The sequence below is a fragment of the Agromyces sp. GQ35 genome (genome assembly GCF_059758475.1).
On record NZ_JCAXEO010000001.1, the window covers coordinates 737,318 to 791,638 of the forward strand.

At 69.8% G+C, this 54,321-nt stretch carries 58 protein-coding genes and 1 pseudogene (2 of these 59 only partly in view); 21 read left to right on the forward strand and 38 right to left on the reverse strand.

The window, feature by feature from the left end; translation table 11 throughout:
• Both AC6CH0_RS03400 and AC6CH0_RS03405 read right to left on the reverse strand, forming a co-directional pair.
• Positions 1 to 809, reverse strand: partial view of a catalase gene (locus AC6CH0_RS03400; protein WP_498098283.1) — the 5' portion only. It extends 700 nt beyond the left edge of the window; 809 of the gene's 1,509 nt are visible here — the first part of the coding sequence; its start codon is at positions 807 to 809; its stop codon lies off the left edge, out of view.
• Positions 810 to 967: 158 nt separating this feature from the next.
• Entirely contained in the window at positions 968 to 1,468 is a 501-nt protein-coding gene (locus AC6CH0_RS03405) for a Fur family transcriptional regulator (RefSeq protein ID WP_498098284.1), read from the reverse strand.
• A 128-nt stretch (positions 1,469 to 1,596) separates the two neighbouring features.
• Here AC6CH0_RS03405 and AC6CH0_RS03410 point away from each other — a divergent pair, with 128 nt between their 5' ends.
• Complete coding sequence (locus AC6CH0_RS03410) at positions 1,597 to 2,124, forward strand: tetratricopeptide repeat protein (protein ID WP_498098285.1); 528 nt, start codon at positions 1,597 to 1,599, stop codon at positions 2,122 to 2,124.
• A gap of 20 nt (positions 2,125 to 2,144) precedes the next feature.
• Here the strand turns inward: AC6CH0_RS03410 and AC6CH0_RS03415 are convergent, their stop codons facing one another.
• The 3 genes from AC6CH0_RS03415 to AC6CH0_RS03425 all read right to left on the reverse strand — a co-directional run bounded on the left by AC6CH0_RS03415 (position 2,145) and on the right by AC6CH0_RS03425 (position 3,796).
• Positions 2,145 to 2,459, reverse strand: coding sequence for a hypothetical protein (locus AC6CH0_RS03415; RefSeq protein WP_498098286.1), 315 nt, complete (start codon positions 2,457 to 2,459; stop codon positions 2,145 to 2,147).
• 125 nt (positions 2,460 to 2,584) lie between these two features.
• Positions 2,585 to 3,169: a pyridoxamine 5'-phosphate oxidase family protein gene (locus AC6CH0_RS03420; protein ID WP_498098287.1), complete on the reverse strand. Its 585-nt coding sequence runs from the start codon at positions 3,167 to 3,169 to the stop codon at positions 2,585 to 2,587.
• 93 nt (positions 3,170 to 3,262) lie between these two features.
• Positions 3,263 to 3,796 carry an adenine phosphoribosyltransferase gene (locus tag AC6CH0_RS03425; protein WP_498098288.1) on the reverse strand — a complete coding sequence of 178 codons (534 nt, stop codon included), beginning with the start codon at positions 3,794 to 3,796 and terminating at the stop codon, positions 3,263 to 3,265.
• A gap of 97 nt (positions 3,797 to 3,893) precedes the next feature.
• On the opposite strand from AC6CH0_RS03425, the gene AC6CH0_RS03430 reads away from it, so the two are divergent.
• Positions 3,894 to 4,355, forward strand: coding sequence for a DUF3817 domain-containing protein (locus AC6CH0_RS03430; protein WP_498098289.1), 462 nt, complete (start codon positions 3,894 to 3,896; stop codon positions 4,353 to 4,355).
• A gap of 173 nt (positions 4,356 to 4,528) precedes the next feature.
• Here AC6CH0_RS03430 and AC6CH0_RS03435 read toward each other — a convergent pair whose 3' ends face one another.
• Positions 4,529 to 5,746: an MFS transporter gene (locus tag AC6CH0_RS03435; RefSeq protein ID WP_498098290.1), complete on the reverse strand. Its 1,218-nt coding sequence runs from the start codon at positions 5,744 to 5,746 to the stop codon at positions 4,529 to 4,531.
• Positions 5,747 to 6,046: 300 nt separating this feature from the next.
• On the opposite strand from AC6CH0_RS03435, the gene AC6CH0_RS03440 reads away from it, so the two are divergent.
• Both AC6CH0_RS03440 and AC6CH0_RS03445 read left to right on the forward strand, forming a co-directional pair.
• Positions 6,047 to 7,189, forward strand: a complete 1,143-nt coding sequence (locus AC6CH0_RS03440) for a hypothetical protein (RefSeq protein ID WP_498098291.1) — start codon at positions 6,047 to 6,049, stop codon at positions 7,187 to 7,189.
• Between the two features lie 139 nt (positions 7,190 to 7,328).
• Positions 7,329 to 9,110 (forward strand): DUF222 domain-containing protein, encoded by a 1,782-nt coding sequence (locus AC6CH0_RS03445; protein ID WP_498098292.1) that lies wholly within the window; start codon positions 7,329 to 7,331, stop codon positions 9,108 to 9,110.
• On the opposite strand, the gene AC6CH0_RS03450 is transcribed toward AC6CH0_RS03445, so the two are convergent.
• Positions 9,017 to 9,607: a TetR/AcrR family transcriptional regulator gene (locus AC6CH0_RS03450; RefSeq protein ID WP_498098293.1), complete on the reverse strand. Its 591-nt coding sequence runs from the start codon at positions 9,605 to 9,607 to the stop codon at positions 9,017 to 9,019. The genes AC6CH0_RS03445 and AC6CH0_RS03450 overlap by 94 nt on opposite strands.
• A gap of 33 nt (positions 9,608 to 9,640) precedes the next feature.
• Between AC6CH0_RS03450 and AC6CH0_RS03455 the strand changes: the two genes are divergently transcribed.
• The 4 genes from AC6CH0_RS03455 (at position 9,641) to AC6CH0_RS03470 (ending at position 13,876) form a co-directional block, all read left to right on the forward strand.
• Positions 9,641 to 10,603: a DMT family transporter gene (locus tag AC6CH0_RS03455; protein WP_498098294.1), complete on the forward strand. Its 963-nt coding sequence runs from the start codon at positions 9,641 to 9,643 to the stop codon at positions 10,601 to 10,603.
• Positions 10,604 to 10,661: 58 nt separating this feature from the next.
• On the forward strand, positions 10,662 to 12,998 hold the full coding sequence (gene purL, locus AC6CH0_RS03460) for a phosphoribosylformylglycinamidine synthase subunit PurL (RefSeq protein ID WP_498098295.1): 2,337 nt from the start codon (positions 10,662 to 10,664) through the stop codon (positions 12,996 to 12,998).
• A 69-nt stretch (positions 12,999 to 13,067) separates the two neighbouring features.
• Positions 13,068 to 13,571 carry an NUDIX hydrolase gene (locus AC6CH0_RS03465; RefSeq protein WP_498098296.1) on the forward strand — a complete coding sequence of 168 codons (504 nt, stop codon included), beginning with the start codon at positions 13,068 to 13,070 and terminating at the stop codon, positions 13,569 to 13,571.
• A 2-nt stretch (positions 13,572 to 13,573) separates the two neighbouring features.
• Positions 13,574 to 13,876, forward strand: a complete 303-nt coding sequence (locus AC6CH0_RS03470) for a hypothetical protein (protein WP_498098297.1) — start codon at positions 13,574 to 13,576, stop codon at positions 13,874 to 13,876.
• Between the two features lie 7 nt (positions 13,877 to 13,883).
• Here the strand turns inward: AC6CH0_RS03470 and erm are convergent.
• The 12 genes and pseudogenes from erm to AC6CH0_RS03530 form a co-directional block, all read right to left on the reverse strand.
• A pseudogene (gene erm / locus AC6CH0_RS03475) lies at positions 13,884 to 14,684 on the reverse strand (23S ribosomal RNA methyltransferase Erm); the annotation flags it as partial.
• A 358-nt stretch (positions 14,685 to 15,042) separates the two neighbouring features.
• Entirely contained in the window at positions 15,043 to 15,615 is a 573-nt protein-coding gene (locus AC6CH0_RS03480; protein ID WP_498098298.1) for a hypothetical protein, read from the reverse strand.
• Complete coding sequence (locus tag AC6CH0_RS03485; RefSeq protein ID WP_498098299.1) at positions 15,612 to 16,031, reverse strand: pilus assembly protein CpaE; 420 nt, start codon at positions 16,029 to 16,031, stop codon at positions 15,612 to 15,614. The genes AC6CH0_RS03480 and AC6CH0_RS03485 overlap by 4 nt, the downstream gene beginning before the upstream one ends.
• Positions 16,028 to 16,771, reverse strand: coding sequence for an endonuclease/exonuclease/phosphatase family protein (locus AC6CH0_RS03490; protein WP_498098300.1), 744 nt, complete (start codon positions 16,769 to 16,771; stop codon positions 16,028 to 16,030). The genes AC6CH0_RS03485 and AC6CH0_RS03490 overlap by 4 nt, the downstream gene beginning before the upstream one ends.
• Before the next feature lie 79 nt (positions 16,772 to 16,850).
• A complete protein-coding gene (locus AC6CH0_RS03495) occupies positions 16,851 to 18,008 on the reverse strand; it encodes an alcohol dehydrogenase catalytic domain-containing protein (protein ID WP_498098301.1) in 1,158 nt (385 codons plus the stop codon).
• A gap of 9 nt (positions 18,009 to 18,017) precedes the next feature.
• Positions 18,018 to 18,872, reverse strand: a complete 855-nt coding sequence (locus tag AC6CH0_RS03500; protein WP_498098302.1) for an HAD family hydrolase — start codon at positions 18,870 to 18,872, stop codon at positions 18,018 to 18,020.
• Positions 18,873 to 19,009: 137 nt separating this feature from the next.
• Positions 19,010 to 19,210, reverse strand: a complete 201-nt coding sequence (locus AC6CH0_RS03505) for a hypothetical protein (protein WP_498098303.1) — start codon at positions 19,208 to 19,210, stop codon at positions 19,010 to 19,012.
• Entirely contained in the window at positions 19,207 to 20,091 is an 885-nt protein-coding gene (locus AC6CH0_RS03510) for an SDR family NAD(P)-dependent oxidoreductase (RefSeq protein WP_498098304.1), read from the reverse strand. The genes AC6CH0_RS03505 and AC6CH0_RS03510 overlap by 4 nt, the downstream gene beginning before the upstream one ends.
• 47 nt (positions 20,092 to 20,138) lie before the next feature.
• The gene (locus tag AC6CH0_RS03515; protein ID WP_498098305.1) at positions 20,139 to 20,492 is read right to left on the reverse strand and encodes a chorismate mutase; all 354 of its coding nucleotides are present in this window, start codon (positions 20,490 to 20,492) and stop codon (positions 20,139 to 20,141) included.
• Entirely contained in the window at positions 20,485 to 21,756 is a 1,272-nt protein-coding gene (locus AC6CH0_RS03520; protein WP_498098306.1) for an RNA polymerase sigma factor, read from the reverse strand. Before AC6CH0_RS03520 ends, AC6CH0_RS03515 begins: the two co-directional genes overlap by 8 nt.
• Positions 21,756 to 22,124, reverse strand: coding sequence for a YciI family protein (locus AC6CH0_RS03525; protein ID WP_498098307.1), 369 nt, complete (start codon positions 22,122 to 22,124; stop codon positions 21,756 to 21,758). The genes AC6CH0_RS03520 and AC6CH0_RS03525 overlap by 1 nt, the downstream gene beginning before the upstream one ends.
• A gap of 66 nt (positions 22,125 to 22,190) precedes the next feature.
• Entirely contained in the window at positions 22,191 to 22,802 is a 612-nt protein-coding gene (locus AC6CH0_RS03530) for a DUF998 domain-containing protein (RefSeq protein WP_498098308.1), read from the reverse strand.
• Between the two features lie 156 nt (positions 22,803 to 22,958).
• Between AC6CH0_RS03530 and AC6CH0_RS03535 the strand changes: the two genes are divergently transcribed.
• Entirely contained in the window at positions 22,959 to 23,447 is a 489-nt protein-coding gene (locus AC6CH0_RS03535; protein WP_498098309.1) for a hypothetical protein, read from the forward strand.
• A 99-nt stretch (positions 23,448 to 23,546) separates the two neighbouring features.
• On the opposite strand, the gene AC6CH0_RS03540 is transcribed toward AC6CH0_RS03535, so the two are convergent.
• From AC6CH0_RS03540 to AC6CH0_RS03575, 8 genes are all read right to left on the reverse strand, one after another.
• Entirely contained in the window at positions 23,547 to 24,866 is a 1,320-nt protein-coding gene (locus AC6CH0_RS03540) for an FtsX-like permease family protein (RefSeq protein WP_498098310.1), read from the reverse strand.
• Positions 24,863 to 25,564 carry an ABC transporter ATP-binding protein gene (locus AC6CH0_RS03545; protein ID WP_498098311.1) on the reverse strand — a complete coding sequence of 234 codons (702 nt, stop codon included), beginning with the start codon at positions 25,562 to 25,564 and terminating at the stop codon, positions 24,863 to 24,865. Before AC6CH0_RS03545 ends, AC6CH0_RS03540 begins: the two co-directional genes overlap by 4 nt.
• Before the next feature lie 155 nt (positions 25,565 to 25,719).
• Positions 25,720 to 26,484, reverse strand: coding sequence for a hypothetical protein (locus AC6CH0_RS03550; RefSeq protein ID WP_498098312.1), 765 nt, complete (start codon positions 26,482 to 26,484; stop codon positions 25,720 to 25,722).
• Positions 26,481 to 27,389 carry an ABC transporter ATP-binding protein gene (locus tag AC6CH0_RS03555; protein ID WP_498098313.1) on the reverse strand — a complete coding sequence of 303 codons (909 nt, stop codon included), beginning with the start codon at positions 27,387 to 27,389 and terminating at the stop codon, positions 26,481 to 26,483. The genes AC6CH0_RS03550 and AC6CH0_RS03555 overlap by 4 nt, the downstream gene beginning before the upstream one ends.
• The gene (locus tag AC6CH0_RS03560) at positions 27,386 to 27,745 is read right to left on the reverse strand and encodes a GntR family transcriptional regulator (protein ID WP_498098314.1); all 360 of its coding nucleotides are present in this window, start codon (positions 27,743 to 27,745) and stop codon (positions 27,386 to 27,388) included. The genes AC6CH0_RS03555 and AC6CH0_RS03560 overlap by 4 nt, the downstream gene beginning before the upstream one ends.
• A gap of 198 nt (positions 27,746 to 27,943) precedes the next feature.
• Positions 27,944 to 28,843 (reverse strand): DMT family transporter, encoded by a 900-nt coding sequence (locus AC6CH0_RS03565; protein WP_498101008.1) that lies wholly within the window; start codon positions 28,841 to 28,843, stop codon positions 27,944 to 27,946.
• Between the two features lie 243 nt (positions 28,844 to 29,086).
• Positions 29,087 to 29,485, reverse strand: a complete 399-nt coding sequence (locus AC6CH0_RS03570) for a hypothetical protein (RefSeq protein WP_498098315.1) — start codon at positions 29,483 to 29,485, stop codon at positions 29,087 to 29,089.
• A gap of 172 nt (positions 29,486 to 29,657) precedes the next feature.
• Positions 29,658 to 30,011 (reverse strand): DoxX family protein, encoded by a 354-nt coding sequence (locus tag AC6CH0_RS03575; protein ID WP_498098316.1) that lies wholly within the window; start codon positions 30,009 to 30,011, stop codon positions 29,658 to 29,660.
• A 293-nt stretch (positions 30,012 to 30,304) separates the two neighbouring features.
• On the opposite strand from AC6CH0_RS03575, the gene lpdA reads away from it, so the two are divergent.
• Positions 30,305 to 31,705: a dihydrolipoyl dehydrogenase gene (gene lpdA / locus AC6CH0_RS03580; protein WP_498098317.1), complete on the forward strand. Its 1,401-nt coding sequence runs from the start codon at positions 30,305 to 30,307 to the stop codon at positions 31,703 to 31,705.
• A gap of 179 nt (positions 31,706 to 31,884) precedes the next feature.
• Here lpdA and AC6CH0_RS03585 read toward each other — a convergent pair whose 3' ends face one another.
• Positions 31,885 to 33,501 (reverse strand): monocarboxylic acid transporter, encoded by a 1,617-nt coding sequence (locus tag AC6CH0_RS03585; RefSeq protein WP_498098318.1) that lies wholly within the window; start codon positions 33,499 to 33,501, stop codon positions 31,885 to 31,887.
• A complete protein-coding gene (locus tag AC6CH0_RS03590; RefSeq protein ID WP_498098319.1) occupies positions 33,501 to 33,893 on the reverse strand; it encodes a DUF485 domain-containing protein in 393 nt (130 codons plus the stop codon). The genes AC6CH0_RS03585 and AC6CH0_RS03590 overlap by 1 nt, the downstream gene beginning before the upstream one ends.
• Positions 33,894 to 34,087: 194 nt before the next feature.
• Between AC6CH0_RS03590 and AC6CH0_RS03595 the strand changes: the two genes are divergently transcribed.
• The 5 genes from AC6CH0_RS03595 (at position 34,088) to AC6CH0_RS03615 (ending at position 38,772) form a co-directional block, all read left to right on the forward strand.
• The gene (locus AC6CH0_RS03595; RefSeq protein WP_498098320.1) at positions 34,088 to 35,314 is read left to right on the forward strand and encodes a sensor histidine kinase; all 1,227 of its coding nucleotides are present in this window, start codon (positions 34,088 to 34,090) and stop codon (positions 35,312 to 35,314) included.
• The gene (locus AC6CH0_RS03600; protein WP_498098321.1) at positions 35,311 to 36,057 is read left to right on the forward strand and encodes a LytR/AlgR family response regulator transcription factor; all 747 of its coding nucleotides are present in this window, start codon (positions 35,311 to 35,313) and stop codon (positions 36,055 to 36,057) included. Before AC6CH0_RS03595 ends, AC6CH0_RS03600 begins: the two co-directional genes overlap by 4 nt.
• Position 36,058: 1 nt before the next feature.
• On the forward strand, positions 36,059 to 36,466 hold the full coding sequence (locus tag AC6CH0_RS03605; RefSeq protein WP_498098322.1) for a DUF485 domain-containing protein: 408 nt from the start codon (positions 36,059 to 36,061) through the stop codon (positions 36,464 to 36,466).
• On the forward strand, positions 36,463 to 37,938 hold the full coding sequence (locus AC6CH0_RS03610) for a sodium/solute symporter (RefSeq protein ID WP_498098323.1): 1,476 nt from the start codon (positions 36,463 to 36,465) through the stop codon (positions 37,936 to 37,938). The genes AC6CH0_RS03605 and AC6CH0_RS03610 overlap by 4 nt, the downstream gene beginning before the upstream one ends.
• Before the next feature lie 93 nt (positions 37,939 to 38,031).
• The gene (locus AC6CH0_RS03615; protein WP_498098324.1) at positions 38,032 to 38,772 is read left to right on the forward strand and encodes a TSUP family transporter; all 741 of its coding nucleotides are present in this window, start codon (positions 38,032 to 38,034) and stop codon (positions 38,770 to 38,772) included.
• 9 nt (positions 38,773 to 38,781) lie between these two features.
• Here AC6CH0_RS03615 and AC6CH0_RS03620 read toward each other — a convergent pair whose 3' ends face one another.
• A complete protein-coding gene (locus tag AC6CH0_RS03620) occupies positions 38,782 to 39,459 on the reverse strand; it encodes a GNAT family N-acetyltransferase (RefSeq protein ID WP_498098325.1) in 678 nt (225 codons plus the stop codon).
• Positions 39,460 to 39,602: 143 nt separating this feature from the next.
• On the opposite strand from AC6CH0_RS03620, the gene AC6CH0_RS03625 reads away from it, so the two are divergent.
• Positions 39,603 to 39,821, forward strand: coding sequence for a hypothetical protein (locus tag AC6CH0_RS03625; RefSeq protein WP_498098326.1), 219 nt, complete (start codon positions 39,603 to 39,605; stop codon positions 39,819 to 39,821).
• Positions 39,822 to 39,900: 79 nt separating this feature from the next.
• On the opposite strand, the gene AC6CH0_RS03630 is transcribed toward AC6CH0_RS03625, so the two are convergent.
• Together AC6CH0_RS03630 and AC6CH0_RS03635 are read right to left on the reverse strand one after the other, a co-directional pair.
• The gene (locus tag AC6CH0_RS03630) at positions 39,901 to 41,187 is read right to left on the reverse strand and encodes an adenylosuccinate synthase (protein WP_498098327.1); all 1,287 of its coding nucleotides are present in this window, start codon (positions 41,185 to 41,187) and stop codon (positions 39,901 to 39,903) included.
• A 1-nt stretch (position 41,188) separates the two neighbouring features.
• On the reverse strand, positions 41,189 to 41,740 hold the full coding sequence (locus tag AC6CH0_RS03635) for a DUF3151 family protein (protein WP_498098328.1): 552 nt from the start codon (positions 41,738 to 41,740) through the stop codon (positions 41,189 to 41,191).
• A 78-nt stretch (positions 41,741 to 41,818) separates the two neighbouring features.
• Here AC6CH0_RS03635 and argG point away from each other — a divergent pair, with 78 nt between their 5' ends.
• Positions 41,819 to 43,246, forward strand: a complete 1,428-nt coding sequence (gene argG, locus AC6CH0_RS03640; protein WP_498098329.1) for an argininosuccinate synthase — start codon at positions 41,819 to 41,821, stop codon at positions 43,244 to 43,246.
• Positions 43,247 to 43,312: 66 nt separating this feature from the next.
• On the opposite strand, the gene AC6CH0_RS03645 is transcribed toward argG, so the two are convergent.
• The 4 genes from AC6CH0_RS03645 to AC6CH0_RS03660 form a co-directional block, all read right to left on the reverse strand.
• Positions 43,313 to 43,501 (reverse strand): hypothetical protein, encoded by a 189-nt coding sequence (locus tag AC6CH0_RS03645; RefSeq protein WP_498098330.1) that lies wholly within the window; start codon positions 43,499 to 43,501, stop codon positions 43,313 to 43,315.
• Positions 43,502 to 43,759: 258 nt separating this feature from the next.
• Positions 43,760 to 44,776 carry a magnesium and cobalt transport protein CorA gene (locus AC6CH0_RS03650; protein WP_498098331.1) on the reverse strand — a complete coding sequence of 339 codons (1,017 nt, stop codon included), beginning with the start codon at positions 44,774 to 44,776 and terminating at the stop codon, positions 43,760 to 43,762.
• 118 nt (positions 44,777 to 44,894) lie between these two features.
• Entirely contained in the window at positions 44,895 to 45,518 is a 624-nt protein-coding gene (locus AC6CH0_RS03655) for a TrmH family RNA methyltransferase (RefSeq protein ID WP_498101010.1), read from the reverse strand.
• An 87-nt stretch (positions 45,519 to 45,605) separates the two neighbouring features.
• A complete protein-coding gene (locus AC6CH0_RS03660) occupies positions 45,606 to 45,914 on the reverse strand; it encodes a hypothetical protein (RefSeq protein WP_498098332.1) in 309 nt (102 codons plus the stop codon).
• A 197-nt stretch (positions 45,915 to 46,111) separates the two neighbouring features.
• Here AC6CH0_RS03660 and AC6CH0_RS03665 point away from each other — a divergent pair, with 197 nt between their 5' ends.
• Positions 46,112 to 47,527 (forward strand): Nramp family divalent metal transporter, encoded by a 1,416-nt coding sequence (locus AC6CH0_RS03665; RefSeq protein WP_498098333.1) that lies wholly within the window; start codon positions 46,112 to 46,114, stop codon positions 47,525 to 47,527.
• Between the two features lie 102 nt (positions 47,528 to 47,629).
• Here AC6CH0_RS03665 and AC6CH0_RS03670 read toward each other — a convergent pair whose 3' ends face one another.
• Positions 47,630 to 50,200 (reverse strand): rhamnogalacturonan lyase, encoded by a 2,571-nt coding sequence (locus AC6CH0_RS03670; protein WP_498098334.1) that lies wholly within the window; start codon positions 50,198 to 50,200, stop codon positions 47,630 to 47,632.
• A gap of 264 nt (positions 50,201 to 50,464) precedes the next feature.
• On the opposite strand from AC6CH0_RS03670, the gene AC6CH0_RS03675 reads away from it, so the two are divergent.
• Positions 50,465 to 51,121: a metal-dependent transcriptional regulator gene (locus AC6CH0_RS03675; RefSeq protein WP_498098335.1), complete on the forward strand. Its 657-nt coding sequence runs from the start codon at positions 50,465 to 50,467 to the stop codon at positions 51,119 to 51,121.
• 63 nt (positions 51,122 to 51,184) lie between these two features.
• Positions 51,185 to 51,982: an HAD-IIA family hydrolase gene (locus tag AC6CH0_RS03680; RefSeq protein ID WP_498098336.1), complete on the forward strand. Its 798-nt coding sequence runs from the start codon at positions 51,185 to 51,187 to the stop codon at positions 51,980 to 51,982.
• A gap of 143 nt (positions 51,983 to 52,125) precedes the next feature.
• On the opposite strand, the gene AC6CH0_RS03685 is transcribed toward AC6CH0_RS03680, so the two are convergent.
• Positions 52,126 to 53,133: an aldo/keto reductase gene (locus tag AC6CH0_RS03685; RefSeq protein ID WP_498098337.1), complete on the reverse strand. Its 1,008-nt coding sequence runs from the start codon at positions 53,131 to 53,133 to the stop codon at positions 52,126 to 52,128.
• Between the two features lie 143 nt (positions 53,134 to 53,276).
• On the opposite strand from AC6CH0_RS03685, the gene pdxR reads away from it, so the two are divergent.
• Positions 53,277 to 54,321, forward strand: the 5' portion of a protein-coding gene (gene pdxR / locus AC6CH0_RS03690) for a MocR-like pyridoxine biosynthesis transcription factor PdxR (RefSeq protein WP_498098338.1). The gene runs 491 nt beyond the window's last position; only the first 1,045 of its 1,536 coding nucleotides appear in the window; it begins with the start codon at positions 53,277 to 53,279; the stop codon falls past the right edge of the window.

The following is a 54,321-nucleotide window of genomic DNA, read 5'->3' on the forward strand; positions in this document are numbered from 1 at the left end:
GCATCCTCGTACGGCATGACCTGCACGTGCAGGTCCCACTTCGGGTGGTCTCCGGACTCGATCGCGTCGTGCAGGTCCCGCCGGTAGTGGTCGGCGTCGGCGCCCGCGATGGCCTCGGCGGAGACTGCGTCGAGGTGGAGATCACCCTGCTGCGTGCGGAAGTGGTACTTCACCCAGAACTTCTCGCCTGCGGCGTTGATCCACTGGTAGGTGTGCGAACCGAAGCCGTGCATCTCCCGCCACGATTTCGGAAGGCCACGATCACCCATGAGGTAGGTCACCTGGTGGGCCGACTCGGGCGAGAGGGTCCAGAAGTCCCACTGCATGTCGGCGTCGCGCAGCCCCGAGCCGGGCAGGCGCTTCTGCGAGTGGATGAAGTCGGGGAACTTGATCGCGTCGCGAATGAAGAACACCGGGGTGTTGTTGCCGACGATGTCGTAGTTGCCCTCGGTCGTGTAGAACTTCACCGAGAAGCCGCGCACGTCGCGCCAGGTATCGGGCGAACCCTGCTCGCCGGCGACGCTCGAGAAGCGCAGCAGGGTCTCGACGGTCGAGCCGGGCTGGAACACCGCGGCGCGGGTGTACGCCGAGACATCCGCCGTCACCTCGAAGCGACCGAACGCGCCGCCACCCTTCGCGTGCACGATGCGCTCGGGAATGCGTTCCCGGTTGAACTGCGCGAGCTTCTCGACCAGGTAGCGGTCGTGCAGCACCGTCGCGCCGTCGGCGCCGATCGTGAGGGAGTGGGCGTCGCTCGCGACCGGGGCTCCGGTCTGCGTCGTGGTGGGTGGCGTGATGGGTTCGGACATGCGTCCTTCTCTCTCTGTCTGTCTGTGTTTCTTCTCTGGGATCGTCGACCCGAGGGTCGACGGGGCACCGGTAGGGCGGCACCCGAGTTCTTGATAGGCCGAGGATGCCGGCGCGAACTGTGCGTGCACGAGTCGTGCCGGTCGGCGAGCGGATCGGTTCAGGTCGGGTCGGGTCGGGTCAACGCGGCGTTCGCGATGCCGGTGGTCGCGGTGCCGGTGCCGGTGCCGCAGTCGGGACACACGCCCCAGAAGGTGACCTCCGCGGTCGCGATGCGGAAGCCGTGCGTCTCGCTCGGCGTGAGGCAGGCGGCCTCGCCGACGACGCACCCCACGTCGAAGACGGTGCTGCAGATCATGCACACGAGGTGGTGGTGATTGTCACCCGTGCGGGTCTCGTACAGGGCGGCTGAGCCGGCCGGCTCGATCTTGCGCAGCAGCCCGGCCTGCGACAGCGCGCCGAGCACGCCGTACACGGCCTGGCGCGAGGTGCTCGGCAGCACCCGCGCGACGCGGGTGTGCACCGCATCGGCGTCGAGGTGCTCACCGGGGCGGAACGCGTCGTACACCGCAATGCGCGAGTCGGTGACCTTGAGACCGGCGCCACGCAGGCGATCGGCGACCCGCACGCGTTCGTCGGCGGCGGCGGCGGTCGAGGTCATGAGTCGACCCTATCGGTTGTCTTGACTGTGTCAAGACAATCCGGCGGCATTCTTGCGCGACGGATGCAGGGCGGTCGCTGCAGCCGACCGCACCGGCGCGTCGCCTCCGGCTCCTGCATGATGGGACGATGACCGACGCCCCATCGAACCCCGAGCTCGACGCGACGCTGCGCGAGATCTTCGACCGCCGCGACCGCGCGAACATGCAGCCGACGATCGACGCGTTCCTCGCGGTGCTCGAGCAGCACCCCGGCAACCCGAACGTGCTCTACGACGTCGGGGGCTCCTACGACACCGCGGGCGAGGAGCAGACCGCAGTCGGCTACTACGAGCAGGCGATGGCCGCCGGGCTCGCGGGTGACGCCCTGCGACGCTGCCTGCTGCAGTACGGCAGTACGCTGCGGATCCTCGGGCGATTCGACGAGTCGATGGCGGCACTCGACCGGGCACTCGCCGAGTACCCCGACTCACCCTCGGTGCGGATCTTCCACGCGCTCGGCCTGCACGCCGCCGGACGCAGCGACGCCGCCGTCGGATCATTGCTGGCGTTCGCCGCCGACGAGGTGCGCACGCCCGACGTGCTGCGGTACGAGGCAGCGCTCCGCGGCAATGCGGAGTACCTGCTGGGGCTCGACCGGGAGCGCTCGCAGGCCTGAGCGGAGGCTCGGGGCAGCGGTCAGCGCTCGGGGCGACGATCGAGTGGGTCGGGCAGCACCCAGCGCTTCGGCCGCTCGGCTTCCGCCGGCCGGGAGCGTCCGCGGAGGTAGAACATCACGAGGGATGCGGCGATGAGCGCGGTACCCAGCGGGATCACGAGCGTGTTCAGCAGATCGAGAACGAGCAGGCCGAGGTACAGGAAGGTTCCGCCGGGTTCGGTAGTGAGCCACGCGCTCGAGTAGAGAACCGGCTGCACGAACGCCGCCAGCACGCCACCGGCGAGCGCGAGCGCGATGCCCCACCGCAGCGTGTACTTCGGCATCTTGTCCGACATCGGATCTCCTCACTCGGCCGAATCAACGGCACGCTGCTCGTGGGCGTCAACCTACCAAGAGATCTGCGGGACGTTCGGGCGGCGAGCGCCGCGACATCCGCTGCACCACCGGGTCGTCGCTTCGCTCAGCGCGGCACGACGAGGAGATCGCGATCGCTCTCGCTCCCGGCTGAGAGCCCGGGCAGGCCGTCGATGCTCTGCGTGTTCTTCTCGACGCGGTACTCCGCCATGCCCTCGACACCCTTCTTCTCAGCCTGCAGTCGGAGAAGATCTCGCTCGCCCGTCATCTCCATGACGGGGACGCCCCAGCCGCACGAGTCGCTGATCCGGGTCACGTCGACGGTGATGACGGCTCGGGTGCTCGGGTGCTCGGGGTGGCGCGCGACGATCTCCTCGAAAGCCGCGTCGCCCGGGAGAGAGACCGAACCCCGACCGTGCAGCCGCACGATGCGCGGGCGGCTGCCGAACGAGTTGAACATCAAGCAGACTCGCCCGTTCTCCCGAAGATGGGCGATCGTCTCGACGCCGCTGCCCGTGTAGTCGACCCACGCGACCCGGTGCGCGTCGAGGACCGAGAAGGAGTCGTGCCCACGGGGAGAGACATTGACGTGGCCGTCGGCGCCGAGCGGGGCGGTCGCGACGAACCACATGGGCTGCGCCTCGATCCACGCCTTCAGGTTGTCGTCGATGGAGTCGAAGAGTTTGCCCATCATCACAGACTAGATCGGCGCATCGGCGCATCCGCGCATCCGCGCATCCGCGCATCGGCGCATCCGCGCTGGGCGCCGCGGCACGCCGAGCGGTCAGTACTGCAGCAGCGAGAAGATCTCGTAACGGTCATCGAGCGCCTCGCGCCCTCCCAGCCCCTCGAGCTCGAGCGCCACCGAGATGCCCGCAACCTGCCAGCCCGCACGTTCGACGAGGCGCGCTGCCGCGCCGACCGTGCCACCGGTCGCGAGCACATCATCGACGATGAGCACGCGAGACCCGGCCGGCAACTCGCCCTCGTGCACCTCGAGGGCGGCCGTGCCGTACTCGAGTGCGTAGTCCTCGCGGAGCACCGCGCGCGGCAGCTTGCCCGCCTTTCGCACGGTCAGCACCCCCGCACCGCTGATCGCCGAGGCGGCGCCCGCGATGAGGAATCCGCGGGCCTCGACCCCGCCGATCACGTCGAACCGACCTGCGAAGGGTTCGCTCAGCGACGTGCCGAGGGCGTGCAGCGCCGGACCGCTGGCGAATACCGGAGTCAGGTCGCGGAAGGTCACGCCGGGTTCTGGGAAATCGGGGATCGACGCGATGAGGCTCGAGACGAGCTCGCGTGCTGACTGCTCGGACACCGGCCAAGGCTACCCTGCACTCGCGGTCAATCCTTCGTTCGATGCGAGCGTCCAGCGGCGGCTGCGAGGATGGGAGCACCCGACCCCTGGAGCATCCGTGTCACCGAAACGCCTGTACCGCGGCCTGGCCCTCGCCGAGGCCGTCACCTGGACGATCCTGATCGTCGCGATGATCCTGAAGTACGCCGCGGGCGTGGAGTGGGCGGTGCTGGTCGGCGGCTCGATCCACGGGTTCGTGTTCCTCTCCTACGCCCTCGCCTCCGTGATCGTCGGCGTCAACCAGCGCTGGAACGTCGGCCGCATCGCCTTCGCCGTGCTCACCGCGATCGTGCCCTACGCGACCATCCCGTTCGAGCTGTGGCTCGTGCGCAAGGGCCACCTCGAGGGCGACTGGCGCCGCGAGAAGACCGACCATCCCGCCGACTCGAACTGGATCAACGGGGTGTTGCGCTGGTTCCTCGCCCGCCCGGTGCTGCTGATCGCGGTCGCGATCGTCGGCATCGCAGTCGTCTTCACTGGGCTGCTCGTGATCGGCCCGCCCGGGGGTCGCGAGGCCTGACGGGCAGCGGATGCCGCGGCATCCGCTCATCGTGGGTGCACACGCGCCGCGCCGCGCTGTGCTCTGCCGCGCCGCACCCCGGTGCCGATGCGAGGACAGTTCTTGCGGGTGCGCCCTCCGATCGACCCGCAGGAACTGCCGTCACCGGGCCCTGGGCAGAACAGGGTGGGCGATCAGCGCCGGGTGCGGTTGACGAGCGCGGCCCAGATGAGTGCCGTCGTCGAGCAGACGAGCAGCGCCACGAAGACCCACGGCAGGCCATTGAGGCCGATCACGCTGTAGAGCACCGCGCCGAGCAGCGCCCCGCCACCGATTCCGGTGTTGAACGCGGTCGTGTAGAAGGATGCCGCAGCGTCGCGGATGCGGGCCGACGCCGAGTGCAGCAACCGGGTGTTGAGCATCGGCGGCAACGCGCCGAACGCGACACCCCACAGCAGGAAGCTCGCGATGCCCACGCCCGGCACGTCCGGGAAGAGGGCGAGCCCGGCGACGCCGACCCCGGTCGCGACGAGCGCGACGAGGAGTCCGATGGTCGGCCGCCGACCGAGCACCGTGCCGGCGAGGATCAGTCCGGCCGCGCCCGCGATGCCGTAGGCGAGCAGCATCGAGCTGATGGCGCTCGCCGGCAGACCCATGACATCCGTGATGTACGGCGCGATGTACGTGTAGAAGGTGTACATGCCCACCATCGTGACGGCGGTGACCAGGCACACGACGAGCACCGGCACGAACGTGGCATCGCCGCGCAGGCGAAGCGGCGCAGCATCCGCCTCTCCGCCGTGATGCCGAACCGGCGGCAGGAACCGCCAGACGAGCAGCGCGCCGAGCAACGTGATCACGCCGATGCCGGCGAAGGCGAACCGCCAGCCGAAGGCATGGCCGAGTGCCGTGCCGAGCGGCACGCCGAGCACGAAGGCGAGTGATCCGCCGGCGACGCTGATCGACACGGCGCGGGCGAGCTGCTCCTTCGGAACGAGGTGGCCCGCGTAGGCGCCGACGACCGACCAGAAGAGGCCGTGCGCCGCTCCGCCGAGGATGCGGGTCGCGAGCACCGTGCCGTAGTTCGGTGCGACGGCGGTGAGCACGCAGCTGACGGCGAGCACCGCGAGCGAGATCACGATGAGGGTGCGCCGGGGCACGCGCTTGGTGAGGCTCGCGAGCGGCACCGTGAGCACGACGACGGTCGCGGCGAAGACGGTGACGAGCAAGCCGATGAGCGGCTCGCCGACCTCGAGCTCGCGGCTCATGTCGGGCAGTAGGCCGGTCGGGATCATCTCGATCGTGACCGAGAGGAACACGGCCGCGGCGAGCACGATGAGCCCCAGCCATGGGAAGGGTCGCGCGACGGCGGGGGTGGAGGACGTGGAATCGACGGGAGTGGACGGCGTCATTGGGATACCTGAAGAAGGGCGTTCCCCGCGGGCGCGGGGCGGGGCTCCGCGAGCGCTACGGCGGGTCGACTGCGCGCTGATGTGCGCGCCCAGGGCCGCCGAGAATGCGACGACCGAGGTCGAGTCTACCGTGAACGGATGCCGCGTGGCGGGTCGCGGGGCGGGTCACGGGCGGTGGGAAGCGCATCAGGGGGTGGCGGGGGGTTGCGCCGCCTCACTGCTTCATACTGATGGGGCGCACGCCCGCGGTTCCGCCTCATGCGCTCATCGGAACTACTGTTCAACCGCCCAGGAGACGCCATGAACGATCCGGTTCGCCACGCCGATCCGGAGACGCCGACGCTGCAGGACGGTCCGATGTCGCAGCGCCCGCGCCACCCCGACGCCGAGTTCGCGCTGCAGAAGTTCTCGTGGTCGGCCTGGCCGTGGTTCAACTGGCTGCTTCCGATCCTGTTCTTCGCAGTGGGCTATGGCAGCGGCTGGACGCCGATCGCGTTGCTGCTTCCTCCGATCACGGTGATCGCCTTCGTGGGCATCGGGCTGCTCGGCGCGCTCCCGCGATTCGTCCTGCGCAAGCGGGGTGCAGTGCGCACGCCGGGCGCGATCACCTGGCTGCTGTTCGTGCACTGGTGGGGATGGTTCGGGCCGGCCCTGGTCGGGGTCGTCTTCGCCCTGCTCGGCCCCGGCCTCGGGATCGATCGGCTTCCGCGCTGGCTCGTGCTGCCGATGATCACGGTGGCGGGGTTCATGATCCTCATGTCGGGATTCGCCGCGCTCGTTCTCGCGGTGGTGTCGCCCGTCGCAGCAGAGCCGCATCATCGTTGGCGGGTCGGGGCGAAGATCGCCGCGGTCGGCCTTCCGATCGTCTTCGTCGCGGGCGCATCGATGAGCCTTGCCCAAGCGTCATTGCAGACCGACACCGCTGGCGATACGGTCGCCGCGGTGCAGACCACGCCGATCCGGGCACAGGCGGACCGCGTCGAGGAGAGGTACGAAGCCTTTCAGCAGGACCTCTCACGTGTTCGCGCACTGATCGCCGACAGCGGATGGCGTGACGGCCCTGGCGGGATGGGCGACGACGAAGACGCCTGCGACCTCGCCGGAGCTGATTGCTATCGCTTCGAGATGGACTTCTCCCACGACACGGCCGGCTCCGAAGTCGACCTCGCTGCGCTCGAGGAGGGCCTGCGGGGTCTCGGCTGGGACATCGAGGAAGAGACCGGGTGGGATGCCGAAGAAGGGGCGGGCTTCGCGGCGACCGACGACAACGGCCTCACGGTCGAGATCGGGGTGTTCTCCGAGACCGGTGAAGTTCAGCTCGACGCACGAAGCCCATGGTGGTGGGGCGACGCGTTCGAACTGATCGACGCGATGGGCGGTTACGATCCCTGCTGCGGCCCGTCAGGGCCATTCGCCGCTGACGAGTGGCCGCCGCTGCTCTGAGCGGCGCGCCACCCGGAAGAGTTGTATCCGTGTACTCCACATTCGAACCTTTGTTCGATTTCGTGTCTGATTCTCGCTAGAATCGAGGCATGCCCGAGCCGCAACAGCTCTCCTCGAGCTCGAGGTTGCGTGCAACTCGGTGCTGCAGGAGTGGGCCGGGGCTCTGCTCGGTGCATCGAGTGACGCAGAGGCCGACATCCGCTCGATGAGCGATGACGGGCTGGTGCGAGCAAGCGAGGCGCTGGCTCGATTGGGTCGCCGAGTCGAGGCGCTGCAGGCGAGATGCGCGGCAGGCATCGCCGAGCGCTCGCGTGGCGTCGGCGATGCCGACGACCTGGCTCGAAAGCACGGTTTCGCATCGCCCGAGAGGCTGATCGCGCAGACCACCGGCGGCCGCTACACCGACGCTGCTCGGCTCGTCGCCGTCGGCCAGGCGACGAGTCGTCGCGCATCGTTCACCGGCGAAACGCTGCCGCCTCGGCACCCGCACGTGGCCGAAGCGCTCGACGCCGGCACGCTCGGTGTCGCCGCCGCCGACGTGATCCGCCGCTTCCTCGATCACCTCCCGCCGAGCGTCGCGCGCGACGAGCTCGACGCCTCCGAGCAACTGCTCGTCGACCGGGCGCCGCTCGTCGGCCTCGACGGTCTCGTGCGGCTGATCAAGCAGCTCGAGGCGCACCTCGATCCCGACGGCGTGAAGCCGCGTGAAGATGAGCTGCGAGCCCGTCGGGGTCTTTCGGTCTGGCAAGACGCCGCCGGCATGATCAATCTCAAGGGCGCATTCGACCCCGCGAACGGCTCGCCGATCAAGCTCGCGATCGAGGCACTCGTCGGCGCCGAGCTGCATCGCGCGCGCGACGCAAAGCGCTCCTTCGGAGATCGCGGCCCGAGCGAGGAGCCAGGGGTCGGCCGCAACGGATCCGCCGGCTCCGACGCGATCCTCCGCGAGCAACGCACGTTCGCGCAGATGAATGCCGACGCACTGGCCGACATCGCGAGGTTCTCACTCTCGAGCACCGGCGCGCCGCCGGCACTTCGCGCGGTGACCGTCGTGGCCCGCGTCGATGTCGAAGCGCTCGTCGGCGGTCACGGCCACGCGACCATCGACGGTGTCGATCAGCCCGTGTCCGTCGCGACGGCTCGAGAGTTCGCCGAATCCGCCGGGATCGCCCCGTTGCTCATGCGCAACGGAAGCGCGAAGCTCGACCTCGGCCGAGCGGCCAAGGCTGTTCTCCCCTGCGCAGAAGATCGCGCTCGTCGAACGCGACGGCGGGTGCGCGTGGCCTTCATGCCAGCGCCCTCCGTCTCACGCACAGGCCCACCACATCGCATGGTGGGGTCGCCACCGCGGCCGCACCGATCTGTCGAACGGCATCATGCTGTGCAGTTTCCACTATCACCGGGTGCACGACGACGGGTGGAACATCTTCATCCGCGACAGGCGCAGCTGGTTCGTGCCGCCCGCGCACCTCGACCCAGAGCAGCGCCCAAGACCCGGCAACGTCTCGCTTCGCCTGCAACTCGCGCGCGTCGAACGACGATCCACGACGCATCCGAGCGGCGCACCCGCGCTGCCATCATCACACCGCGAAACCACACTTTCAGCGGCGGTCGCAGAGAGCGGCACGGTGACTGCTGCGCCGCACCAGCACTGAGGCGCAGTGAACGCCAGGCGCGGGGGTCAGGGCTCGGGCGTCGGAGGTCAGAGGCCAGAGGCCAGAGGTCAAGACTCAGGGGTCGGGCGTCGGCGGCCGAGGCTCAGGAGTTCAGGAGCTCCGGAACTCAGACCCAGAACCCAAGAACCCAAGAACCCAAGAACCCAAGAACTCAGGAGCTCAGGAACGTGCGTGCGATCGAGCGGGCGGTCTCGAACGGCCGAGAGAACGTCGCCATGCCGACGGTGACGATCGCGCCCTCGTAGAGCAGCATCAGCGCCTGGGCCGTCTCGTCGGGCCGATCGACGCCCGCCTCGCGGCAGAGCGCCGCGAACACGTCGAGCAGCCAGCGTTTCTGGCGGGTCACCTCGGCCAGCACGTCGCCATCCGAACGCGGCATCTCCGCCCGCGCATTGATGGCGCTGCATCCCTTCGGGCTGTTCTCATCAGACCACGAGATCGCGGCGTCGAAGACGGCGAGCACCCGGTCGACGCCGGGCGCGGGTACGGCGTCGATCGTCGCGTCGAGATGCTCGCGCCAGCGCGCGTCGCGCTCCTGCAGATAGACGAGCACGAGCGCGTCTTTCGATCCGAACCGGTCGTAGAGCGTTTTCTTGGTGACGCCGGCAGACTCGGCGATCGCATCCACGCCGACGACGTGGATGCCGCGATCGTAGAAGAGCTGCCCGGCTGCAGTCAGCACCCGGCGAGCGCCGGGTGTGAGCTCGGGAATGACGGGGGCATCGATCTGCGCGAAGGCCATGTCTCGATTATACCGATCTGTATACTCGTTCGCATGACTATACCGATCGGTATACCCCGCTGGCTTCTCCTGACGACGGCAGCCGTCGCGTTCGTGCTGTGCTGGAGCTCAGGCTTCATCGCGGCGAAGGTCGGCACGGTCGACACCCCGGTGCTCACACTGCTGTTGTGGCGATTCGTGCCCCTCGCCGTCGGGCTCGTGTTCGTCGTGATCGCAACCGGTCACGCGCGAACGGCGACCCGACGGACGCTCACCAGACACGTGCTGATCGGCCTGTGCACTCAGGTCGGCTACGTCGTGCCGGTCTACGGCGCTGTCGCGCTCGGCGTCGCGTCCGGCACGACCGCCCTCGTCGACGCGGTGCAGCCGCTGGTCGTGGCGACCCTCGTCGGCCCGTTGCTCGGCATTCGCGTCCGCGGTGCGCAGTGGGCGGGGCTCGTGGTCGGCGCCGTCGGCGTCGCACTCGTCGTCCTCTCGCAGGCGAGCTCGGCAGACGCGCCGGCCTGGGCGTACTCGCTGCCCCTCGTGGCCATGGCATCCCTCATCGTCGGAACCCTCGTCGAACGCCGGCTCGCAAGGCCGGTGCCGGTGGTTCTCGCACTCGCCGTGCACACGACGGCGGCTGTCGTCGTCATCGGTGCACTCGCGGTCGCGACAGGCACGGTCGCGCCTCCGGCATCCGTCGAGTTCTGGGCGACGACCCTCTTCATCGCCGCCGTGCCCACACTCGCGGCGTACAGCCTCTACTGGGCGCTCCTCACTCGCATCGGGATCACCGCCCTCAACGCGCTCCTCTTCCTCGTCGCCCCGACGACGGCGCTCGCCGGGGCGCTGCTGTTCGGCGAGCCGCTCGGGCCGGCCACGATCGCGGGCTTCGCGCTCTGCGCCACCGGAGTCACCGTGGTGCTCCGGTCGGAGGCGCGCGACGTGCCCGCCGAGCGGCCCGAGCCCGCGCAGCAGCCCGAGGTCGCGGCCACCGCACGGCCGGTAGACTGATCGGGTCAGGCATCCGCCCGCGGCATCCCATCGCCGCCCTCTCTGGAGATCGCCACTCGTGACCACAGAAGCCCCCGCCAACACCGCTGCCCCCGCTCCGACGGCGGTACTCGACACCGTCGAGGTCGCTGCCGTGACTCCCGAGAAGGAGCAGCCGTACGCCGCGCTGGGCCTGAAGCCCGACGAGTACGAGCGCATCCGCAACATCCTCGGCCGCCGCCCCACGAGCGCCGAGCTCGCGATGTACTCGGTCATGTGGAGCGAGCACTGCTCCTACAAGTCGAGCAAGATCTACCTTCGCCAGTTCGGCAAGAAGGTCACGCCCGAGATGAAGAAGAACCTCATGGTGGGCATGGGCGAGAACGCGGGCGTCATCGACGTCGGCGAGGGCTGGGCGGTCACCTTCAAGATCGAGTCGCACAACCACCCGAGCTACATCGAGCCGTTCCAGGGCGCGGCCACCGGCGTCGGCGGCATCGTGCGCGACATCATCTCGATGGGCGCTCGCCCGGTCGCCGTCATGGACGCGCTGCGGTTCGGTGACATCAACCACCCCGATACCGCCCGCGTCGTGCACGGCGTCGTGAGCGGCATCAGTTTCTACGGCAACTGCCTCGGCCTGCCGAACATCGGCGGCGAGACCTGGTTCGACTCGGTCTACCAGGCGAACCCGCTCGTGAACGCCCTCGCGGTCGGCGTCATGCGCCACGAAGACCTGCACCTCGCCAACGCCAAGGGCGCCGGCAACAAGGTCGTGCTCTTCGGTGCACGCACGGGCGGCGACGGCATCGGCGGTGCGTCGATCCTCGCGTCCGACACCTTCGCCGAGGGCGGCCCCACCAAGCGCCCCGCGGTGCAGGTCGGCGACCCGTTCGCCGAGAAGGTGCTCATCGAGTGCTGCCTCGAGCTCTTCGCGGGCGACCTCGTCGAGGGCATCCAAGACCTCGGCGCCGCCGGCATCTCGTGCGCGACCTCCGAGCTCGCGAGCAACGGCGACGGCGGCATGGCGATCGTGCTCGACGACGTGCTGCTGCGCGACCCCACGCTCACGCCCGAAGAGATCCTGATGAGCGAGAGCCAAGAGCGCATGATGGCGATCGTGCGGCCCGAGAAGCTCGAGGGCTTCCTCGAGGTCGTGAAGAAATGGGACGTCGAGACGAGCGTGCTCGGCGAGGTCACCGACACGGGCCGCCTCTCGATCATGTGGCACGGTCAGGAGATCGTGAACGTCGACCCGCGCACCGTCGCCGTCGACGGCCCCGTGTACGAGCGCCCCGTCGCCTACCCCACGTGGATCGACGCACTGCAGGCAGACACGGCCGCGAAGCTCGACCGGCCCGCGACCCCCGATGAGATTCGCGCGCAGTTCCTGCAGCTCATCGGTTCCGCGAACCAGGCGGATGCCGCGTGGGTCACGAACCAGTACGACAAGTACGTGCTCGGCAACACGGCGCTCAGCTACCCCGACGACGCGGGCATGGTGCGCGTCGACGAGGAGTCCGGCCTCGGCGTCTCGATCGCAACCGACGCCAACGGCCGCTACTCGCAGCTCGACCCGCGTCAGGGCGCGAAGCTCGCTCTCGCCGAGGCGTACCGCAACGTCGCCGTCTCAGGCGCCGTGCCGGCCGCCGTGTCCGACTGCCTGAACTTCGGCTCCCCCGAGAACCCCGAGGTCATGTGGCAGTTCTCCGAGACCGTCGAGGGCCTCAGCGACGGATGCCTCGAGCTCGGTATCCCCGTCACGGGCGGCAACGTCAGCTTCTACAACCAGACCGGCGACGTGCCGATCCACCCGACGCCGGTGATCGCCGTCCTCGGCGTGATCGACGACGTCGCCCGCCGCATCCCGTCGGGATGGCAGGACGACGGCCACAACATCTACCTCCTCGGCGACACGGCGCTCGAGCTCGACGGCTCCGCGTGGGCGGGCGTCGTGCACGGCCACCTCGGCGGTCGCCCCCCGGCCGTCGACCTCGCCGGAGAGAAGCGTCTCGCCGAGCTGCTCAACGCCGCCGCGATCGAGGGACTCATCGACTCGGCACACGACCTCTCCGACGGCGGCCTCGCGATCGCACTCGCCGAAGCCGTCGGCCGCTTCGGCCTCGGCGCCCGAGTGGTGCTCGACGAGGTCGCCGGCGACGCCGGCATCGACCTCGCGACGGCGCTCTTCTCCGAGTCGACCGGCCGGGTCATCGTCACGGTGCCGCGCGAAGACGACGTGAAGTTCCGCGGACTCTGCGAGGGCCGCGACTACCCGGTGCGTCGTATCGGCGTGACGGATGCGACATCCGGTGCGCTCGAAGTGCAGGGCCTCTTCACTGTCTCGATCGACGAGCTGCGGGGGGTCAACCGTGCGCCGCTCGCCGACGCGTTCGGCCCCATCGTCGGCTACTGAGCACACAGCCGGTCGAGTCTTGGGTCGAGTAGCGAAGCGTATCGAGACCAAGAAGCGCATCGAGACCCTGTGACCGAGCAGCAGCAGTTCACCGAGAGCTACGCCGCATCGCACGGCCGTTTCGCGGTGATTCCCGCCGCGTACCTGGTGCTGCGTCGCAACGACGAGGTGCTGCTGCAGTTGCGCCGCGGCACGGGGTATTACGACGAGTACTGGGCGTGCGGAGCAGCCGGGCATGTCGAGGCGGGCGAGACGCTCCTCGGCGCCGCCGTGCGCGAGGCCGGCGAGGAGCTCGGCATCGAGCTCGACGAGGGCGCACTCACCGTGCTCACGGTCATGCATCGCACCGGCGGCGAGGTGGATGGCGTGCGCCACGCGATCGACGAACGCATCGACGTGTTCTTCGGCGCCACCGAATGGCGGGGCGAACCCCGACTCATGGAGAACAAGGCGGTCGAGCTCGCGTGGTTCCCGCTCGACGGCCTGCCCGACCCGGTCGTGCCGCACGAGCTCGCCGTGCTCGAAGCGCTGCGCGACGAGCGGCTCGCACCGATCACGCCCTACGGGTTCTGACCATGCCCGCCGAACCGTGGCAGGCCGCGCTCATCTGGGTGCCGGTCGCGCTGTTCGCGCTCGCCATCGTGATCGGCATCGTCGTGCGGTGGATCCGGGCTCCACGCGGCGTCCGATCGCGCTTGCGGCACTCACTCGGCCCGATCATGAGCGCCGGCGAGAAGTACCAGGAACTGCACACCGGCCAGCGCGGCCTGCAGGATTCGATCATCGAGTCCGTGCAGGAACAGGAGTCGCACGGCTCGGAGCGGGGCGCGGGCGACGACGCCGACGCAGGCCGTCGCCGCCGAGCGTCGCCCGATTGACGCCGCCTCACCCGCGACCTCCGCTAGCGTTCCGGCGTAGGCGGCCGGGGGCCTCGCGCACCTCCGCCCACACCGCCGCCCAGTGCCGCCCGTCGAGCCGGCTCGGCAAGACGTGAGCGGGCAGCTCGAGTGAGCGCAGCAACCGCCGGCTGCGCTCGGTGGGCAGTGGCCGTGACGTGCGGGCCAGTATCTGGGCCAGCCCATTGCCGCGACCGCGGTACACCTCGGCGACGAACGCCTGATACGCGGCACGGTCGGCCGTCGGCACGAGCGGTTCCCGCCGCCGCTCGATCGTGAAGACACCGCCGTCGACCGACGGTGCCGGCTTGAACGCCCGCGCCGGAACGCGCTCATGCAGCCGGAACGTGAACCACGGGTCCCACTGGGCCGTGAGCAGGCTCGAGCCGCCGACCCCGCAGCGACGCCGCGCGACCTCCCACTGGGTGAGGAGGATCGCCTCGGTCCAGCCACCCCGAGCGAGGAGCGAGCGCATGATCGCCGTCGTCAGGTGGAACGGCACATTGCCGATGATGGCGTGCGGCGTGGAGGGATACCGCCATGCAAGTGCGTCGGCCTCCACGATCGTCACGTGCGAATGACCCTCGAACTCACGACGGAGCGAGTCGGCCCGGCGCCGGTCGATCTCGAGCGCGATCAGCGGCCGGCCGAGCCCCGCGAGCTCACGCGTGATCGCACCGCTACCGGCGCCGAGCTCGACGATCGGGCCGCGAGCGGCGGCCGTCAGCGCGACCAATCGGCCGACGACGCTGCGATCGACGAGGAAGTTCTGGCCGAGTTCGTGGCGGCCACCGAACGACGGCGGGGCGAACGCCGAGGCCGGCGCCGACGCCCGGTGGGAACGGGCGGATCGACCGGAACGGGAATCAGAAGACGAGAAGGGAAGGGAAGAAGGGTTGTGCGTACGCAATGAGAACTCCGCTGGCGAGTATCGTCAGCCGGGCGCGCCGAAGCAGCACCGCGGCCAGGGTCATGGCCGAGGCGGAGGGACGCGTGAAGGTTCGGTCGCTCCGCCTCAGGCGGTGCGGGGCCGAATGATCATTGCCGTGGAGTTACAACACACGATCGTCGACCCTAGCAAATGGGATCGCTCGGCGCAGCCTGCCGCCTGCCGGCGGCGGAGACAGGCCGAGGCATCCGCGATTCGCTCAAGCGCCCGACGGCGGGTCCGCGAGCAGCTGCACCCGATCGCCGAGATAGCGGGCGAGGGGCGTGAGCGCATCGGGCTGCGCGGGGCTCCAGCGCACGAACACCTCGTCGCCGACGACGACGAGCGGGCCGGATGCTCCGGTGCGGGCGAGCTCGGCCGGGTCGATCGGCGACGTGTCGAAGTTCACGGTCTCGCCCTCGGCGATGCCGCCCTTCACCGCGGCGGCGCGAAAGGCGCGCTGCTCGGCGATCGCGGCAGCCGGCGTGCTCCGCCGGGCGGGGCGCTCGGCGCGCACCACTCGCCCGGTGGCCCGCAGTCGGCCGGCGCCGGCGGCGGGCTGATCGTCGGCATCGATCAGCAGTACCCCGAGCCGCCACACCCGGCCGAGCGGAGTCATGCGCGCCGCACGCGGGATGCCGAGCGTGCGCCGCTCTGGCACGTACTCGGCGAGGGTCTCGTCACGGGCCGCGTTCCGCCGGAGCTCGGCGGCTGCGTCGGAGACGAGCCCGGCAACCGCCGACCCGATCGCCGCGCTCCGGTCGCGCGGCTCGGCGCCCGGGGCATCCGTCACCGCGACCGTCCGACGAGTTCAAGCAGGGCGAGACCGTAGGCCTCTGAGACATCCGGGTGCTCGAAGCGCCGCCGCCCATCGGCCAGCTCGATCTCGACCTCGAACGCGTCGTCGAGCCGGCGCAGCGCACGGAACGTCGCCCGCAGCAGCTCGCGGAGCTGGTCTTCACGGGGCAACCACACGGCGTCGCCGATCGAGACGGAATCGAGCGCCCACTCGGTCGTGCCGTTGAACCCGAGAATGGTTCCCGTCGGGTAGCGGTGCGCCTCGATCGTCATCTCGCTGACGGTGAAGATGTCGGCCTCGACCTCGTGCTCGACGGCGTCGGGCAGGTCGAGCTGGAATCGGTCGCCCGATTCGGGATGCCAGGCGAGTCCCGCCTCACGCAGCGCGAGCGCGAGCTCGCGGCTGATCATTGCGTGTCCGCGATGTCTGCGGCATTCGCGGCATCCGCGGCATCCGCCTGCGCCTCACCCGCGTCGCCCGGCAGGCTGTAGTCCGCATTCACGAGGATCGGCATGTGATCGGATGACCCGCGCGCGAGCGTCTCGATGCCGGCGATGTCGAACCCGACCGATGTGGCGAGGTCGAAGTGACCACGGAAGAACTTGTACCGCGTGTACGTGCGCTTGTCGCTGAGCGTCAGGTCGTAGCCCGAGTCGCGCACCTTCTCGCCGAGGTTCTCCTTGAAGATCGGGTAGTTGTAGTCGCCCACCATGAGCGTCGGCAGGCCCGGCCCGAGAAACTGCAACTCGCCGAGCGCCGTCTTGATCTGGTGGCGGCGCAGTGAATTCAGCGCGGTCAGCGGGGCGGCGTGGAACGACGCCACGATCAGCTCCCGTTGCACCTCGAGATCGAAGAGGCGCACGCCGATGAGGCGCTCGTGAGCCGGTCGCAGCAGCCGGTCGTGCAGCGACTTCTTGAGCACGAACGCCTGCACGCGCCGCGCGGTGAAGCGGTCGGCACGGTAGTAGAGGGCGAGCCCGAGGCGATTGCGCTGGGTGGAATCCGCGAGCTCGAGCGAGCCGATGTGCTGCGGCAGGTCTTGCGTGTCGCACTCCTGCAGGCAGAGGATGTCGGGCGAATACCGGTCGACGATGCCCACGAGCTCGCCACTCGCCCGGTGCTTGCGAAGGTTGTAGCTGATCACGCGCATGATCGAATCAGCCTACGTCGCCAGGCTTCGGACTGGCCCAGAATCCCGGTGCTCGTCGTCGCATCTCGCAACGATCACCTCACATCGGGCGGCGCCCGGGCGCCACCCCGACCCGAACGTGCAATCCGGTCGCGGCCTCTTCGAGCGCGAGGTCGAGTTCGGTGAGCGGATGCGTCGCGCCGACGAGCTCGTCGAGCGGCAGCTCACGCCACGACCGCTCGAGGAACTCGACCGCGCGCACGAGCTGCGGCGCCGCGTAGTTGTGCACGCCCGTGATCGTGACGAGCCGGCGCACGATGGTCTCGGGATCGATGCCGACTTCGGGGCCGGACGAGACGCTGCCGACGAGCACCGCGACTCCGCCGACTCCGACGGTGTCGAGCACGGTGCGCACACCCGCGGGGGATCCGGATGCCTCGACCGCCACGAGCACCTCCGGCAGACCGCGTGTTTCGAAGCGGGCGAGCACGGCATCGAGCCGGTCCGCCGAGGTGCCGCGCGCGCCGGGGTCGGCCGTCACGGCGCCGAGCCGACGGGCGAACGCCCGCCGTGCGGCATCCGGATCGGAGACGATGACCTCGGAGCCCGACTCGATCGCGATCGCCGCGACCGTCAGGCCGATCATGCCACCGCCGGTGACGAGCACGAGCGCGTCGTCGAGGTCGACCCGCGCGGTCGCGGCATCGAGCGCCGCCACCGCGGTCGCGGTGGCGCACGATGCCGGGGCCGCGACCGATGCGGGCAGCGCTTCGCTCACCCGCACGGTCGCCGTGCCGGCGCGCAGCTGCACGTGGGTGGCGAACCCGCCCGAGAGCTCCCAGCCTCGGTGCACGCGCTCGTGGCCGTATTTCGCGAGCGAGCGGCACTTCTGAGTGACTCCCCTGCGGCAGCGATCGCAGGTGCCGCAGCTGACGGACACCGACCAGACGACCCGGTCGCCGAGCTCGAGCGGCGAGCCGTCGGCACGGACGGCGCCCTCGCCCACCGCGATGACCCGGCCCACCTGCTCATGGCCGAGCACGAGCGGCGCAGCGGCGACACGATCGCCGCGCACCGTGTGCACGTCGGAGCCGCAGATCGTCGCGAGTTCGACCTCGACGAGCGCCTCACCCGCCGCGAGGCGCACCCCGGGCGCCGCGAGCGCATCGTGCGGGCGGCCGGGCTCATTCCAGACCATGGCCACGGGAGAGGGCTTCACGATGACGTCGAGCTCGCCGACCCGCACAACGGTGTGCATCGATCCGCCCTACTCGCCGCGAAGGCCGAGCAGCGCAGGCAGCTCGGTGACGCTGTCGATCACGGCGTCGGCGCCGGCGCCGATGAGCGCGTCACGATCGTGCGCACCGCTCAGCACGCCGACGACGAAACCGGCGCCGGCGTTGACGCCGGATTCGATGTCGCTCACGGTGTCGCCGACGACGACCATCGCGTCGACCGCGCTGGTTCCCGTGCGCAGCAGTGCGGTGAGCGCCAAGTCTGGGTGCGGGTGGCCGCGTCCCGCATCAGACGGGGACAGCGCGACATCGACGAGCCGGCGCCAGTCGAGGGCATCGAGGATCGCGTCGCGAGTCGTGGGCGCGAAGCCGGTGGTGAGGGCGACGAATGCCCCGGCACCGCGCAGCTCCCTGATGACGTCGGCCGCGCCGGCGATCTCGGCGATGCCCTCGTTCGCGACGAGCTCGGCGAACGCGGCCTCGAATGCGGCACTGCCGCGCTGCGCGGCCGCTTCATCGCCGCGGGCGAGCACGCGGAAGACCTCGGTCGTCGACTGCCCCATCGTGTCGCGCACGTACTCCACCGCTGCATCGAGGGCGTCGCCCGTCGCGATGCCGCTGCGTTCGACGGCGAGTGCGAACGCCCGCTCGACGACACCGCCATCGGCGACGGTCGTGCCGGCCAGGTCGAGCACGATGAGCTCGATGTCGCCCTCGTCGGGGTCTTCGGACTCCTCGAGGTCGTCGTCAAGATCGTCGAGCTCCTCGTCGAGCGCATCGACGTCGAGCTCGCGGGGATCGGCCTCACCGGGCCGGGAGAGCTCGGCGAGCTCGTCGAGCTCGGCGAGCTCGTCGTCGGAGATGCGGACGGGGGTCTTCGCGGTCATGATGCACCTCTCTGCAGGGTGGCTGCGCATGCTGCGTTCAGTCCTGTTGGCCCACGGTAGGCAGCGGTCGCCAACGGGGGGCGGCGGCGTGGTTACGGGAAGGTGAATCCCTCGTGCCCGAACGTCGGCTGCGCTGCTCAGCGTCGGATGCGGCCCGGTCCGAGAGCTGCGCCGATGCCCACCGCGATGATGCCGGCGAAGAGGAATCCGTAGCGACCCGAGACGACGCCGAACGCGGCCAGCACGATGCCGATGACCACCACGGTGCGCGAGAGCACACGCCTGACCTTCGGCCGTCCGAAGAAGCCGGGTCGCCCCCGTTCGCCCGACCCGGTCATGCGCCGACGGTGAAGGTCTCGCCGGTGGCGTCTTCGGCGAAGGTCCAGAATCGAGCGCCGATCGCGGCATCCTTCGACACTCGGGTCGGCGTCTGCAGGGACGGCGCGCCCTTCGTCGAGAACCGCGGACCCCAGAACTGTCCACCCTCGACACCGGGCGCGGTCAGCGCGTGCAGCGTCACCTCGGCGCCGCGATGCTTGCCCTGCGCCCACGGTGTCTGCAGCGCGTCGGCGAAGCGTGCTCCGGCGGTCGGTTCGTTGACCCCGGGGACCCGTGGGGTGCGGCCGCTGATCGAATAGCCAGGGTGGGCGAGGACGCTCATCGCCGATGCCGTTCGAGCGGATGCCGTCGCTGCCCTCAGCCGACGGTCGAGTTCGAAGGCGAGCACGTGCGTCGCGATCTTCGACTGCGCATACGCCCGCCAGAAGTCGTAGCCGCGCGTGAGCTGCAGGTCGTCGACGCGGAACGACGAGAGCTTCGTCGCGAGTGAGCCGAGGCCGACGATGCGGGCGCCCGGCGCGAGGTGCCGCACGAGCCGGGCGAGCAGCGCGAAGTGGCCGAGCACGTTCGTCGCGAGCACGAGTTCGTTGCCATCGGGCGACTCGAGGCGCGCGCCCGGCGTGTGCACCATGCCCGCGTTCGTGACGACACCGTCGAACGGCGGTCGGTGCAGCAGTCGCGCGGTGCCGGCGCGTACCGAGTCGAGCGAGGCGAGATCGATGACGAGTGGCTCGACGGATGCCTCGGGGCGGGCGCCGCGGATGGCGGCCATCGCCGCCTCGAGTCGTTCGGGGCTGCGCCCGGCCAGCACGACGTGCGCGCCGGCGCCGGCGAGCCTGGCCGCGGTGAAGAATCCGAGTCCGGCGTTCGCCCCGGTCACGAGGTAGCGCCTACCCGCCTGCGGAGGAAGCGCGATGGGGTACCAGTTCACAGCTCGCGGGCGGTGCCGGCCGCACCGTTCGCGCTGTTCGCGCCGTTCGCGAGCTCCTCGTGGTGCTGGATGACCTCGGCGACGACGAAGTTGAACCACTTCTCGGCGAACGCCGGGTCGAGGTGCGCATCGATCGCGAGGTCGCGGAGGCGCGCGATCTGGCGCCGCTCACGGTCGGGATCGCTCGGCGGCAGGCCGTGAGTGGCCTTCAGCCGCCCGACCTGCTGCGTGAACTTGAACCGTTCGGCGAGCAGGTGGATGAGGGCCGCGTCGATGTTGTCGATGCTCGATCGGATGCCGAGCAACTCGCTCATCGCGGCATCCCGTTCGTCGAAAGGCCCGTCAGTCATGCTTCGAGCGTACTTCCATCCGCACGGCGCGGTCGTGCAGGTAGCGCTGCTCGATGAGGTTCTCGGTCATCCCGGCAGCCGCCCGGAACTCCTCCCCCGCGAGGCCATGGTTCCCGGTGAGTCCGAGCAGGTGGGCGCGCACCGCCCGCGCCCGCGCGCTGACGAGCGCGTCGGAGACGAGCTCGTGCTGCCGGTCGAGCTCGTCGAGCAGGGCGAGCCCGCGCTGCGCACCGTACGCGTGGGCGACGGCGACCACCCGGCTGAGCCGCACGGGTGCGGTCGGCTCGAGCTGCTCGAGGCCGAGGTAGAGCGCCGCGATCTGCGGCCAGTCGGTCTGGTCCGCGGTCGCCGCCTCGGCGTGCACGGCCGCAATCGCGGCCTGCAACTGGTAAGTGCCCACGCTGCGCCGTCGCCACGCCTCCTCGATGAGGGCACTGCCCTCCGCGATGAGCGCGGAATCCCATCGGCCGCGATCCTGCTCGGCCATGGGCACGAGCTCCCCCGAGGCATCCGTTCGGGCCCCGCGCCTGGCCTCGGTGAGCAGCATCAGGGCGGTCAGGCCCTTGGGCTCGGGATCCTCCGGCAGCATGCGCTGCAGCATCCGGGAGAGCCGGATCGCCTCCTCCGTGAGATCGCGGCGGCTCAGCGCGTCACCGGAGGTCGCGGTGTACCCCTCGTTGAAGACCAGGTAGAGCACCCGCATGACCGCCTCGATGCGCGGCCGCAGATCGCCCTCGAGCGGCAACGCGAAGCGAGCGCCCGCCTTCTTCAGCTGCTGCTTCGCCCGGCTGATCCGCACCGCCATGGTCGGTTCGCTGACGCCGTACGCATGAGCGATCTCCGCGGTCGTGAGCCCGCCGACGGCGCGCAGCGTCAGCGCGATCTGCGAGGCGCTGCTGAGCGCGGGGTGACAGCAGAGCACGAGCAGGTGCAGGCTGTCGTCGTGGTCGGCGACGGCCGGTCCGGGTGCGGTCGGGTCGAAGAGCGACGGGTCGGATGCCGCGGCCGCGTGCTCTCGGCGATGCGCCGCCTGCTCGGAACGCAGCAGGTCGATCATCTTGCGGTAGGCGACCCTGATGAGCCAGCTGCGGGGTTCGGCCGGAATGCCGTCGCCGGGCCACTGGCGGCTGGCCGCGATGAGCGCTTCCTGCACCGCGTCCTCGGCCACGTCGAAGCGACCGAAGCGGCGCACGATCGCGCCGAGCACCTGCGGCGCCTCGGAGCGCAGCAGGTGCTCGACGGTCGTCTCGCGGGCGACCGGCATCAGGCGAAGTCGTCGCCCATGATCGGGCGGATCTCCATGGGCTCGCCGAGCACCGCGACCATTCGGGAGACGATGTCGCGCGCGCGATCGAGGCTCGCGACCTCGAGCACGGCGAAGCTCGCGAGTACCTCCTTCAGCTCGGCGAACGGCCCGTCGGTGGCGATGACGCCCGACTCGGTCTTCCGAACCGTCGTGGTCACCGCCGGGTGGCCGAGGCCCTCGCTCGTCACGAACTCGCCGGTCGCGCGAAGCTCCGCCTCGAACTCCTGGTAGGCGGCGAATGCCGCCAGCGCCTCGTCCGACGGGGTGTCCGCCGTCGCGGCATCCCATGCGGCGGCCGGGGTGTAGCTGAGCACGAGGAACTTCATGGGGTGTCCTTCCAGACGGCGCGGTCGTGGCCACGCTATTCGGGTTCGATGGATGGAGCCGGGCTTTCAGGCGGCCCGGCGGAGTCGCAGCGCAACGATCGTCGTCCAGGTGAAGGCGACGAGGCCGGTCAGCGCAACCTGCACGCTCGCGCTCTCCGGGGAGACCGGAACGAGCAGCACGAGCGCGGTGACACCGTTGCCGATGGCCGGCCAGAGCGCCCGGCGACGGATGTCCCGTACGAGCAGCACGATGCACGCGACGGCGAGGGCGGTGAACGCGACGGCGGCAGCGGCGGAGTGAACGATCGAGTGCCACGACATCGGCACGGCACCCGCTGGTGCGCCGAGCGGGAAGCCGAACTGCGGATCCATGACGAAGCAACCAGCAGCGATGAGGCCCGCCCCGAAGATGCCGATGAAGAGCGGTGCAGCGCGCCGGCCGAGTCCCTGCGCCACCACCCGCCGATGCACGACCGCGAGCGCGAGCACGCCGAGTCCGGTGAGGACGAAGGTCGCGATCTGGATCCAGCCGAGCGCGCCGGTGGAGAGCTGGCTCAGCGGATGCGCCCGCAGATCGAATCCGGGCCGCGTGAGCATCTGCACGAGAGCGGAAGCGTAGAAGAAGGGTCCGGCGAGCGCCGCAGCCAGCGCGAGGCGGCGGGTGGAGCGAGTGTTCATGGTGTCCTCCCGAGGACGTTCGAAACGGTGTGTACCGCTACCTCGGAGCGAACCGGCCGACCTTGACATCGCCAGCGGATGTCAAGACGGTCGCCTCGGCTCCGATGTACCCATGAACGGCGCTGACCGACACGCGCCGAAGGAAAGGAAACGATCATGAACGACCACATCGAGACCCTGGACTCCACGGCCACCGAGATCGACGCCACTGCCGGCACCGGGAGCGAGCGGCTCGAGCCCTCGCCCGAGGTGCGCGCACTCGACCGTCTCGTCGGCGAGTGGACGGTGACCGGCGGCGCCGAGGGAATCGTGCGCTACGAGTGGATGCCGGGCGGGCACTTCCTGCTGCAGCACGTCGAGCTCGACCAGTTCGGCGAGCAGATCATCGGCCTCGAGGTCATCGGCCACCTGCACCCGTTCGGCGAGCCCGTCGGAGCCGACGTCGTGTCGCGCTTCTACGACTCCGCCGGGAACACGCTCGATTACGCCTACGAGCTCGTCGACGACACGCTGACGATCTGGGGCGGTGCGAAGGGCAGCCCGGCGTACTTCCAGGGCACCTTCAGCGCCGACGACCAGGTCGTCGACGGGGCCTGGGTCTACCCGGGCGGTGGCGGCTACGACTCGACGATGACGCGCCGCTGAGCAGTGCGCCGAGCGTTGCGCTGAAACGCCGACGCGGGGTGAGCCCGCCGAAACCGGCCGCTTCCCGGCAGGGGGTTTCGACGGGCTCACCCCGCTCGTTCACACCGCGGCGGCGGCGCGCTCCAGCATCGGCTTCGTCGCGAACAAGCCCAGCCACACGACGCCGATTCCCGCGGCGAGCACCCCAGCGATGACCGCGAGCGACAGCGGCGCGACGATGATCGTGAGGCCCGTGAGCGGCAGCATCACGACCGCCGCGGTCACCGCCGATCCGATCGCCGTGATGCGCAGCGGCGACATGACGGCGCGGCGGCGGGCGGCATCCATCGTCGGCGTCGGCATGCCGAGCATGCCGAGCGAGCGGTACAGCTCGCCGCGATCGAGGATGCCTGCGGCCTGGTTGACGCCGACCGAGCACGCGACCATGAGGAAGGAGCCGATGACCGTGATCAGGATGCCGGTGCGGATGTCGGCGAACAGCTCTTGCGACTCGGCGTCAGCGGCCTCGCCGAAGGAGCCGAGCAGGGCGATGCCGGTGCCGGCGAAGACGGCCATGAAGCTCGTCATCGCGACGCCCGAGACCTGACGCCACGCCGCCTTGGGCGACTCGAGCACGGCACGCGCCGCGAGCAGGCGGGCCGGCACCTTGGCGCGCTTGGCCTGCCCCTGGGCGACGAGACGGATGACCCATGGACCGATCAGGTTCAGCACCGCGATCGTGCCGCCGAACGCCGCGCCGAGCATCGCGAGAATGACCATCGCCGAGCCCGCCACCTGCAGCACGCTCATCACGAGGAAGGCGATCGCGATGACCGCGACACCGATCACGATCCGCAGCCAGTGCAGCTTCGGCGCATCCTGCTTCATACGCACGCCGAGCGGTGAGATGACCACCTGGCGCAGGCCGAGCACCGCGCTCACGACGGCGAGCAACGCCACTCCCAGCACGACGCCGATGATCATCAGCGGCGCGAGCACCACGCCCTCGATACCGAGGGCCTCTCCGCGGAACGGGATGAGTGCGAGCAGCGGCACGAGCACGAAGTACAGCACGACGCCGAGCAGGGCGCCCGAGACGGCGAGCACGACCGACTCGATCACGGCGAGCGCCGAGACCGTCGCCGGCATCGCGCCGAGCAACCGCAACGTTGCGAGCCGGTCGTCCCGCCGGCGCGCCGACAGCCGGGCGGCCGCTCCCCCGAGCGAGGCCAGCGGCACCACGAGCAGCACGAGGGCGACGACGGCGAGCGCCTGGTACGTGACGCCGACCTCGCCGGACCAGGTCCAGAACGACTGCGCGCCACCGAGGACCGTGAGCAGCAGCGCCGTCACGATCGCGAACGCGGTGATGGGCAGCGCGCTCGCCGCGATGCCTGCGGTTCCGGGTCGAGCGAGCAGCCAGGCGACCCGGGCGATCATGCCGACACCCCCGGCACCCGTTCGCCCACGATGCGGCCGTCGCGCATGTCGACGATGCGGCTGCAGCGGCCCGCGACATCCGCGTCGTGCGTGACGAGCACGAGCGTGCGGCCCTGGCCGGTGGTCGAGTCGAGCAGTGCCCGCATGACCTCGGCCGAGGTGGCCGAGTCGAGCGCACCGGTGGGCTCGTCGGCGAAGACGACGGATGCCCCGGTGACCTGCGCCCGCGCGATCGCCACGCGTTGCGCCTGGCCCCCCGAGAGCTGGCCGATGCGGCGGTCCTCCATGCCCGCGAGGCCGAGGGCAGCGAGCCAGCCGCGACCGTACTCCTCGGCGCGGGCGCGTGGCATGCCGTTCAGCATGAGCGCGAGGGCGACGTTCTCGACCGCGGTCAGCTCGGGAATGAGGAGCCCCTGCTGGAAGACGAACCCGTACGCCTCGCGCCGCAGTCGCGATCGCTCGCGTTCGCTGAGCGACGTGACGTCGACCCGCCCCGCTCCGGACTGGAAGCCCACGGTGCCGGCGTCTGGGCGGATGATGCCCGCCAGGCAGTGCAGCAGCGTCGTCTTGCCCGAGCCCGACGCGCCCATGATGGCGAGCGACTCGCCGGTGCGCACCTGGAGGTCGACGCCCGCGAGGGCTTGCGTCTGGCCGAAGGACTTGCTGAGGCCGGATGCCTCGATCACGAAGGAACTCATACCCTCGAGCCTGCCCAGCGGGCCGGGGCGGCGCGTCGGGCGGAAGTCGCATTCACGCGCAGAGGGCGTCATCCTCGCGGATGACGCCCTCTGCTTGCGGTGCGCCTGTCGGAACCCGTCCCCCAGGTCTCGACAGACGCACCCGTCTCTCTGACTCAGCGGGGTGTCGCCCGCCGGATCACGAGGTATCCGCTGATCGCGCACACGGAGGCCAATGCGAGCACGATGGTGAATGTGCCGACGAGGCCGATGGCGGCGAACCACTCGAAGATGGCGGGCCACGAGTCGCTCCACGTCAACCCGGCGACCAGAGCGAGCAGCACGAGGATCGAGCCGAACAGCATGATCATCATGCCCCGCATGCGCCACCGCATGAACACGGTCGTCACTGCTGCTCCGAGGAAGAGCACCATGAGTTGCAGCGCGAAGGTCGTGTAGAAGTCGACGAACCAGTTCGTCTGCCCGTACCAGAGCGCGTCGAACATGTGCGCTCCGACGCCCCACCCGTTCGTCGCGATCTCGAGCTGCACGAGCGTTGCGATCGACACGGCGAACATGAGCGCGACGAGCACGAACATGAGCGAGGTGCCGAGCCAGAAGTCGCGGCGGGTCGCACCGAAGCCGAGCGCGAACGAGAGCGTCAAGCCGACGGCCTGCACGCCGACGGCGACGAGGTACCACTGCGGCGACAGGGCCGCCCAGCTGTATCGCATGCCGTCGAGGTCTTCGGCGGTGCCGCCCGAGCTCGAGATGATGAGCGCGATGACGATGGTGACCACCCAGGCGCCGCCGAGGATCATCCAGGGGACGCCGAAGAAGACCGATGGTGTGACGGCGTGCAGGCGCACGACGCGCCAGATCTCGTGGGCCCGCGAGCGGGCTTCGGTGCGCACGATCGGCTGATCGATGACGGCGCTCATGCTGCGACCTCCTGGTCGGTCGAGTCGGCACTCAGGTCGGTGCCGGTCATGTGGATGATGAGCTGCTGGAGCGAGACGGGCGCGAGTTCGAGTCCGAGCTCGGCAGCCTTGATGCGCTCGCCCTGGTCGAGGCGGCCGTCGATGGTGGCGGATGCCAGCCCGCCGAGGCCTTCGCGACCGATGACGGGCCGGTCGGCCACGAACGACTCGACCGCGGCTCGCGGACCCGCAACGGTCGTCGCCGACCCGCGCAGTTCGTCGGCGTCGCGATCGAACAGGATGCGGCCCTGGTCGATGAGGATCACGTGCTCGAGGATGTTCGCGACCTCGTCGATCAGGTGGGTCGAGAGCACGATCGTGCGGGGGTTCTCGGCGTAGTCCGCGAGCAGGCGGTCGTAGAAGATGTGCCGGGCCACGGCATCGAGACCGAGGTACGGCTCGTCGAAGAACGTGAGCGGCGCACGCGACGCGAGGCCGACGATGACGCCGACAGCCGACAGCTGGCCGCGCGAGAGCTTCTTGATGTAGCGGTTCAGCGGCAGGCGGAAGTCGGCGACGAGCTGCTCGGCGAACGCGGCATCCCAGTTCTCGAAGAACCATGGCGCCGCCTTGAACACGTGCGAGGCCTTGAAGCTGTCGGGGTAGCGCTGCGATTCGGCGATGAAGCACATCTGGCGCAGCACGTCGGCATGCTCGGCGGGTTCGCGCCCGAAGACGTCGAGCTCGCCGGCATCCGGAAACAGCTGCCCGGTGAGCATCTGCATGATCGTCGTCTTGCCGGCGCCGTTGCGCCCGAGGAGTCCGTAGATGCGGTTCTCCTCGAGGTTGAGTTCGACGGCGTCGACGGCCGTGAACGAGCCGTAGCGCTTGGTGAGTCCGTTCGCGCGGACCACGGTGCGGGTCATGATTCGATCCTTTCTGCGCGGAGGAGGCCCGCGAGTTCTTCGATGCCGATGCCGAGCTTCTCGGCCTCGGTGATGAGTGGCCTGATGTATTCGTCGGAGAAGCTCGCCCGCCGACGCTCGACGAGCCGCTCGCGGGCGCCGATCGTCACGAACATGCCGATTCCCCTTCGCTTCTCCACGATGCCGTCGTCGACAAGGCGGGTCACCCCTTTCAGTGCGGTGGCCGGGTTGACACGCAGGAAGGCAGCGAACTCGTTCGTCGAGGGGATCTGGCCGCCCTCGGGCAGCGCACCGTCGATGATGTCGTTCTCGACCTGTTCTGCGATCTGGATGAAGATCGGACGTGAGTCGTCCATGCCCGCCCTTCTGTTCCGGTCGAACCTTGGTTGGTTCATTACTTGTGTAACTAACCAACCATGTGGAAGCGCGCGTGTCAAGTGCCGTCGGTCGAGCAGGCGCAGCCCGTCGGTCGAGCAGGCGCAGCCCGTCGGTCGAGTAGGCGCGCAGCGCCGTATCGAGACCACGTGACCTGGTCTCGATACGCTCCTGCGTCGCTACTCGACCGACGTGCGGCGCGGCAGGCGCAGGCGGCCCTGCGCGAGCAGGATGCCGAGCAGCACGAGCACCGCGCCGACCGGCTCATGCCACGAGAAACGCTCGCCGAGCAACAGCACGCCAAGCGCGACGCCGACGACCGGCGTGACGTACGTGACGGTCGACGCGTTGGTCGGCCCCCACGCGCGCAGCACGTTGATGTTCCAGATGTAGGCGAGCCCCGTGCCGAGCACGCCGAGAGCGAGAAGCGAGCCGACGATCGCAAGGTCGAGCTGCACGGGCTGCCAGGCGATCACGGGCGTCAGCACGAGCATGATCGCGCCCGCGATGCCGATGTTCAGGAAGGCGAACGTCGCCGGCGCGATCGGCCTGGTGCTCAGGAACTTGCGCGTGTACCCGAAGGTGAAGCCGTAGCAGACCGCTGCGCCGAGGCACGCGAGCTGTCCGAGCAGGCTCCCCGTCAGCGCGGCGTACTGCCACGGACCGATGATGACGAGCACCCCGACGATGCCGACGACCACGCCGGCCCACTGCGCCGCCACGAGTCGCTCGACCCGGAATGCGAGGGTCGCCATGAGCGCCGTCGTGATCGGGGTGACGGCGTTGTAGATCGAGGCGAGGCTCGACGAGACGTGCAGTTCGGCCCAGGCGAAGAGCATGTGGGGCACGACGCATCCGCTGATCGCGATGACCGTGAAATGCAGCCACACGACGGGCCGGCGCGGCAGCACCGGGCCCCGCTCCCCCGATGGCGACATCACACGCGGTCGCATGACGAGCACGATGATGCCGAGCGTGAGACCGCCGAGCACGAGCCGCGACCACGCGACCTGCGTGAAACCCACTCCTTCGAGTGCGACCTTCATGAAGAGGAAACTCGCGCCCCACACGATGCCCATGGCGAGGAACTGCACCCACGTCGAAAGCCTCGACGGCTGCGACGAGACGGATGCCGCGGCCGCGCGGTTCGGTGCGGTACTGGTGCTCACTGCTCGAGCGTATGCCCGGCCACCGACGCCCCGATACGGCCGCCGAGGTGCGTGTCCGGAACCCGCCGAAGAACGGCAGTGACGGCATCGGATGCCCCTCGCCTCGGACCTATCGATGAAGCGAGGCGTTGTCCACCGCATCTCGTGAAGAACTCAACTCCGTCGTGACGGCGTTTGATCCCGCCGGCGGGAGCGATCTTCTGGAGCGATGGTTCGGTGTTCCAACCAGGCGCAGATTCCGAGGCAAGTGCCGAGGCCGCAGAACGTCAAGACGGCGGCGACTGTGAGCCATCCAGTGAGCTGCCCCTGCTCGCCGGCACCGCCGGAAACGGCCGCTACCGCAGTGAGTAGGCCGTACGGGACAAAGAACAGCGCTCCCATCCAGGCCGGGATGAGCAGCAGAAGGCGCGGGACGCGCGGGCTTCGGGGGCCCGACAACACCGCCAGCAGGCCCACGCCAGCCAGCGCAAGGGCGACCGTGAAGTCGATGCCGTGTCGCTCCATCCAAACCACCAGGTCAGGAGCACCGTTCTTCTCGAACTCAAGCGCCATGTCGAATCCGCTCGGCAGACCCGCCCTACCGCCCAGAGCCCAGTACGTTTTGATCGAGATATACGGCAGCACTGAGATGAATCCGGCCCAGAGGAGCCGCTTACGTGCAGCAAGCGGTCGTGGTTTGAGTGATCTCATCGACTTCGCCGACCATAGCGGCCGAGTGTTCGCGTCAAAGCGCCCCCAAGAGAAGCGCAAGTGACCCGAGCGCGAACGCGAAGAAGAGTGCCGGGAACGCGATGCTGTGGAGGACGCGCGCGCGAAGATGCGCGATGAGCGCACTGAGGTAGAACACGGAGAGACCGAAGGCGGCCACTATTCCGATCGGAAGAAGGCCTGCAACACCGACGACAAGCCCGGCCGCGCCGGCTCCCTTGAGGGCGGCGAGGGCTGGCAGCCAGCGGTCGGGTACTCCGACTTCTCTGGAGTTCGCGACCACGAACTTCGCACGCATGATGTCCCCGACCACGATCACCATGTTCATGAGGACCGTGATGCTGATCACGATGATGGTGATGGTGGGCATCCACATTCCTTTGACTCGGTCAAGAGCGGCGGCTTCATCCTTCAGCGAAGCTACCGACAATCAGTCGCGCAGTCACATCCTGATTCGGTTCCACGCGTTGACCGATGCGATTGCTTCGCCCTCGCCGCAGGCGCGCCGTCCCTGGCCGGAGCCACCACCGTGTCCGCGTTCGAGCTCGGAATCAGCTCAGCTGCTCCTCCCGGACCGCAACCGAACAAACGAGCTGCCGCTCACCTGACCGGGTGGCCCTTCGACGCCGTCTCGCTCCGATGGACACTAGCTAGGCTGACGATATGACCACCCATTTCGATGTCGTCGTTCTCGGCGCGGGCCCGGGCGGCTACGTCGCTGCAGTGCGCGCCGCCCAGCTCGGTCTCCGCGTGGCCGTGATCGAGCAGAAGTACTGGGGCGGGGTGTGCCTGAACATCGGGTGCATCCCCTCGAAGGCGCTGCTCCGAAATGCGGAGCTCGCCCACATCTTCCACACCCAGGCCGCGACCTTCGGCATGTCGGGCGAGGTGAGCTTCGACTACGGCGTCGCCTACGAGCGCAGCCGCCAGGTCGCCAACGGGCGCGTCAAGGGCGTGCACTACCTGATGAAGAAGAACCAGATCACCGAGGTCGACGGTCGCGGCACGTTCCGCGACGCGAACACGATCGACGTCGCGAAGGCCGACGGGTCGACCGAGACCCTCACGTTCGACCACGCGATCGTCGCGACCGGCTCGCGTGTGAAGCTCCTGCCCGGCGTCGAGCTCTCGAAGAACGTCGTGACGTACGACACGCAGATCATGGACCGCGACCTGCCGCGCTCGATCGCGGTCATCGGCGCGGGCGCGATCGGCATGGAGTTCGCCTACATCGTGCGCAACTACGGCGTCGAGGTGACCATCATCGAGTTCCTCGACCAGGCGCTGCCCAACGAAGACATCGACGTCTCGAAAGAGATCACGAAGCAGTACCGCAAGCTCGGCATCCCGATCCTCACGTCGACGAAGGTCGAGACGGTCACCGACAACGGCACGTCGGTCACCGTGGCATACACCGGTGCCGACGGGCAGCCGGGCTCGCTCGAGGTCGAACGCGTGCTGATGGCCGTGGGCTTCGCTCCGAACACCGAGGGGTTCGGCCTCGAGGCCACCGGTGTCGAGCTCACCGACCGCGGCGCGATCGGCATCGACGAGTTCATGCGCACGAACGTGCCGCACATCTTCGCCATCGGCGATGTCACCGCGAAGCTCATGCTCGCCCACGTCGCCGAGGCCATGGGGATCGTGGCGGCCGAGACCATCGGCGGTGCCGAGACGATGTCGCTCGGCGACTACCGCATGATGCCCCGCGCCACGTTCTGCTCGCCGCAGGTCGCGAGCTTCGGCCTCACCGAACAGCAGGCGCGCGACGAGGGCTACGACGTGAAGGTCTCGACCTTCCCCTTCTCGGCGAACGCGAAGGCGCACGGGCTCGGCGAGCCGACCGGCTTCGTCAAGCTCATCGCCGACGCGAAGCACCTCGAGCTGCTCGGCGGGCATCTCATCGGTCCGGATGTCTCGGAGCTGCTGCCCGAGCTGACGCTCGCGCAGAAGTGGGATCTGGGCGCCCTCGAGCTGGGGCGCAACGTGCACACGCACCCGACGCTCTCCGAGGCGTTGCAGGAGGCGTTCCACGGCCTCGCCGGCCACATGATCAACATGTAGCACCGCGGGTCTCGATACGCTCCTGCGTCGCTACTCGACCGGCAGATTCGACCGACGACAAGAGGGGCGGATGCCGCGGCATCCGCCCCTCTCGGTTCATTCGACCCGGCAGGGCAGGCGATGCCGCCGGGTCGAAGTGGGTTCCCGACGACGGGAGGGACGCCCGCCGCCGGGAATTCTCAGTGGCTGGAGGCCTTCTCGGCACCGACGCCGGTGAGCGAGCGCACCTCCATCTCGGACTGCTTCAGCGGGTCCTCCTTCTTCTTGTCGAGCACCGTGCCGAGCCAGCCGAGGAAGAACGCCAGCGGAATCGAGACGATGCCCGGGTTGGACAGCGGGAAGATCGCGAAGTTGATGTCTTCCGTCTTCAGCATCGACGTCACGGAGCCCGAGACGACCGGCGAGAAGATGATCAGGATGATCGCCGACGCGAGACCGCCGTACATGCTCCAGAGGGCGCCCTGCGTGGTGAAGCGCTTCCAGAACAGCGAGTAGACGATCGTCGGCAGGTTCGCCGACGCCGCGACCGCGAACGCGAGCGCCACGAGGAACGCGACGTTCTGCCCGTTCGCCCCGATGCCGCCGATGATCGCGACGACGCCGATGATGACGACGGTGCGACGTGCGACCTTGACCTCGGCGCCCGCCTCGGGCTTGCCCTTCTTCACGACGCTCGCGTAGATGTCGTGGGCGAAGGAGGCAGCGGCCGTGATCGTGAGGCCGGCGACGACCGCGAGGATCGTCGCGAACGCGATCGCCGAGATGAGGCCGAGCAGCACCGGGCCGCCGAGCTCGAACGCGAGCAGCGGAGCCGCCGAGTTCGGGCCGCCGGGCGCTGCCGCGATGACGTCGGCGCCCACGAGGGCCGCCGCGCCGTAGCCGAGCACGAGCGTGAACACGTAGAAGATGCCGATCAGCCAGATCGCCCAGACGACCGACTTTCGCGCCTCCTTCGCCGTGGGCACCGTGTAGAAGCGCATGAGCACGTGCGGCAGGGCCGCGGTGCCGAGCACGAGGGCGAGGCCGAGCGAGAGGAAGTCGACCTTCGCGACATCCGACACCCCGTACTTGATGCCCGGGTTCAGGATCTCGGGGTTGCCGGCGACCGCGACCGCGTTGTCGAGCAGGGTCGAGAAGTTGAAGCCGTTGATCGCGAGCACCCAGACGGTCATCACGCCGGCGCCGGCGATGAGCAGCACCGCCTTGATGATCTGCACCCAGGTGGTGCCCTTCATGCCGCCGATGAGCACGTACAGGATCATGAGGGCGCCGACGACGGTGATGACGAGCGCCTGGCCGAGCTGGTCGCCGACGCCGAGCAGCAGCGAGACGAGTCCGCCGGCGCCGGCCATCTGGGCGAGCAGGTAGAAGAAGCAGACGACGAGCGTCGTCGTGGCCGCGGCGATGCGCACGGGCTTCTGCTTCAGCCGGAACGAGAGCACGTCGGCCATCGTGAACTTGCCGGTGTTGCGCAGCAGCTCTGCGACGAGCAGCAGTGCGACGAGCCAGGCCACGAGGAAGCCGATCGAGTAGAGGAACCCGTCGTAGCCGGTGATCGCGATCGCCCCGACGATGCCGAGGAACGACGCCGCCGAGAGGTAGTCGCCGGCGATGGCCGAGCCGTTCTGGCCGCCCGTGAACGAGCGTCCGGCGGCGTAGTAGTCGGCGGCGGTCTTGTTGTTGCGGCTCGCCCGGAACACGATGATCATCGTGATCGCGACGAACGCGCCGAAGATGGCGATGTTGAGCCAGGGCTCACCCGGCGAGGTGGCGGGGGCGGCTTCGAGGTGCAGCATCAGCGGTCACCCTCCGATCGGGTCGCGGCCGGGAAGGCGGTGACGGATGTCCCGGACTCGATCTCGTCACGGAGGTTCGCGGCGATCGGGTCGAGTTCACGGTTGGCGTAGCTGACGTACCACATGGTCACGGCGAAGGTCGTGACGACCTGGGCGAGGCCGAGCAGGATGGCCACGTTGACGCTGCCGAACACCGGCGTCGACATGAAGTCGTGCGCGTAGCCGGCCAGCAGCACGTAGGCGAGGTACCAGACGAGGCAGGCGCCGAGCACGGGGAAGACGAACCTCCGGTGCTTCGAGCGCAGGCGCTGGAACTCTTCGGATTGTTGCACCGCGCGGTAGTCGACGGCCGGGGCCGTCTCGGTCTCCGCGCTCAGGGCGTCGTTGCCCATCGCGTCTCCTTCGGGGGGTCGCGGCGAACGGATCGCCCGCCGCATCGGATGTTCGGTCGGCCCACTCTCGCGCTCCGGGCGCGCAGCGTGGGGCCTGCGCCGTTCGTCGTCGCCGAACGGCGCCCACCGTGCGACGAGCGGCGGGTCGGCGACGACGAGCGAGCGACGCGAATCGAGGGGTTACGCTGTCGTGCATGCCCGAGTCGATGCTGCTCGCCGCCGCCCTCGGCGTGGCCGGCGGAGCGCTCGCGGTCGGACTCGTGCTGTTCCTGCGGCGCATCGTGCTCGCCTCGAAAGAACTCGGCACCGACGCCGAGCAGGCGACCTACCAGACGCTGCACCTCGCGTCGCGTGCGGCCGAGCACCTGCGCGGCGGCATCGACGAGCTCGACGCCCTGCGTGCGGGCAAGCACCTGCGTGCGCTCCTCGGCTGCGAGAGCCTCGCGATCGTCGACCGTTCGGGCATGATCGCGATCGATGGAGACGACGCCGTGCGGCCGGTCGCCGAGCGTCTGGCCGCGGCCGCACTCGCGAGCGGCCGCCAGCAGGTGCAGCGCCGCATCCCGGTCGGCGCCTGGGAGACGGACGCCGTCGTCGCACCGATCCTCGGCGGCGCCGGGCCGCTCGGCACGAGCCCCCTCGGCGCGATCGTCGCATTCGCCTCGCCCGTGCGGGCCGGGCTCGTGCGCGCGACGGGTGAGGTCGCCGCGTGGGTCGCCGCCCAGATCGAGCTCGGCGAGCTCGATGCATCCAGAGCCGCCCTCGCCGAGGCAGAGGTGCGGGCGCTCCGCGCGCAGATCAGCCCGCACTTCATCTACAACTCGCTGAACGCCATCGCCTCGTTCATCAACACCGACCCCGCGCAGGCGCGCGAACTCGTGCTCGAGTTCGCCGATTTCACCCGGTACTCGTTCCGCCGGCACGGCGACTTCACGACGGTCGCCGAAGAGCTGCGCTCGATCGACAGCTACCTGCGGCTCGAGCGCGCCCGCTTCGGCGAGCGCCTGAAGGTGACCCTGCAGATTGCGCCGGAGGTGCTCTCGACAGTGGTGCCGTTCCTGTCGATCCAGCCGCTCGTCGAGAACGCCGTGCGGCACGGGCTCGAATCGAAGGAGGGCGGCGGCACGATCACGATCGAGGCGGCGGACTCCGGCGCGTTCGCCGAGATCAGCGTCGAGGACGACGGTGTCGGCATCGACCCCGAGACGCTCGCCGCGGTGCTCGCGGGCAGCGCGGCGAGCGGCGAGCACGTGGGCCTCCGCAACGTCGATGCGCGCCTCCGGCAGGTCTACGGCGACGAGCACGGCCTCGTCGTCGAGACGAACGTCGGCGCCGGCACGCTCGTGCGCATGCGCGTGCCGAAGGCCGGGCCGAGACGCGCCTCCCCCACCGCGAGCCCCGATGGGAGACTTGAGCCATGATCTCCGTGCTCATCGCCGATGACGAGCAGCCAGCGATCGACGAGCTCGCCTTCCTGCTGGGGCAGGACCCGCGCGTCGGCGTGATCCACCAGGCATCCTCCGGCGCGGAGGCGATCCGCCTGCTCACGCGGGAGCCGGTCGATGCGGCCTTCCTCGACATCCACATGCCGGGCCTCACCGGCTTCGACCTCGCCCGCGCGCTGGCCCGCTTCGAGCATCGCCCGGTGCTCGTCTTCGTCACCGCCGACGAAGAGGGTGCGATCGAGGCCTTCGACCTCGCGGCGGTCGACTACCTGCTGAAGCCCGTGCGCACCGAGCGGTTGCACCGGTCGATCGGTCGTATCGTCGAGGCGCTGAAGGCCGGCCAGTCGAGCCACGTCGCCGCCGAGGCATCCGCTGCTCCCGAGCTGATCGCCGTCACGCTCGGCGGCACGACCCGCATGATCCGCCGCGACGACGTGCGCTACGTGCAGGCGCAGGGCGACTACGCGCGCTTGCACACCGAAGAGGCGAGCTATCTCGTGCGGGTGCCGTTGAGCGACCTCGAGCGACAGTGGGCGGATGCCGGTTTCGTTCGCGTGCACCGTTCGTACCTCGTGTCGCTCGCGCATCTCAGCCGGCTCCGGCTCGGCTCCGACCACCCGAGCGTCACGGTCGGCCAGGCGGAGCTGCCGGTGAGCCGGCGGCTGCTGCCGGCCCTCCGCGAGCGGCTCGACCAGGCGATGATCCGGCCGAGGGCCTGAGATGCACGAGCCGCCCAACGAGCGAGCGGATGCCGCGGGGCCGCCGCCTCGGGTGCGTGTCACGGCTCCGCGCGCGGGCGGCGCCGGGGCATCCGCTCGCCCGTTGCCGCAGCAGGGCGCTGGGGCACCGACGAGCGACATCGCCGGCGTCTACGTGCGCTCGCTGATCCGCTCGCAGTTGCGCCTCGCGATCGTGTTCGCGGTCGGATTCATCGTCGCGACGGCGATCTTCGCGTTCGCGATCGCGCTCGTACCCGGCCTCGACGACGCATTCGTGTTCGGGGTGCCGGTGTCGTGGCTGCTGCTCGGCGTCGGCGTCTACCCGCTGACGATCACCGTCGGCGGGCTCTACGTGCGCGCCGCGAGCCGCAACGAGGCACGCTATCGCTCGCTCACGGAGGCCGAGTGAACCCCGTCATCGGCTACACCGCGATCGCCGCGGTGGCGCTCGCCTCGGCGCTGATCGGCTTCTACGGACTGCGCGTCTCCCGCACGACGAGCGACTTCTACGTCGCCTCGCGCACCGTGCGGCCGTGGTGGAACGCCTCGGCGATCGGTGGCGAGTACCTCTCGGCGGCATCGTTCCTCGGCATCGCCGGGCTCATCCTGCTGCAGGGCTCCGGCGGACTGTGGTTCCCGATCGGCTACACGGCCGGGTACCTCATGCTCCTGCTCTTCGTGGCGGCGCCGCTCCGCCGCTCCGGGGCGTACACGATCCCCGACTTCACCGAGGCGCGTCTCGAGTCGACCTGGGCGCGCCGCGTGACGTCGACGCTCGTGATCGTCGTCGGCTGGTTCTACATCGTGCCGCAGCTGCAGGGCGCAGCGCTCACGGTGCGCATCACCACGGGCCTGCCGGCGTGGGTCGGCTCGGTCGCCGTGGCGGTGATCGTCGGGGTCATCGTCGCGGCGGGCGGCATGCGATCGATCACCTTCGTGCAGGCGTTCCAGTTCTGGCTGAAGCTCACGGCGCTCGCGGTACCGGTGGTCGCATTGCTGCTCGTCGTCGGCGGCGGGGAGCCGGCACCGCAGCTCACGTCCGCCGAGGCGTTCCCGCCGGCTGCCGGCCCCGCCGAGCTCGACGTCTACCGCACGGTCTCGCTGATGGTGGCGTTGCTCCTCGGCACCCTCGGGCTGCCGCACGTGCTCGTACGCTTCTACACGAACCCCGACGGCGTCGCCGCGCGCCGCACGACGGTGATCGTGCTCGTGCTGCTCTCGGTGTTCTACCTGTTCCCGACGGCGTTCGGGCTCCTCGGCCGCGCGTTCGCACCCGAGCTCGCGGCATCCGGCGAAGCGGACGCGCTGATCCTGCTGCTGCCCGGCCGGCTCGTGCCCGGTCTCGGAGGCGAGCTGCTCACCGCACTCGTGATCGCCGGCGCGTTCGCCGCGTTCCTCTCGACCTCGTCGGGACTCGTCGTCTCGCTCGCGGGCGTCATCAGCCAAGACCTGCTCGGCGGCAGCGTGCGGGGCTTCCGCATCGCGGCGATCGCCTCATCGCTCATCCCGCTGCTCGTCGCGCTCACCACGGAGTCGGCGGGTCTCGCGGGCAGCGTCGGGCTCGTCTTCGCCTTCACCGCGTCGACGCTCTGCCCCATGCTGATCCTCGGCATCTGGTGGCGCGGCCTCACCGCTCGCGGCGCGATCGCCGGCATGGTCGCGGGGGCGGTGCTCTCGGGCGCCGCCATCCTCGGCGGCCCGCTGTTCTCCGCCGCCGCCCCGGCGCTTCGCCCCTTCCTCGAGCAGCCCGCGGCGTGGACGGTGCCCATCGCGATCGCCGTGACGGTGCTCGTCTCCCGCGCCGACCGGCACCGCATTCCGCGCGGAGCCGACGCGTTCCTCACCCGACTACACGTGCCCGAACGACCACCGGTGCAGTGACCGGCAGGCGTTCGCCGGATCGCCGTTCACGTGTCCTCCTTCCCGGTGGCCGACGACCCCGCGGGCCAGCGGGACCGCCGATAGACTCGCCCGGTGCTCCTGCCGGTCGTCCTCTCCGTGCTCGCCGGCGCGCTGGCGCAGCGCATCACGGGCATGGGCTTCGCCCTCATCGCCGCCCCGGCGCTCGTCATCCTGCTCGGGCCGTTCGACGGCGTCGTGCTCGTGAATCTGTGCGCAGTGCTCTCGTCGCTGCTCATCCTGCCGCGCGTGTGGGGGCACATCGAATGGGGCAGGTTCGGCTGGCTCGTCGTGCCCGCCCTCGCGGGCACCATCGCGGGAGCGTTCGTCGCCGCGTACCTGCCTGGACCCGTGCTGCAGCTCGGCGTCGGCGTACTCGTGGTCGTCGCGCTCACCGTCTCGCTCATCGTCACGCGCACCGAGCGCGTCGCGACCGGTCGCACCCCGGCGATCGTCGCCGGCGCGGCATCCGGATTCATGAACGCCTCAGCCGGCGTCGGCGGACCGGCCCTCAGCGTCTACGCGGTCTCGACCCGCTGGCCGCAAGCGGCGTTCGCGGCGACCGCCCAGCCGTACTTCGTCGTGATCGGCGTCGCATCGCTTATCGGCAAGCTCGGTGCGACAGGGTGGGCACTGCCCGAGCTCGAGCCGGGCGCGTGGCCGTTCGTCATCGGAGCATTGCTCGTCGGCCTCGCGCTCGGCGAGCTGCTGCACCGGCGCATTCCGCATCGAGCGGCGCGCATCGCGGTCATCGTGATCGCCTACGTCGGCGGAACCGCGGCGATCATCGACGGTGCGTCGGAGCTCTGGGGCTGACCCGCCTCGTCAGCCTCGGCGCTGGTCGTCGCCATGCTCGACGGGCCGCTCCTCGCGCACCTCGACCGGCTTGTCGCCCCAGGCCGCCAGGCGACCTTCGAGACCCGCCTGCACCGCGGGCCAGTCATCGATGATGACGGAGTACACGGCACTGTCGCGCCAGCTGCCGTCGGCACGCCGCATATCGCGGCGCATGACGCCGTCGAGACGAGCGCCGAGCTTCTCGATCGCCGCTCGCGACCGCGCGTTGTTCGCGTCGGCCTGGATCTTCACCCGGCCGAAGCCGTTGCGGAACGCGAGATCGAGCAGCAGGAGCTTCGCCTCGGGATTCACGGCGGAGCCCCACACTCCGGGGTCGTACGCGGTCCATCCGATGTGCGCCGATTCGTTGTGCAGGTCGAGGTCGGCGAGCTTCGTGGCTCCGACCACCCGGCCGTCGTCTGCGCCACCGCGCAGCCGCAGCGTCCACGGCATCGCGGTCTCGCCGCCCGAGTAGTACGACCGGGCGAACACCTCGAACGCCGCCTCGTCGGCAGGAAGCCCTGCAGGCCCGCCGCCATAGCCGCCGGCGAACACCGCCGGATGCCCGAGCGCACGATACAGCTCGGGGATATCGCCGTGCGTGAACGGGCTGAGGCGGATGAAGCGGCCGACGAGTTCGTCGTCGGAGGGTCGAGTCGCGGTCACCGCTCAAGCCTCGCACGGCTCGGTGGCGCGCACATGACGAGTGGACGACGAGCAGGTCGTCGAGCGCCTGCAGCCCTTCCCCCCGGGGTGCGCCGGCCCTACGATGACGAGAGCACGACTCCTTCGAAACGAAAGGCGGAGCCATGGGCGCTCTCGACGATCTGACCAACCAGGCCAAGGACTTCATCGAGGAAAACAAGGACAAGATCGCTGAGGTGCTCGACAGCGAACAGGCCGAAGACATCAGCGACAAGGTGCTCGACGGCGTCTCCGACGCTGCCAAGAAGGTCGCCGGCGAACACGCCGACAAGATCGACGCGGTTCGCGACCACATCGACGGCGCCATCGGCACCGAGAAGTAGTCCCAGAACTCCGAAGGGGGCGGATGTCGCGTTGTCGCGACATCCGCCCCCTTCGCATGTGCGCTGGAGCTGACGAGCCTCAGCCGAGCAGGTCGTGCAGGGTGACGATCTCGTCGCGGCCGGGGCCGACGCCGATCGCCGAGATGCGCGAGCCGCTCATCGCCTCGAGTTCGCGCACGTACGACTGCGCGTTCGCGGGCAGCTCGTCGAACGAGCGGGCCCCCGAGATGTCTTCGGTCCAGCCGGGGAACTCCTCGTAGATCGGCTTCGCGTGGTGGAAGTCGGACTGGGAGACGGGCACCTCGTCGACGCGTTCACCGTCGACCTCGTAGGCGACGGCCACGGGGATGCGCTCGATGCCCGTGAGCACGTCGAGCTTCGTGAGCACGAAGTCGGTGACCCCGTTGATGCGTGCGGCGTACCGGGCGATCGGAGCGTCGTACCAGCCCGTGCGGCGCTTGCGCCCGGTCGTGGTGCCGAACTCGTGGCCGGCCTCGGTCAGGAAGTCGCCCCACTCGTCGAACAGCTCGGTCGGGAACGGACCGGCGCCGACGCGGGTCGTGTACGCCTTCACCACGGCGATGACCCGGTCGATGCGGTTCGGCGCGATGCCCGAACCGGTGATCGCCCCGCCGCTCGTCGCGTTCGACGAGGTGACGAAGGGGTAGGTGCCGTGGTCGACGTCGAGCATCGTGGCCTGGCCGCCCTCGAAGAGCACCGTCTCGCCGGCGTCGAGCGCGCGGTGCAGCAGCAGCGAGGTGTCGGCGACCATCGGCCGCAGGCGTTCGACGTAGCCGAGCAGCTCTTCGACGACCTCGTCGACGCCGATCGCGCGACGGTTGTAGACCTTCACGAGCAAGTGGTTCTTCTGGTCGAGGGCGCCCTCGACCTTCTGCCGCAGGATGTTCTCGTCGAAGAGGTCTTGCATGCGGATGCCGACACGGTTGATCTTGTCGGCGTACGCGGGGCCGATGCCGCGGCCGGTGGTGCCGATCTGGCGCTTGCCGAGGAAGCGCTCGGTGACCTTGTCGAGCGTGCGGTGGTACTGGGTGATGAGATGGGCGTTCGCCGAGATGCGGAGCTTGGAGACATCGACGCCGCGAACCTCGAGCGCCTCGAGTTCTTCGAAGAGCACCTCGATGTCGACGACGACGCCGTTGGCGATGACGGGCGTCACGCCCGGGGTGAGGATGCCCGACGGCAGCAGGTGCAGGGCGTACTTCTCGTCGCCGATGACGACGGTGTGCCCGGCGTTGTTGCCGCCGTTGAACTTGACGACGTAATCGAGGCGCGAGCCGAGCAGGTCGGTCGCCTTGCCCTTGCCCTCGTCGCCCCACTGTGCACCGATCAGTACGGCTGCGGGCATGTCAGTCCTCTCCTGCCGCCGCGTCGATCGCGGCGGGTTCTGCAATCGGGTCGCCGACGATCGCCTCGGCGGATGCCGCGGGCGCGAACAGCATCGCAGCACCGCCGACGATCGTGATCAACTGGGTCGGCGTGAACTCCGAGGCGATGCGCGCCGGTGCCTCGGGATCGGCGGTCGCGAGTTCGTCGGCCAAGCGGGCGGCGCGCTCGTCGAGGCCGAGGCTCTCGGCAGCCCGGCGCTGCGTGTCGAGGGCGCGCAGGAAGGCGCGGTTGGGCTCGGCGGACCACGACACGAGGTCGCCCGGCTGCCAGCCGGCGGCGGTGAGTTGTTCGCGGGCGAGATCGGCCGCGACGGACGCGAAGGCGTAGGACTCGATCGTGCGACCCTCGGAGTCGGCGAGGTCGGCGAGTTCGGTCCACGCGAGCGGTGACGACGGATGCTCCGCCACGATCGCCGAGACGGACGCACGATCGCCCTCGGCGAGCGCCTGCCGCACCTCGGGTTCGTCGGCGAGGGACGCCTCGGGCTCCGATGTCGATTGGTCTGCAGTCACACTCAACCTTATCGCGGGTGCGGTTCGAGGCCCGGGAGGCCGCGAAACACGGTCGCACCGCCAAGTAGGCTGGAGGGCATGTCGAAAGTCCTGACCAGCCTCCCCGTCGGCGAACGCGTCGGCATCGCCTTCTCCGGGGGGCTCGACACGTCGGTCGCCGTCGCGTGGATGCGTGAGAAGGGCGCGGTGCCCTGCACCTACACCGCAGACCTCGGCCAGCCCGACGAGCCCGATGTCGAGGCCGTGCCCGACCGCGCGAAGGAGTACGGCGCCGAAGTCGCCCGACTCGTCGACTGCCGTGCAGCGCTCGTCGAAGAAGGGCTCGTGGCCCTCGCCACCGGCGCCTTCCACATCCGCTCCGGCGGCAAAACCTACTTCAACACGACCCCGCTCGGCCGTGCCGTCACCGGCACCCTGCTCGTTCGCGCGATGCGCGATGACGACGTCGAGATCTGGGGCGACGGTTCCACCTACAAGGGCAACGACATCGAGCGGTTCTACCGCTACGGCCTGCTCGCCAACCCGCGCCTTCGCATCTACAAGCCGTGGCTCGACGAGGCGTTCGTCACCGAGCTCGGCGGGCGCACCGAGATGAGCGAGTGGATGGTGGCCCGCGGCTTCCCGTACCGCGCCTCCGCCGAGAAGGCGTACTCCACCGACGCGAACATCTGGGGCGCCACGCACGAGGCGAAGACCCTCGAGCACCTCGACGCGGGCGTCGAGATCGTCGAACCCATCATGGGCGTGCCGTCATGGCGCGACGACGTCGAGATCGCCCCCGAGGTCGTCACGATCGGCTTCGAAGCCGGCCGTCCGGTCACGATCAACGGCACCGAGTACACCGATGCCGTCGCCCTCGTGCTCGAGGCGAACGCGATCGGCGGCCGTCACGGCCTCGGCGTCTCCGACCAGATCGAGAACCGCATCATCGAGGCGAAGAGCCGCGGCATCTACGAGGCGCCCGGCATGGCGCTGCTGCACATCGCCTACGAGCGACTGCTCAACGCCATCCACAACGAAGACACCGTGGCCAGCTACCACCAGGAGGGCCGCCGTCTCGGTCGCCTCATGTACGAGGGCCGCTGGCTCGACCCCCAGTCGCTCATGCTGCGCGAGTCGCTGCAGAAGTGGGTCGGCTCGGCGGTCACCGGCGAGGTGACCCTGCGCCTGCGCCGCGGCGACGACTACACGATCCTCGACACCCGTGGCCCCGCCCTCAGCTACCACCCCGACAAGCTCTCGATGGAGCGCGTGGGCGACGCGGCGTTCGGCCCGCTCGACCGCATCGGCCAGCTGACCATGCGCAACCTCGACATCGCCGACTCGCGCGCTCGCCTCGAGCAGTACGCGAGGCAGGGCATCGTCGGCGGCGAGACCGCGAAGCTCGTGGGCGACCTGGCGCAGGGCGAGGCCGCCGAGATCAGCGCGGGCGAGGTCGAGACCGACCTCGAGGCCGCCACGGATGCCGCGAACGAAGCCGCGGCGTTCGACCTCGGCACCGACTGACCTCGGCACCGCCTGGCCTCGGCACCGCTGCTCCGCCTGCCGAGCAGTGTCGGCGCTCGGGGTCCCTCAGGCCGGCGTCTGCTGGTGCGCGGCGACCCGCCAGGCACCGTCTTCGATGAGGTACGTCGTCGACATGCGGAGGTTCACCGTCTCGTCGCCGCGGCGGGCGACCGCGCGGTAGACGAGCATGCCGGCGCGATCGCCGAGGCGGATGACGGCCGGCTCGTGCAGGTGGTACTCGTCCCACGGGGGCACCCCCCCGGAATGAGGCGAGGATGTCGTCGCGCCCGAGCACCGCACCCTCGACGATCATGAGGGCGTCGCGCGTCATGGCGCGCTGATAGTGCTCACCCCCGCGCCCCTCGACGATCGCCCGCCACGCGGCGTGCTCTTCGTGCATGAGTCGAGCGGGCAGATCATCGGTGATCTCGGTCATGACCCAACGCTAACGGCGATCGGATGCCGCGGGAAGGGGCGACGGTCGAGACGGCCCGGTACGCGGCATCCGCTCGCTCAGAGCCAGTTGCGGCTTTTGAAGACGCTGTAGAGGCCCACGCCGAGCAGCACCATGAGCAGCACGGCGAACGGGTAGCCGAGCGCCCAGCTCAACTCGGGCATGTGCGTGAAGTTCATGCCGTAGATCGTGCCGACCAGGGTGGGCGCGAAGAGGATGGCCGCCCAGCTCGAGATCTTCTTCGTCTGCTCGCTCTGCGCGAGGCTCGTCTCGGTGAGGCGCTTCATCTCGTCGTTCTGACGCTGGCCGACGAGGGTCGCGTGCACCGTGAGGGCGTTCTGCAGCAGCTGCCGGAATGACTCGCCCCGCTCGACGGCGCGGATGACGTGGTCGAGCACGTCGCGCAGGTAGCGCTGCAGCTCGACGTCGACGCCGTACTTCTCGAACCCGCGCTCGAGGGCTTGGAACATGTCGATGAGCGGGCGCGTGGCGCGCTGGAACTCCATGACCTCGCTCGCGAGGTCGTAGATGCGACGCGTGACCATCGGGTCCCCGTCGAAGAGCTGTTCCTCGATCTCGTCGATGTCGTTCTCGAGTCCGGCGAGCACCGGCGCGTAGCCGTCGACGACCTCGTCGAGGATCGCGTAGAGCACCGCCTCGGGGCCCTTCGCGAGCAGATCAGGCGTGCTCTCGAGACGATGGCGCACCTTCGCGATGTCGGGCACCTCGGCGCGGCGCACGGTGATGGCGTAGTCGGCGCCGACGAACAGGTGCAGCTCACCGAACTCGACCTCTTCTTCGGCGTCGAGGTAGCGGGCCGGGCGCAGCACGATGAAGAGTGCGTCACCGTAGCGCTCGAGCTTCGCCCGCTGGTGGCCCTTGCGGGCGTCTTCGACGGCGAGCGCGTGCAGGCCGAACTCGGTCGCGACGGCATCGAGTTCGTCGGCAGTGGGGTGGTACAGGCCGATCCAGGCGAATCCGCCGTGCTCGGCTCGGGACTCGAACGTCTCGTCGAGGCTCGTCGGAGTCGCGACGCGCGCGCCGTCGCGGTAGATCGCGTTGTCGATGACCGTCATCGCGCCAAGTCTGTCAGAGACGACCGGTCGAGTCGCGACGAACCATCCGCCGGTCGAGTCGCGACGAAGGAGCGTATCGAGACCACGCGCCGGATCTCGATACGCTCGCTGGCGCTCGCTACTCGATCGACGGCGGCACGGCGTGGGCGAGCATCCACGAGTGCATCGCGATGGCCGCCGCCGCGCTCGCGTTGAGCGAGCGGGTCGAACCGTACTGGGTGATCTCGACGACCGCATCGGCGGCAGCGGTCGCCTCGGGCGAGAGCCCCGGCCCCTCCTGCCCGAACAGCAGCACGCAGCGCTCGGGCCACGCGAACGCCTCGATCGGCACGGATCCCTCGATGTTGTCGACGGCGATGACGGGCACGGATGCCGCGTGCGCCCACTCGGCGAACGCCGCGACATCGGGGTGGTACTCGACATGCTGGTAGCGGTCGGTGACCATCGCGCCGCGCTTGTTCCAGCGACGCCGGCCGATGATGTGCACGGTGTCGGCCGCGAACGCGTTGGCACTGCGCACGATCGAGCCGATATTCATGTCGTGCTGCCAGTTCTCGATGGCGACGTGGAACGCGTGCCGGTGCTCGTCGAGGTCGGCGACGATCGCGTCCATTCGCCAGTACCGGTATCGGTCGATGACGTTTCGGGTGTCGCCGTGTTCGAGCAGTTCGGGGTCGTAGTGCTCGTCATCGGGCCACGCGACCTCGCCACCGGGCCACGGGCCGATGCCGTGCTGCATCATGGTCGGCTCGGCATCGGATGCCGCGGGCGCGTCGTCGTTCACGCGCACCACGCTACCTGTGGCGCACGTGAACGGCGCGTTCGAGGACTACTCGGGGAACGCGAGGTTGCCGCGGCAGGCCTCGCCGGGACTCGGAACGTCGCCCTTGAATCCGTGGCTGACCCATCGGCCGTAGCTCTGCACACGCCCGTCGGTGACGAAGTCGTCGTCGAACTCGGGGGGTTGATTCTCTTCGGCGTCGGGCAGGTCCTGCCCTGAGAAGGCGCACGCCGAGCGGGCGTTGTGCGCGCCGGGGATGGGGTCGCCGTTTCCATTGGTCTCGCCGGCGAACGCGGCGCTCGCGCCGCCCAGCACGAGACCCAATGCGACGACGCATCCGATCGTGACTCGCTTCATGGCACTCCACCTCTCTGTGGTGTGACTTTCGGGTTCAGTGTCGAAGCCCGCGGCACGATGCGACCGCCGGTCGCCGACGAGCAGCAAGCTACTCGCACTCCGCGCGCGCCGGTATCCCCCGGGCCGGGTGACAGCTCGGCGACCAGCAGCGCCGATCGCCACTTTTCGGTACGCCGAAAAATTGCTATGTTTTCGGTATGCCGAAAACGTTCGCCGATCAACCCGCCGCGCCCAGCACTCCGACCGAGGGCGGCACCGAACTCGACGCCGGAGAGGGGCGCGTGCGTGCCGCATCCGTGCCCCGCGTCGCCTGGCTGATCGGCCCGGCGCTCGTCGCCGGTGTCGCCTATCTCGACCCGGGCAACGTCGCGAGCAACATGACGGCCGGCGCGCAGTACGGCTACCTGCTCGTGTGGGTCGTCGTGCTCGGCAATGTCATGGCCTGGCTCATCCAGTACCTCTCGGCGAAGCTCGGCATCGTCACCGGGCGCAGCCTTCCCGAGGTGCTCGGCACCCGCATCGGCAACCGCTGGGGGCGTCGTGCCTACTGGCTGCAGGCCGAACTCGTCGCGATGGCGACCGACCTCGCCGAGGTCATCGGCGGTGCCGTCGCGCTCAACCTGCTCTTCGGCGTCCCCCTCCTCTGGGGCGGACTGATCACGGGCACGGTGTCGATCGTGCTGCTCGTGGTGCAGTCGCGGCGCGGCCCGCGCACCTTCGAGTTCGTCATCATGGGACTGCTCGCGATCATCGCGATCGGCTTCACCGTCGGCGTCTTCGTCGCTCCGCCCGACCCCGGCGGACTCTTCGCCGGGCTCGTGCCGCGCTTCGCCGACACGAACTCGGTGCTTCTCGCGGCTTCGATCCTCGGCGCGACGATCATGCCCCACGCGATCTACGCGCACTCGGCGCTCAGCCGCGATCGCTTCGCGACCCGGCGCCCAGCCGCGCTGACCACCCAGCCCGGCGGGGCGGCTCCGAAGCCCGCCTGGCACGGCTTCGGCATCCGCCGCGGCGCGGATGCCCCGGCGCTGCTGCCGGGCACCGCGACCGACGTGCCGACCGGGCTGCTGCTGCGGGCGACCCGCTGGGACGTCTCGATCGCCATGGCGATCGCCGGCACCGTGAACCTCTGCATCCTGCTGCTCGCCGCGGTGAACCTCGCGGGCGTCAGCGGCACCGACAGCCTCGAGGGTGCCTACGCGGCGCTCGGCGTGGCACTCGGGCCGGTCATCGCGACCCTCTTCGCCGTGGGCCTCCTCGCCTCCGGGCTCGCCTCGACCTCCGTCGGCGCCTATGCCGGGGCGGAGATCATGCACGGGCTGCTGCGCGTGCGCGTGCCGCTGCTCTTCCGACGGCTCGTGACGCTGATCCCGGCGCTCGCGATCCTGTGGCTCGGGTTCGACCCGACGCTCTCGCTCGTGCTGAGCCAGGTCGTGCTGTCCTTCGGCATCCCCTTCGCGCTCGTGCCGCTCGTGGTGCTCACGGCGAAGGCCGGTGTGCTCGGGCAGTGGAAGAACCACTGGCTGACGACGACGGCCGGCGTCGCGGCTTCGGTGTTCCTGATCACGCTGAACGGTGTGCTGCTCTGGCTCGTGTTCACCGGCGCCTGACGCCCGCCAACACCCGTGACACGGCAGAAACACGCCCTCGGCGGCCACCGCGAGGGCGTGTTTCTGCCCGCTCAGCGGGTCGGGCTCAGTACGTTCGACCGATCAGCGACGTGAGCTGAAGTCGTGGGTCCAGGTCGACTCGGCCCCCTCGGCGATCGCTCGGAACGGCTTCGGCACCGCGACGATGCTCACTTCGGAGCGTGGCGCCTTGTGCAGACCGGCACGCAGCAGCACGCCGTCGCGGTAGTAGTCGACGTCACGATCGACCGGCACGAAGAAGAAGTCGAGCAGGTACCCCCTGATATCGATGAAGCGCGGTGACTTCGGTTCGACCGGCGTCGTGAGCAGCGGCACCTTCGACCAGTCGACATCGCTCGCCAGGTAGTAGCTCGTGTACGACGGCTGGTTGTAGGTGGTCTGCTGCCGAGCCGACTCGACCCGGTACTGCGCGTCGTGCATGAGTGTCGTGAGCTTGTGCGTCGTCACCTCGCTACTCGTGTAGATGCGCAGCGCGCTCGAGTCGGTCGTGCGCACGAGCAGCTCTTCACGCCAGTCGCCGAGCACGTCGGCGACGAGCGAGGGGTTGCCCTTCGTGCCGTTGTTCGTGAGCGTGCCGGTGGCCGTGAGCAGGGTGCCGCGGGTCCAGTCGTCGATCGTCGGGGTGGCGGTGCCGCTGCCGTTCACGATCTGCGTCGTGAGGTCGGCGGCCCAGCGGATCGACATGTTCGTGCCGGGCGTCGCCGCCGAGAGCACTTCGCCGGTCGACGACAGCAGCCCGCTCGCCTCGGTGCCGCCGGGCATGCTCGACCACGCCTCGATGCCGGGCACGTCGCTGCGCACGTCGCCGATCATGCCGCGGCCGGTGTCGCGGCCGGAGTAGGCGCCGAAGAGCACCTCGCCAGTCGCGGCAACCCGCATCGACGTGCCGTAGGGCGCACTGCTCGCACCCTCGTGCACCGTGAAGATCTCGAGCCCGGGACGCGCGGGGTCGATGTCGGTCACGTGCATCGCGTCGCCGTGACCCAGACGGGCCTCGGTTCCGGGCGCCGAGCTGCCCTCGGGCAGCACGTCGAACGAGCTGTAGAGCAGCCCGCCGTCATCGTCGATCGTGGCCGAGCCGTAGACGATCTCCTGCTTGCCGTCGCCGTCGACGTCGGCCGCGCTCAGCGAGTGGAAGCCCTGCGTCGTGATCGAGCCGTACACCGGGTCGGTGCCGTCGCGCCCGTGCGGCCCGTCGTTGAACGGGTTCGTCATCGGCGCGTGGCCGCTGTCGACGAGCCATCGCTGCGTGAGCGATTCGCCGTTCCAGTCGTACGTGGCGATCGTCGAGCGCGTGTAGTAGCCGCGGGCGAAGACCGCCGAGGGGTGCTTGCCGTCGAGGTACGCGACCCCGGCGAGGAAGCGGTCGACGCGGTTGCCCGGTTCGATGCGGGACATCGCGTAGTCACCCCAGAGCAGGCCGTCGTCTCCGCGACCGGGTTCGTACGGCACGGTGTCGAGCTCGGCACCGGTCGCGCCGTCGAAGACCGTCAGGTACTCGGGGCCGTCGACGATGAAGCCCTCGAAGTTGCGCAGCGCGTTGCGGGCACTGCGGGCGGGGGCGTAGACGTCGATGAAGTGGTCGACGAGCTCGACGGCGCTCTCGTGCGAGAGCGGGTACTCGTGCGTCACGGGCTCGCCGAACGCCTCTTCGAGCGTCGCCGGCCAGTTGCCGGCGACGACCTCGGGATGCTCCGTCCAGCCCTCGAACATCGCCACGAGGTGCTCGTGGTAGTCGGCGGCGCTCATGCGGTAGTCGTCGGCGTGCGTGTAGCCCGCTGCGACATCCGTCTCGGGCATGGTCACGTAACCCTCGTTCGTGACGGTGCCGTCGGCGGCGTAGCCCGTCGACTTCGTGCCGGGCGCCGTCTTCAGCATCGTCTCGGCGCGGCCGTCGCCGTCGAAGTCGTAGACCGTGAACTGGGTGTAGTGCGCGCCGGCGCGGATGTTCACGCCGAGGTCGATGCGGTTCAGCAGGGTGCCGTCGAGCTCGTAGGTGTCGAGGTAGACGGTGCCGGTGTAACCGACCTGCGAGACGTCCTTCGAGTTCGACGGGTCCCACTTGACCACGAACTCGTAGTCGCCGTCGCCGTCGACGTCGCCGACCGCGACGTCGTTGGCCGAGTAGGTGAACGCCTCGCCGCGAGGCGTGACCCCGTCGGCGGGCTTCTGCAGCGGCAGGTCGTGGAAGCCCTGGGCCCAGGCGGATGTCGCGGCGCTCGCCGGGAGTTCGACGCCGTTCACGACCGGGGCGACGGTGTACTGCGCGCTCGCGGTGCCGGCGGCGTCGGCGTAGTTCGTGCTGTCACCCACGGTCGCGATCTTCGTGCCGTCGCGGTAGACCGCGAAGTCGGGCCCGGCGAGGCCCGTCTCGGTCGTTCCCGTCGCCTCTGAGCCGAGCAGTCGCCAGCTGAGGAAGACGCCCTCGCTCGTGGAGACGGCGACGAGGCCGCGGTCGAGCGCCTCGAGTTGCGGCGCGCGCTGGTGGGCGGCGCCGGCGGCCGACGCGGCGGCCGGCATCGGCGCGGCGGTCGGCATCGGCGCGGCGGTCGCGGGTTGCGCGACGCCGGCGATCAGGCAGCCGGCGGCGGCCGCCGCCAACGCGGTGCGGAACGGATGGGTGCCGAGATTCATCGTCGAATCCTTCTCTGGGCGAGTCGCCCGTCGGTGGGATAGCGCTTTCCGTGCGGACCCGAATGTAGCCCCCTGAACGGGGGTGGGTCAAGACACCGGCGGACGAATTGACACGATTCACTCGTCTGGCCTCCACCGCAGGTGGCCGCCCACCTCCTGAGTGGGCGGAAACACGCCCTCAGCCGACGTCAGGAGGGCGTGTTTCCGCCTCCTCGGGAGACCGCTGTCGTGGCGCACAGGCGGCGCACGGATATCCTGAGGCCGATGCCTGCAACGAGCCCCGCGATCGAGGACTACCTGAAGACGGTGTACGCGCACACCGAATGGCAGCCCGACCCCATCACGCCGTCGGTACTCGCGGCACGCCTCGGCGTCGCCCCGTCGTCGGTCACCGAGATGGTCAAGAAGATGGCGGTGGCCGGTCTCGTCTCGCACGTGCCGTACGGCGCCGTGCGCCTCACCGAGGCCGGCACCGCTCGAGCCCTCGCGGTCGTGCGTCGGCACCGGCTCATCGAGACGTGGCTCGTCGACGAGATGGGGTACGCGTGGGACGAGGTGCACGACGAGGCCGAGATCCTCGAGCACTCGATCTCCGACCGGCTCCTCGAGGCGATCGACGCACGGCTCGGCCGCCCGCGGCGCGACCCGCACGGCGACCCGATTCCCGGAGCCGACGGGTCGATCGCGGCCGAGCCATTCGTGCGCGCCGACGAGGCCGGCGACGGCCACCGAGGGCGCGTGATCCGCATCAGCGACCGAGACCCCGAGTTGCTGCGGGCACTCGAGGTAGCGGGCGTGCGACCCGGCATCGAGCTCGAGATCGTCGCCGGCCGCGACAGCGCGAACATCCGCATCGGGATCGCCGGCCAGACCCTTGCTCTGCCGACCGGTGCGGCCGACGCGATCTGGCTGTCCGCCTGAGCTCGTGGCCACGCGACATCCGCTCGACATCGACCCGAGACGAGCGCGCCCTAGGCTGGGGTCATGTCAGAACGTGAAGAAGTCGAGTGCTGGCTGACCGACATGGACGGCGTGCTCGTGCACGAGAACCACGCACTGCCGGGCGCGAGCGCCCTGCTGCAGCAGTGGGAAGACGCGGGCACGCCCTACCTCGTGCTCACGAACAATTCGATCTTCACCGCACGCGACCTCTCGGCGAGGCTGCGCGCATCGGGTCTCAACGTGCCCGAAGACCGCATCTGGACGAGCGCGCTCGCCACCGCCGACTTCCTGAAGCAGCAGGTGCCGGGCGGCACGGCGTTCGTCATCGGCGAGGCCGGCATCCTCACGGCGCTGCACGATGCCGGGTTCGTGATGACCGAGACGGCGCCCGACTTCGTCGTGGTCGGCGAGACCCGCAACTACTCGTTCGAGGCGATCACGAAGGCGATCCGGTTGATCGGCAACGGTGCGCGATTCATCGTCACGAACCCCGATGCCACCGGTCCCTCGGCCGATGGTCCGCTGCCGGCGACCGGTGCGATCGCCGCCCTGATCACGAAGGCCACGGGCAAGGAGCCCTACGTCGTCGGCAAGCCGAACCCGATGATGTTCCGCTCGGCGCTCAACAAGATCGGTGCGCACTCCGAGAACACGGCGATGATCGGCGACCGCATGGACACCGACATCGTGGCGGGCATCGAGGCAGGCCTGCACACGATCCTCGTGATGACGGGCATCAGCGACGAGGCCGAGATCGAGAAGTACCCGTTCCGGCCCGACGAGATCCTCTCAGGTGTGGCGGAGCTCGTGCGCGAGGTGCCGGCGGAGACCGAGCTCTAGCGCCCGGAGCCCGTCGCGCGAGCGGGAGCCGCGACATCCGCTATTCAGGAGAAAGTCGCGAATGCAGGCGAATTCTGCTCATTTCAGCCTGACTCGGCGTCTTTCTCCTGAATAGCGGATGAGGTGTCCCGAAGCGGGATCGCCTACGCGGCGCGCAACGCCTCATCGGGCTCGGCGTCGAGACGCTCGCGCACCTCGGGGTCGAGGTCGAGCTCGGCGGCGCCGAGCACCTCTTCGAGCTGCGCGACGCTCGACGGACCCGCCACGGGGATCACCGGCACCTCGCGGCCGAGCAGCCAGGCGAGGGCGACCTGGTTCGGGGTCGCGCCGACGTCGCGGGCGACCTCGTGCAGCAGCTGCAGCCGGGCAAGCGTGGTCGGATGGTTCACCCCGCCCCACAGCGGCTTGTCGAGTCGGCTCAGCGCCCCCTGGTGCAGCGGCGAGTAGGCGGTGACGGCGAGCGGCGGTCGCCCGTCGGCTCCGGTCGACGCCGCGTAGCTGAGCAGCTCGGGTGTGACGAAGTTCTGGCGGCCGAGCTTCGGCGCCGGGTAGATGTAGCTGTACTGCTGCTGCACGAGTCCGTAGGGCGCGATGCCCTGCCGCAGTGCTTCCTCGCGCGCCTCGACGACTCGCCAGACCGCGACGTTCGAGATGCCGGAGATGCCGATCAGGCCTTCGTCCTGCAACGCGCCGAAGGCGCCGACGGTCTCGGCGAGCGGGGTCTCGAGATCGTCGACGTGCCCGTAGACGACGTCGAGGTGGTCGACGCCGAGGTGCTTCGCGCTCTCGCGCGCCTCCCGAGAGATGACATCGGCGCCGAGGCCCTGGAAGTTGGTCGGCTCGGTGTTCGAGAGCGGCAGCGCCGGGTCTTTCTTGGCGGCGCCGAGCTTCGTCGCGATGCGGAGACGGTCGCGGCCGCCGCGGCTCGCGAGCCAGCGACCGATGAGGTCTTCGCTGTCGCGGCCATGGCCGTTGTCCCAGAAGCTGTAGTTGTTGGCGGTGTCGATGAACGTGCCGCCGGCCTCGACGAAACGGTCGAGGATCGCGAACGAGGTCGCCTCGTCGATCTTCGTGCCCATCTGCATCGTGCCGAGGCAGATGGTCGAGACGTCGAAGCTGGTGCGGCCGTCGCCGATCGTGCGGTATCGCATGTGTTCCTCCGGAGCGTGGTGGGCTGACGGAAACGAGCGTACGAAGCATTCGGTTCGGCTCTACACTCCAATCAGCGAATGTTTCACCAGACCAATTTCTCCACGCGCCGGATGCGCGACACAGACGAATCGGGGGGGGGCGGATGTCTCGAGCACATGAGACCGCACGTGGCACCCCGGCCACCGCGCCCACACTCGCATGGGAGACCCTGCTCGACCTCGGCGGCGGCTCCGCGCCATTGCGCGACCGGCTCGAGCGCGCCATCCACGACGCAGTCCACTCCGGTCGCCTGCCGGCCGGGGCGGCCCTGCCGCCGAGCCGCTCGCTCGCCGAGACGCTCGGGGTGTCGCGCTGGGTCGTCACCGAGACGTACGGGCAGCTCGTCGCCGAGGGCTTCCTCGAGGCCGTCGTCGGTTCCGGCACGAGGGTGCCCTCCGGCGCCAGGCCTTCGCCGGCGACACCCGGCGCGCAGCGCACTCGCGGCGCTTCCCCTGCCGGCGCCCCCTCCTTCGCCGCTCCGGCGATCGGCAGCACCGGCGGCGCCACCGCCGACCCCGCTCCCCTCCGCGCCGGGTTCCGCAGACCGCGCTTCGACCTCGGCCCGGGCGTGCCCGACCTCCGGCACGTGCCGCGCGCTCGGTGGGCCGGCGCCGTGCGACGGGCCCTCGAGCGCCTGCCCGACGGGGAGTTCGCCGCGGTCGATCAGCTGGGGCATCCGCTCGCCCGCACCGCCGTCGCCGACTATCTCTCCCGCTCTCGACGCGCGCTCGCTGCACCTGACGACGTCGTGATCACCCACGGTGCCACCGACGGCATGGCCGGCGTCGTCACCGGCCTCCGCTCGACCGGGCACACGGCGATCCTCGTCGAGGACCCGAGCTGGCCACGCCTCCGCGAGATCGCCGCCGCCGCCGGGCTCACCCCGGTGCCGGTGCCGGTCGACGGCGCCGGCGTCGACGTCGACGCCCTCATCGCCGCCGCGCGGCGCACCGGTGCCCGTGCGGCGCTCGTCACGCCGGCGCACCAGTTCCCGCTCGGTGCGGCGCTGTCACCCGGCCGGCGGGAGGCGATCGTGCGCTGGGCCCGCGAGGTCGACGGCGTGCTCATCGAGGACGACTACGACGCCGAGTTCCGCTACGACCGCCGCCCGATCGCCGCGCTGCAAGGCCTCGCTCCCGAGCGCACCG

Excerpts from the sequence above, each read along its gene's own strand:
- AC6CH0_RS03655 (WP_498101010.1), bottom strand. The coding sequence starts at position 45,518 with ATGATGCAGCACGGCATCGGCCCGTGGCCCGGTGGCGAGGTCGCGTGG.
- AC6CH0_RS03415 (WP_498098286.1), bottom strand. The coding sequence starts at position 2,459 with ATGTCGGACAAGATGCCGAAGTACACGCTGCGGTGGGGCATCGCGCTC.
- AC6CH0_RS03680 (WP_498098336.1), top strand. The coding sequence starts at position 51,185 with ATGTCAGAACGTGAAGAAGTCGAGTGCTGGCTGACCGACATGGACGGC.
- AC6CH0_RS03545 (WP_498098311.1), bottom strand. The coding sequence starts at position 25,564 with ATGAGTTCCTTCGTGATCGAGGCATCCGGCCTCAGCAAGTCCTTCGGC.
- AC6CH0_RS03685 (WP_498098337.1), bottom strand. The coding sequence starts at position 53,133 with ATGCGATACCGCACGATCGGCGACGGCCGCACCAGCTTCGACGTCTCG.
- AC6CH0_RS03470 (WP_498098297.1), top strand. The coding sequence starts at position 13,574 with ATGCCCGCCGAACCGTGGCAGGCCGCGCTCATCTGGGTGCCGGTCGCG.
- AC6CH0_RS03665 (WP_498098333.1), top strand. The coding sequence starts at position 46,112 with ATGCCGAAAACGTTCGCCGATCAACCCGCCGCGCCCAGCACTCCGACC.
- AC6CH0_RS03540 (WP_498098310.1), bottom strand. The coding sequence starts at position 24,866 with ATGATCGCCCGGGTCGCCTGGCTGCTCGCTCGACCCGGAACCGCAGGC.
- AC6CH0_RS03485 (WP_498098299.1), bottom strand. The coding sequence starts at position 16,031 with ATGATCAGCCGCGAGCTCGCGCTCGCGCTGCGTGAGGCGGGACTCGCC.
- AC6CH0_RS03420 (WP_498098287.1), bottom strand. The coding sequence starts at position 3,169 with ATGGGCAAACTCTTCGACTCCATCGACGACAACCTGAAGGCGTGGATC.
- AC6CH0_RS03455 (WP_498098294.1), top strand. The coding sequence starts at position 9,641 with ATGACTATACCGATCGGTATACCCCGCTGGCTTCTCCTGACGACGGCA.
- AC6CH0_RS03575 (WP_498098316.1), bottom strand. The coding sequence starts at position 30,011 with ATGCCCACCATCACCATCATCGTGATCAGCATCACGGTCCTCATGAAC.
- AC6CH0_RS03535 (WP_498098309.1), top strand. The coding sequence starts at position 22,959 with ATGAACGACCACATCGAGACCCTGGACTCCACGGCCACCGAGATCGAC.
- AC6CH0_RS03525 (WP_498098307.1), bottom strand. The coding sequence starts at position 22,124 with ATGAAGTTCCTCGTGCTCAGCTACACCCCGGCCGCCGCATGGGATGCC.
- AC6CH0_RS03410 (WP_498098285.1), top strand. The coding sequence starts at position 1,597 with ATGACCGACGCCCCATCGAACCCCGAGCTCGACGCGACGCTGCGCGAG.
- AC6CH0_RS03450 (WP_498098293.1), bottom strand. The coding sequence starts at position 9,607 with ATGGCCTTCGCGCAGATCGATGCCCCCGTCATTCCCGAGCTCACACCC.
- AC6CH0_RS03555 (WP_498098313.1), bottom strand. The coding sequence starts at position 27,389 with ATGACCCGCACCGTGGTCCGCGCGAACGGACTCACCAAGCGCTACGGC.
- AC6CH0_RS03650 (WP_498098331.1), bottom strand. The coding sequence starts at position 44,776 with ATGACGGTCATCGACAACGCGATCTACCGCGACGGCGCGCGCGTCGCG.
- AC6CH0_RS03440 (WP_498098291.1), top strand. The coding sequence starts at position 6,047 with ATGAACGATCCGGTTCGCCACGCCGATCCGGAGACGCCGACGCTGCAG.
- AC6CH0_RS03550 (WP_498098312.1), bottom strand. The coding sequence starts at position 26,484 with ATGAGCGCCGTCATCGATCAGCCGATCGTGCGCACCGAAGCCCGCTCG.
- AC6CH0_RS03495 (WP_498098301.1), bottom strand. The coding sequence starts at position 18,008 with ATGCACACCGTTGTGCGGGTCGGCGAGCTCGACGTCATCGTGAAGCCC.
- lpdA (WP_498098317.1), top strand. The coding sequence starts at position 30,305 with ATGACCACCCATTTCGATGTCGTCGTTCTCGGCGCGGGCCCGGGCGGC.
- AC6CH0_RS03675 (WP_498098335.1), top strand. The coding sequence starts at position 50,465 with ATGCCTGCAACGAGCCCCGCGATCGAGGACTACCTGAAGACGGTGTAC.
- AC6CH0_RS03435 (WP_498098290.1), bottom strand. The coding sequence starts at position 5,746 with ATGACGCCGTCCACTCCCGTCGATTCCACGTCCTCCACCCCCGCCGTC.
- AC6CH0_RS03505 (WP_498098303.1), bottom strand. The coding sequence starts at position 19,210 with ATGACCGGGTCGGGCGAACGGGGGCGACCCGGCTTCTTCGGACGGCCG.
- AC6CH0_RS03490 (WP_498098300.1), bottom strand. The coding sequence starts at position 16,771 with ATGCGCGTGATCAGCTACAACCTTCGCAAGCACCGGGCGAGTGGCGAG.
- AC6CH0_RS03600 (WP_498098321.1), top strand. The coding sequence starts at position 35,311 with ATGATCTCCGTGCTCATCGCCGATGACGAGCAGCCAGCGATCGACGAG.
- AC6CH0_RS03585 (WP_498098318.1), bottom strand. The coding sequence starts at position 33,501 with ATGCTGCACCTCGAAGCCGCCCCCGCCACCTCGCCGGGTGAGCCCTGG.
- AC6CH0_RS03530 (WP_498098308.1), bottom strand. The coding sequence starts at position 22,802 with ATGAACACTCGCTCCACCCGCCGCCTCGCGCTGGCTGCGGCGCTCGCC.
- AC6CH0_RS03570 (WP_498098315.1), bottom strand. The coding sequence starts at position 29,485 with ATGGCGCTTGAGTTCGAGAAGAACGGTGCTCCTGACCTGGTGGTTTGG.
- AC6CH0_RS03560 (WP_498098314.1), bottom strand. The coding sequence starts at position 27,745 with ATGGACGACTCACGTCCGATCTTCATCCAGATCGCAGAACAGGTCGAG.
- AC6CH0_RS03630 (WP_498098327.1), bottom strand. The coding sequence starts at position 41,187 with ATGCCCGCAGCCGTACTGATCGGTGCACAGTGGGGCGACGAGGGCAAG.
- AC6CH0_RS03520 (WP_498098306.1), bottom strand. The coding sequence starts at position 21,756 with ATGCCGGTCGCCCGCGAGACGACCGTCGAGCACCTGCTGCGCTCCGAG.
- AC6CH0_RS03625 (WP_498098326.1), top strand. The coding sequence starts at position 39,603 with ATGGGCGCTCTCGACGATCTGACCAACCAGGCCAAGGACTTCATCGAG.
- AC6CH0_RS03660 (WP_498098332.1), bottom strand. The coding sequence starts at position 45,914 with ATGAAGCGAGTCACGATCGGATGCGTCGTCGCATTGGGTCTCGTGCTG.
- argG (WP_498098329.1), top strand. The coding sequence starts at position 41,819 with ATGTCGAAAGTCCTGACCAGCCTCCCCGTCGGCGAACGCGTCGGCATC.
- AC6CH0_RS03590 (WP_498098319.1), bottom strand. The coding sequence starts at position 33,893 with ATGGGCAACGACGCCCTGAGCGCGGAGACCGAGACGGCCCCGGCCGTC.
- AC6CH0_RS03670 (WP_498098334.1), bottom strand. The coding sequence starts at position 50,200 with ATGAATCTCGGCACCCATCCGTTCCGCACCGCGTTGGCGGCGGCCGCC.
- AC6CH0_RS03500 (WP_498098302.1), bottom strand. The coding sequence starts at position 18,872 with ATGACCGCGAAGACCCCCGTCCGCATCTCCGACGACGAGCTCGCCGAG.
- AC6CH0_RS03515 (WP_498098305.1), bottom strand. The coding sequence starts at position 20,492 with ATGACTGACGGGCCTTTCGACGAACGGGATGCCGCGATGAGCGAGTTG.
- AC6CH0_RS03565 (WP_498101008.1), bottom strand. The coding sequence starts at position 28,843 with ATGGGCATCGTGTGGGGCGCGAGTTTCCTCTTCATGAAGGTCGCACTC.
- AC6CH0_RS03595 (WP_498098320.1), top strand. The coding sequence starts at position 34,088 with ATGCCCGAGTCGATGCTGCTCGCCGCCGCCCTCGGCGTGGCCGGCGGA.
- AC6CH0_RS03405 (WP_498098284.1), bottom strand. The coding sequence starts at position 1,468 with ATGACCTCGACCGCCGCCGCCGCCGACGAACGCGTGCGGGTCGCCGAT.
- AC6CH0_RS03605 (WP_498098322.1), top strand. The coding sequence starts at position 36,059 with ATGCACGAGCCGCCCAACGAGCGAGCGGATGCCGCGGGGCCGCCGCCT.